At 40.8% G+C, this 57,671-nt stretch carries 37 protein-coding genes (1 of these 37 running past the window's edge); 14 read left to right on the top strand and 23 right to left on the bottom strand.

What is annotated here, in order from left to right:
* Positions 1-1,049 carry the 3' end of a carboxypeptidase regulatory-like domain-containing protein gene (locus tag IPH84_15680; protein MBK7174627.1) on the top strand. The gene continues 1,666 nt to the left of window position 1, outside the view, so 1,049 of the gene's 2,715 nt are visible here — the last part of the coding sequence; its start codon lies beyond the left edge, outside the window; it ends in the stop codon at positions 1,047-1,049.
* Between the two features lie 55 nt (positions 1,050-1,104).
* A complete protein-coding gene (locus IPH84_15675) occupies positions 1,105-2,373 on the top strand; it encodes a choice-of-anchor J domain-containing protein (protein MBK7174626.1) in 1,269 nt (422 codons plus the stop codon).
* A 576-nt stretch (positions 2,374-2,949) separates the two neighbouring features.
* Here IPH84_15675 and IPH84_15670 read toward each other — a convergent pair.
* From IPH84_15670 to mfd, 6 genes are all read right to left on the bottom strand, one after another.
* Entirely contained in the window at positions 2,950-3,648 is a 699-nt protein-coding gene (locus IPH84_15670) for an outer membrane beta-barrel protein (protein ID MBK7174625.1), read from the bottom strand.
* A 133-nt stretch (positions 3,649-3,781) separates the two neighbouring features.
* Complete coding sequence (locus tag IPH84_15665) at positions 3,782-5,389, bottom strand: S8 family serine peptidase (GenBank protein ID MBK7174624.1); 1,608 nt, start codon at positions 5,387-5,389, stop codon at positions 3,782-3,784.
* A gap of 154 nt (positions 5,390-5,543) precedes the next feature.
* Entirely contained in the window at positions 5,544-8,441 is a 2,898-nt protein-coding gene (locus tag IPH84_15660; GenBank protein MBK7174623.1) for a PKD domain-containing protein, read from the bottom strand.
* 26 nt (positions 8,442-8,467) lie between these two features.
* Complete coding sequence (locus IPH84_15655) at positions 8,468-8,674, bottom strand: hypothetical protein (protein ID MBK7174622.1); 207 nt, start codon at positions 8,672-8,674, stop codon at positions 8,468-8,470.
* A gap of 172 nt (positions 8,675-8,846) precedes the next feature.
* Positions 8,847-10,529 (bottom strand): tetratricopeptide repeat protein, encoded by a 1,683-nt coding sequence (locus tag IPH84_15650; protein MBK7174621.1) that lies wholly within the window; start codon positions 10,527-10,529, stop codon positions 8,847-8,849.
* A gap of 85 nt (positions 10,530-10,614) precedes the next feature.
* A complete protein-coding gene (gene mfd, locus IPH84_15645; GenBank protein ID MBK7174620.1) occupies positions 10,615-14,040 on the bottom strand; it encodes a transcription-repair coupling factor in 3,426 nt (1,141 codons plus the stop codon).
* 291 nt (positions 14,041-14,331) lie between these two features.
* On the opposite strand from mfd, the gene IPH84_15640 reads away from it, so the two are divergent.
* From IPH84_15640 to IPH84_15630, 3 genes are all read left to right on the top strand, one after another.
* Entirely contained in the window at positions 14,332-14,910 is a 579-nt protein-coding gene (locus IPH84_15640) for a rubrerythrin family protein (GenBank protein ID MBK7174619.1), read from the top strand.
* A 99-nt stretch (positions 14,911-15,009) separates the two neighbouring features.
* On the top strand, positions 15,010-15,678 hold the full coding sequence (locus IPH84_15635) for an outer membrane beta-barrel protein (protein ID MBK7174618.1): 669 nt from the start codon (positions 15,010-15,012) through the stop codon (positions 15,676-15,678).
* Between the two features lie 315 nt (positions 15,679-15,993).
* Positions 15,994-18,330, top strand: a complete 2,337-nt coding sequence (locus tag IPH84_15630) for a CotH kinase family protein (protein MBK7174617.1) — start codon at positions 15,994-15,996, stop codon at positions 18,328-18,330.
* Positions 18,331-18,385: 55 nt separating this feature from the next.
* Here IPH84_15630 and IPH84_15625 read toward each other — a convergent pair whose 3' ends face one another.
* A complete protein-coding gene (locus IPH84_15625) occupies positions 18,386-18,793 on the bottom strand; it encodes a hypothetical protein (protein ID MBK7174616.1) in 408 nt (135 codons plus the stop codon).
* Positions 18,794-18,926: 133 nt separating this feature from the next.
* Between IPH84_15625 and IPH84_15620 the strand changes: the two genes are divergently transcribed.
* The gene (locus tag IPH84_15620) at positions 18,927-19,199 is read left to right on the top strand and encodes a hypothetical protein (protein MBK7174615.1); all 273 of its coding nucleotides are present in this window, start codon (positions 18,927-18,929) and stop codon (positions 19,197-19,199) included.
* Positions 19,200-19,658: 459 nt separating this feature from the next.
* On the opposite strand, the gene IPH84_15615 is transcribed toward IPH84_15620, so the two are convergent.
* From IPH84_15615 to IPH84_15580, 8 genes are all read right to left on the bottom strand, one after another.
* Complete coding sequence (locus tag IPH84_15615) at positions 19,659-20,648, bottom strand: hypothetical protein (GenBank protein ID MBK7174614.1); 990 nt, start codon at positions 20,646-20,648, stop codon at positions 19,659-19,661.
* A 152-nt stretch (positions 20,649-20,800) separates the two neighbouring features.
* The gene (locus IPH84_15610) at positions 20,801-21,949 is read right to left on the bottom strand and encodes a hypothetical protein (GenBank protein MBK7174613.1); all 1,149 of its coding nucleotides are present in this window, start codon (positions 21,947-21,949) and stop codon (positions 20,801-20,803) included.
* A complete protein-coding gene (locus IPH84_15605) occupies positions 21,946-22,833 on the bottom strand; it encodes a hypothetical protein (protein MBK7174612.1) in 888 nt (295 codons plus the stop codon). Before IPH84_15605 ends, IPH84_15610 begins: the two co-directional genes overlap by 4 nt.
* Positions 22,834-22,876: 43 nt before the next feature.
* Positions 22,877-23,626, bottom strand: a complete 750-nt coding sequence (locus tag IPH84_15600; GenBank protein ID MBK7174611.1) for a hypothetical protein — start codon at positions 23,624-23,626, stop codon at positions 22,877-22,879.
* On the bottom strand, positions 23,581-23,886 hold the full coding sequence (locus IPH84_15595; GenBank protein MBK7174610.1) for a hypothetical protein: 306 nt from the start codon (positions 23,884-23,886) through the stop codon (positions 23,581-23,583). Before IPH84_15595 ends, IPH84_15600 begins: the two co-directional genes overlap by 46 nt.
* Positions 23,887-24,084: 198 nt before the next feature.
* Positions 24,085-24,600, bottom strand: a complete 516-nt coding sequence (locus IPH84_15590) for a hypothetical protein (protein MBK7174609.1) — start codon at positions 24,598-24,600, stop codon at positions 24,085-24,087.
* Positions 24,601-24,638: 38 nt separating this feature from the next.
* A complete protein-coding gene (locus IPH84_15585) occupies positions 24,639-25,604 on the bottom strand; it encodes an OmpA family protein (GenBank protein MBK7174608.1) in 966 nt (321 codons plus the stop codon).
* 65 nt (positions 25,605-25,669) lie between these two features.
* Positions 25,670-25,915 carry a hypothetical protein gene (locus IPH84_15580; GenBank protein MBK7174607.1) on the bottom strand — a complete coding sequence of 82 codons (246 nt, stop codon included), beginning with the start codon at positions 25,913-25,915 and terminating at the stop codon, positions 25,670-25,672.
* A 136-nt stretch (positions 25,916-26,051) separates the two neighbouring features.
* Between IPH84_15580 and IPH84_15575 the strand changes: the two genes are divergently transcribed.
* Together IPH84_15575 and IPH84_15570 are read left to right on the top strand one after the other, a co-directional pair.
* Positions 26,052-27,983 (top strand): sensor histidine kinase, encoded by a 1,932-nt coding sequence (locus tag IPH84_15575; GenBank protein MBK7174606.1) that lies wholly within the window; start codon positions 26,052-26,054, stop codon positions 27,981-27,983.
* 28 nt (positions 27,984-28,011) lie between these two features.
* Positions 28,012-28,641, top strand: coding sequence for a response regulator transcription factor (locus IPH84_15570; GenBank protein MBK7174605.1), 630 nt, complete (start codon positions 28,012-28,014; stop codon positions 28,639-28,641).
* 19 nt (positions 28,642-28,660) lie between these two features.
* Here IPH84_15570 and fbp read toward each other — a convergent pair whose 3' ends face one another.
* Positions 28,661-29,680, bottom strand: a complete 1,020-nt coding sequence (gene fbp / locus IPH84_15565) for a class 1 fructose-bisphosphatase (GenBank protein MBK7174604.1) — start codon at positions 29,678-29,680, stop codon at positions 28,661-28,663.
* A 117-nt stretch (positions 29,681-29,797) separates the two neighbouring features.
* On the opposite strand from fbp, the gene IPH84_15560 reads away from it, so the two are divergent.
* The 5 genes from IPH84_15560 to IPH84_15540 all read left to right on the top strand — a co-directional run bounded on the left by IPH84_15560 (position 29,798) and on the right by IPH84_15540 (position 36,944).
* Complete coding sequence (locus IPH84_15560) at positions 29,798-31,084, top strand: aspartate kinase (GenBank protein ID MBK7174603.1); 1,287 nt, start codon at positions 29,798-29,800, stop codon at positions 31,082-31,084.
* A 269-nt stretch (positions 31,085-31,353) separates the two neighbouring features.
* On the top strand, positions 31,354-32,571 hold the full coding sequence (locus IPH84_15555; GenBank protein MBK7174602.1) for a 6-phosphofructokinase: 1,218 nt from the start codon (positions 31,354-31,356) through the stop codon (positions 32,569-32,571).
* Positions 32,572-32,650: 79 nt separating this feature from the next.
* Positions 32,651-35,032: an MMPL family transporter gene (locus IPH84_15550; protein ID MBK7174601.1), complete on the top strand. Its 2,382-nt coding sequence runs from the start codon at positions 32,651-32,653 to the stop codon at positions 35,030-35,032.
* Between the two features lie 62 nt (positions 35,033-35,094).
* A complete protein-coding gene (gene rfbA / locus IPH84_15545) occupies positions 35,095-35,961 on the top strand; it encodes a glucose-1-phosphate thymidylyltransferase RfbA (GenBank protein ID MBK7174600.1) in 867 nt (288 codons plus the stop codon).
* Positions 35,962-35,969: 8 nt separating this feature from the next.
* The gene (locus IPH84_15540) at positions 35,970-36,944 is read left to right on the top strand and encodes a polyprenyl synthetase family protein (protein MBK7174599.1); all 975 of its coding nucleotides are present in this window, start codon (positions 35,970-35,972) and stop codon (positions 36,942-36,944) included.
* Positions 36,945-36,978: 34 nt separating this feature from the next.
* Here the strand turns inward: IPH84_15540 and IPH84_15535 are convergent, their stop codons facing one another.
* The 7 genes from IPH84_15535 to IPH84_15505 all read right to left on the bottom strand — a co-directional run bounded on the left by IPH84_15535 (position 36,979) and on the right by IPH84_15505 (position 55,281).
* Positions 36,979-38,934: an ABC-F family ATP-binding cassette domain-containing protein gene (locus IPH84_15535; protein ID MBK7174598.1), complete on the bottom strand. Its 1,956-nt coding sequence runs from the start codon at positions 38,932-38,934 to the stop codon at positions 36,979-36,981.
* A gap of 149 nt (positions 38,935-39,083) precedes the next feature.
* The gene (locus IPH84_15530) at positions 39,084-46,634 is read right to left on the bottom strand and encodes a carboxypeptidase regulatory-like domain-containing protein (GenBank protein MBK7174597.1); all 7,551 of its coding nucleotides are present in this window, start codon (positions 46,632-46,634) and stop codon (positions 39,084-39,086) included.
* 1,000 nt (positions 46,635-47,634) lie between these two features.
* The gene (locus IPH84_15525; GenBank protein MBK7174596.1) at positions 47,635-50,613 is read right to left on the bottom strand and encodes a right-handed parallel beta-helix repeat-containing protein; all 2,979 of its coding nucleotides are present in this window, start codon (positions 50,611-50,613) and stop codon (positions 47,635-47,637) included.
* Between the two features lie 113 nt (positions 50,614-50,726).
* Positions 50,727-52,139 (bottom strand): hypothetical protein, encoded by a 1,413-nt coding sequence (locus tag IPH84_15520; protein MBK7174595.1) that lies wholly within the window; start codon positions 52,137-52,139, stop codon positions 50,727-50,729.
* Entirely contained in the window at positions 52,102-53,031 is a 930-nt protein-coding gene (locus tag IPH84_15515; GenBank protein ID MBK7174594.1) for a FecR domain-containing protein, read from the bottom strand. The genes IPH84_15520 and IPH84_15515 overlap by 38 nt, the downstream gene beginning before the upstream one ends.
* Positions 53,032-53,192: 161 nt before the next feature.
* Positions 53,193-53,768 (bottom strand): RNA polymerase sigma-70 factor, encoded by a 576-nt coding sequence (locus IPH84_15510; protein MBK7174593.1) that lies wholly within the window; start codon positions 53,766-53,768, stop codon positions 53,193-53,195.
* Positions 53,769-53,862: 94 nt separating this feature from the next.
* Positions 53,863-55,281 (bottom strand): aldehyde dehydrogenase family protein, encoded by a 1,419-nt coding sequence (locus IPH84_15505; GenBank protein ID MBK7174592.1) that lies wholly within the window; start codon positions 55,279-55,281, stop codon positions 53,863-53,865.
* Between the two features lie 722 nt (positions 55,282-56,003).
* Here IPH84_15505 and IPH84_15500 point away from each other — a divergent pair.
* Positions 56,004-57,671: hypothetical protein (locus tag IPH84_15500; protein ID MBK7174591.1), on the top strand; the 1,668-nt coding region annotated here is incomplete at its 3' end.

The raw sequence follows: 57,671 nt of genomic DNA, 5'->3' as shown, positions 1-57,671 counted from the left end.
AATATGATGTTTACATTGGTGGATCTGTTTCCGGCAACCAGTATTGGAGATACGGTAACATGAAGAATGGCCGTGACCCTGAGAATTCCTATCAGAAATCTTCAGTCAATTCGAGTATTAACTATACCTTCAAGGTTGGTGGCACATACAAGATCAGTGGAAGGCATTATATCACTGCTAATGCTGCCTATATCAATCGTCCTCCCCTTCTCAGGGATGCCTATATTTCTCCAAGAACTTCCGCAAAACTTACCCCTGGGATGACTGATTTCAATATTATGTCAGGAGACATTTCCTATGTGGTAAGATATCCCAACTTTAATGGTCGTATCACAGTTTATGAAACGATGTTTAAGGGATACAGTGAACTATTGCGTTTTTATGATGATGACCTGAAGACATTTGTAAATATGTCACTCACCAATGAAAACAAGGTTCACCAGGGCATTGAATTCGGTGCAGAAGTGAAGGTGCACAGCACATTAAAGGTTGTAGGTGTTCTGGCTTTCGGTAATTACAGGTATACCAATCGTCCAACAGGCACCCGTTCCTATGATAATGGTTCGCTCCCCGATACAACCGAAACTATTTATATCAAGAATTTTTATGTGGGAGGAAGTCCACAGATTGCCAGTAGCCTGGGTTTAAGGTTTAATAAGAATTACTGGTTCGTTGATGTGAATGCAAATTATTATGATAAGATCTGGCTGGATTTCAATCCGCAACGCCGCACTCCAAAAGCAATCGCTATGCTGGGCCCCGGTGATGCCAAGATTGATGTGATTACGGAACAAACACAGTTGGATGGTGGATTAACACTTGATGCATCTATTGGAAAATCGATTCGCATTAACACTTATTTCATCAACATCAACTTCAGTGTGAGCAATATCCTTAACAACCAGGATCTTATCAGCGGAGGATATGAACAGAACCGAATTGATTTCAATACAACCGGTACACAAGTTGATAATCCAAATAAATTCCCGCCCAAATTCTACTATGCATTTGGACGTACCTACTTCGTCAACGTAGGTTTCAGGTTCTAATCAGATCATACATTTCAATCAGTCAAACCAATTTTAATCGATAATATAGTTAACCATGAATAAAAGAAAGATTTTAAGCGCTTTGTTCTTCTTGTCAGCAATCGCTTTCTCATTTACTGCTTGTGTTAAAGGTGAATTTGATGAACCCCCCATCAATATCCCAAAAGTTAATTTCAAAGCTAATTCAACCATAGCAGAATTACTGATCAGCCACCCGGGCACACTTGATTCCATTAATGACACAATTATCATTTCCGGTATCGTAACTGCCAATGATGAATCCGGTAACCTTTATAAGAAGATCGTTATCCAGGATGAGACCGCAGGGATAGAAATAGATGTAGACCAGACCTCACTTTATGCTGACTACAGAATTGGACAACGTGTTTTTGTGAAGTGTTTCGGAATGTACATTGGGAAGTATAATGAACTTCCACAATTGGGGTATATTTATCAAAATAAGATAGGAAGACTTCCTGCTACATTGATGAAAAACCATTTATTCCTAGATAGTCTTCCCGGAAATGCACCGGTTCCACTTGTTGTTGACGCAACAGATCTCGACATCAGTATGGTGAACAAGCTGGTGAGGCTTGAGAATGTTGCTTTTACCGATGCCGGTGACACCTGGGCTCCTACAGATGGATATGGTGAACATGGTTTAGAAGGTGGTCCTGATGCTGATGTTTTCATTGTACGCACCAGCAATTTTGCCAATTTCGCCAGTCTTTCAGTACCTTCCGGAAGCGGCACCATACAGGGCATCCTCAGTGTTTTTGGCTCAACATACCAACTCACCATTCGCGACACCAATGACATTATCGGGTTTAAGAACACCCAGACTTTCTTCTCAGAAACCTTTGGTGCAAGCTTAGGCGGATTCACTACCATTAGCCTTGTTGGTACCCAGGCATGGAAATATGATGCCAGCTATGGTGCTACAATGTCAGGATTCGCTACAGGCGCAAGCCATCAGAATGAAGACTGGCTTATTTCACCTGCTATCAACCTCACTGCTGCTCCAACGGCTATGTTAAAATTCTCACATGCCATCAATAAAGGCAATGTGGCCAATGTTTCCACTAATCATACTGTTTGGATCTCTAAAAACTATTCAGCTGGTGAACCTTCAACTGCTACCTGGGAACAACTTACCGTTCCTACTTATCCGGCAGGAAACAGCTGGACTTTCATAAACTCAGGTGATGTAATTATCCCATCAGCTTATTTAGGTCAGGCCAATGTGAGAATTGCTTTCAAATATCTGTGTTCTGATACTGAATCAGCAACCTGGGAAGTGAAGAACATTAAGGTTACTGAATAAGGAAAAAACTGAATCATTCTAATAGAGGCTGTCTCAAAAGTTTTGAGACAGCCTCCTTTTTTTAAATTATCTAGTATGTTTTTATTCAAACATAAAAATATCAGGAGGTGGATGCATCCTTTTACAAGGTTAAATTCCAGAGCTATCCTGAATTAATTTTTGAAAGTTGTAGTGGATAAATAAATATATACATCTTGTAACCCCAGCCTTTAGGCTGGGGACATGCTGCTCAACAAAAACCGTGGCCTTTAGGCCTGACCGATTGGTTTGAAGTTGAGCAGAAAAATTGTTTCCTTTTTGTTCTTGCAATATTCATTGAAACAATACCCGAAATTTCATTCAAGAACAACAACCATTAAGAAGGTAAATGTATTCATAACAGGTTGATTAATTCCTTTCATTCCATAAGTCAGGCCTAAAGGCCGCTTTTACTTGGTATTGACAAACCCCAGCCTGAAGGCTGGGGTTACAAGATTGAATCAGTGTTAATCCTGAATCCATATGTGTAAGCAGTTGACCGAAAAGAAGATGAAAAATTTAAAATTAAAGAGGCCAACTTGAATTTGAGACAGTCTGTTAGTTTTTGAATAAGCCGAACTCTATACCGGCTGTAAGCCTGGGCAATTCAGGAAACCCGGAAGAAGCTATGAATAGGTCACTTAACCGATACCTGGCTGAAATAGCTAAACGATTGATTCCGATCCTGGCAAGTACACCGTAGGAGTAGTTCTCCATGTATGAAAGCCTTGAGGTGCTTACCCTTACCATTTCATCATTCTCATTTTTATTGGTGGTTTTGTGAGCTGTTTTCCAATTCAGGCTTCCATACGCCCCCAAATCAAGGTAATTCCCAATAACATTACCTCTTCTACCTACATTAATGCGGAAATATAACGCTGGCGTAAGGCTGTTTACCTGGAATTTCTCCTTTTTATTGATTGCAGAATCAGGAACGGATTTACCTTCCTTCTGCTTAATCCGGTAGCCAGCCCAATTCACTGAAAGGTCCATCCCCATCGCAAATGTATTATTTAATCGACGTTTGTACCTGATTCCATAATCAACAACCATGGATGAAAAAGGCTGGGTATAATTTAATTCTTCATTCGTATAAGTTGGAAACGAAATCCCAAGGTATTGATGGCTAAACTTCTTCAGATTAGGCCCTTTTGTTGGCCGTAGGGTGTCTGATTTCACATCTTTGCTGAAGACGACTTCCTGGGCAGTTAAAGTGCAGGATATAATTACCAGGCAGAGTAATATCAATTGTTTCATAAAATATCTTGTTTCATCTGTAATTAATTCCGGAAATTCGGGAGGATAGTTTGTTAAACTTACCATGAGAACTCCCATCTATTTATTATTATTTGCAGGATCGCTGCACTATTAATCGTTGGAATGTTAAGAATTATAGTTTAATGGAAGCTGTATGCCCGGCAAAATGGACCACTAAGGTCTCCCCTTCCAGGTATTCACTTCGGTCAATAACCAGTACTTCTTCCTCCGTAACATCAACCACATAATAGGAATCAATAACACCTTTAGCATTGGTAATGTTATAATAAAGATTAGAACGAAGTATTGAACCATCTGACCACTTATCGTATTGCCATTCCTGGGAAGGAATTAGCTTATTGTTAACCATCACCTTGACAGAATCTTCAGACTCAACGAAGGTAAACGTTGGTTCAGGTGGCAACACCTGCTTCCCCGTAAAATAACCTGCCTGAGGCATACCAAAACCATGAGCATAGTCGAAATAAGGGTATAGGTTCCCGGATTTTTCAATTAAATGGAAAAGCTCCATACAAGGTGTTTCTTTCCAGAGTTGAAGCACACATGCTGCAAATCCTGCAACCAATGGGGAAGCAAAGGAAGTACCGGTGCTATTGGAGAAACCAGACTCTCCGGAAACAATGACATGGCCAAAAGCACTGACATTAGGCTTCAATCTTTTATCAGCAGAGGGCCCATACGAACTGAAAGAAGTATGATATCCGGTTTCAGGGTCAATACCTCCGATTGCCAGAACGCTATCAGCATCAGCAGGTGTACCGATGGTTCCCCAGTCGTTGGTTCCTTCATTACCAGCTGCATTCACCACGAGTATTCCTTTCCTTGCCGCCATATTTGCCGCTTTTGAGATATAACTTGTTTTTCCATCCATATCCCAGGGGAAATATCTTTTTTGGGTATATCCCAGGGAGCTATTGATAATATCAGCCCCGTTTTTATCGGCCCATTCAGCGGCTGCCATCCAGTGAAGCTCTTCCGAGAAAGGCTCACGATCCACCTCAGTTTTTGCCAGCAGGAATTCAGCACCTGTGGCCAAACCCATCCTGATATCCCCAACCTGCCCGGCGATACATGACCAAACATGAGCTCCATGGCTTTTCCCCCAGAAAACATCCTCCCCTTTCCTCTTTGAAAAATCGCGGGTTGCAATGACTCTGCCTTCACGGAATATTTTCTCGAAAGCGGGATTTTCCTTTACTCCGGGAAATCCAACATCAAAAATGGCTATCCTTACCCCTTTCCCATCAATGCCTGCTTCGGAAAATTTGTCGCCTTGAAGGCTTTTAAGTTGCCACGACAACAAAGATGCATCCTCTTCATCAAGAATTGTATCATAATCAACCGATGAGGCAAGAAGTGTCTGCATATAAGGTAACATCTCAACAGAACTTACAAATGGAAGTTGACGGATCACCTCTGCTTGAATTTCATTCGCCCCCACAACCACCGCATTGAACCACCTGCTTGTGAAAACCAGGGTAGAAACTCCCTGCTGAACCGTTTCAATATAATTTTCATTTACCGGCCAGTCGGTGCGGTCATTAATCGGTACTCCATTCCTGATTCGACGCTCAATGGCTTTGCTATCAAAATATTCATATGGATTGAAGCCAGTGTCAGACTTGTCGCGGAAACTTACCCAGTAAAAATTCTGTGCCTGGGTAAACGTTGGTATCAATAGAATTAGGAGGAGAAAAACCTGGATAGTTATTTTTCGCATTGGAAAATCTGATTTTGAATCAATGAATACTTTATGTTGATGTTGAAAACACAAAGCTATAAATAATATTTAGCTAGTTTGTATAAAACAAAAAAGCTGAACTCCAGGTTGGAGTCCAGCTCGTTGTTGCTCTTCCGGTAACAACTGCAAAGTCTTACTTCTTAATGAACATCTTCCTGCCCTGGATTACACCTTTTTCCATCCATTCAATAATATAAACCCCGGAAGATAGCAAGCTGGTTTCGCCCATCACAAATGATTCAATTCCAGATGCCAGGGACTTCTTAATCAGTACTTTTCCTGATAAATCAAGTACACTCAGGGTTGAACTTCCATCAAGTACATTTAATCCTTCGATAGTGATAGCACCTTCGGTAGGATTTGGGAAAACATTGAGGCTTCTTTTTGATTCCATTTCAGTATATCCAACGCAGGCATCAACCTCCACCGTAAAAGTCTGTGACAAACCATCACAACCTGCGGCATTGGTTTCAGTGACAATTACAGTGCCGGCACCTGCTGTTCCCCATAAAATATTAACCTGTGGAGTTCCGGAGCCTGAAACAACTGTACCTCCAGTTACCTGCCAGTTATAGGAACTCCCCGGATTGGCAGTGGTTTCGTAGGGTAAAGTCCAACCGATACAGGCAGTTTCTAATCCTGTAACTTGTGGAATAGTAGCCGCACCTATTTCAATTTCGAGGGATTCTGATTCAGTTCCTTCTCCGCAGCTATTTTCAGCATGGACAGACAATGTTGCTATTCCTGTATAATCCTCACTCCAATCAATTTCTGCTTGCATTCCGTTGCTTAACACAGTTCCGGCTTCAGCTGGAATCATAGTCCAAACATATAAATCGCTGGGGGATCCTCCTTCAGTTGAATAAAGGGAATTCAGATTATTACAAGCCTTGGTCGGTCCTAAAGGCTGTGTCAGCTGAACAGGCGCAGATAGCATTGATACAAAGATCTGGCCTGCCATTGATTGGATGCAGAAGGCAGTATTTGCTTTTACAGTATAAAATCCCTGGGTGGAAATATTGTTCCATTCCAGACTGGCACCGGTTCCTGGCAGGATGTTCGCCGTAGGGGCATTATCAAGATATAATTCATAATCAACTCCCGTTTCTGAGCCGGATAAAGTGATGCTTGCAGTTCCTCCTTCACAATACACACCGGTTCCATTGATCATATATGTATTGGGCATATGGTTAACAGTCGCATTCAGAGGCACTGACCAGCTGCTGGTTCCACATTGGTTGGTAGCATTTGCCTTCAAAGTAAAAGACCCAGTCCAGCTGGTTGCGGCAGTAAAAGTTGCCGTATTGGCCGAAGGTGTTAGAAAACCTGCTGTTGAAGGCTCCAGTGACCATGCATAAGAGTTGGCGGTAGCAACCGGATCAACAGAATATTGATACGTTTGAAGGTTGCAAGTGGTAGAAGATCCTGCAGGAGTGGAGGGTGACAGCGGAATGGTGATTACCTCGATAAGGTTTTCAAGGAATAAGGTATCGGAATACTCACTGTTGTATACGATGAGCTGTACATCAAAAATACCCGGCATTGAATAGGTAATTAAAGGATTTTCGAGAGTAGATGTAGCTGGAGACCCTCCTTCAAAAGTCCATTGAAAGGAAAGTCCTTCCCCCATGGAAGAGCTGGTAAACTGCACCTGGTTTCCGCTACAGATCAGATCTGAAGAAGGTGAAAAACTGGCCAGCACACCAGGTGACATGATCCTGGCAATGGAGTATTTCTGATTAGAAAACTCGTTGATAGCTGCATTTCCTGATACCAGTATTTTTGAATCAGGTTGTATGGCAAGACCATAACCAAAATCATCATTACCCAGTCCGGTGAGGTCGAGGGTATACATACCTGTTGTATTGAAGGAGACATCAGGCGATCCATCACTCATCACACGCACTACAAAATAATCCTTATCCATGTTCACAGCAGCCTCACCAGCAGCAACATACCGTCCATCCGACAGCCTGGTTATACTCCTGAGTACATTGTAAGAGGTGGATAAGGCAAAAGTGGCTATTCCATCCCCATCAAACGTAACATCAGGAACTCCGTCAGCAGTAAGCCTTACAATAGCCCCTTTGGAAATACTCCCTGCGCTCGCATCAATTCCATCACCCACCAGGAGTATCTTCCCATCAGGATCCACTGACATTCCCCATACTTCATCTGCAACATTCTGTCCGAAAATATCGACAGTAACTTTCCCATCCCCACTGAAGGAATTGTCATAGGAGCCATCAGGTAATAGCCGGAGGGCAAAAAAGTTAGCAGGAAGACCTGCATAGCCTCCGATAATTATCTTACCATTGGAAAGAACATGGATACCATAAGCAAAGTCCCAGTTCCCACTAACATCGAGGAGCATCTTCCCATCGCCTGAAAAGGAGGGATCAAGCACTCCGGCAGGCGATAATTTGATGACAGCAACATCATTTGTGAAAGGCGTTCCTCCAGTACGTGTTGAACCACAGGCATATACATTGCCTGAAGCATCAGTTGTAATGGCATAGGCAGCATCCGGTGAGCCGCCACCAAACAGATCCACCCAAACTTTCCCACCTGTTCCAAATGAAGGGTCAAGATTTCCATTACCCAGTAACTTACAGATCAGCATATCATCGCCGGTTCCTGCACCATCCTGGGTAAAACCATTGATATACATGCTCCCGTCACTTTGAAGGACGATTTCAGGCTCAAATCCACCATTATAACCCAGTGTGCCAAGATCCACCTTACTGATTCCACCAACTCCAAAAGTTGGATCAAACGCTCCATCCGGAAGGAGCCGACAAACACCCAGTTTTGTCAATCCACCCAGCCCACCATCAAAAGTAGCCCCTGTCATAATAATCTTACCATCAGGCTGAAGGGTGATATTATCTCCATAATTGAGAACATTGGAACCCAGGGAGAATACCTTCCTTCCGGTACCATTGAAGGTACTATCCGGGAATGCCGGAACCTGGGCCCAAATGGCAAAAACCAGGCAATTCAAAATTAAAATAATAAGTAGTTTTTTCATGTTATTAACATTAAGAAGTTAGTTTTCTAGACTGAATCGGTTCGATTTATTCCATTGATAACCTGGTCACTATCAAGACCTGGTTCTTTACCAGGCTTGCGGCCAGAATTGCTTTTCTGCTCAATATATAGCAGCAGCTTATTCAAAGCTTCCTTCTCCTCCCTCAATTGCTGAAGGAGAACATCCAGGTCTTCCGCTGAATGGTTAGAATCAGTTACCGTTTTTTTATTCATCTGAACATTTGGAATAGATGTTCAAAAATATAATCAATGCTAACAGAAATATCTAAAACAAGGGTAACAAAAGGTTAACATCTAGAAAAATAAATATATTATTAAAAAAATAATCAATCTATTATGCTGATTAATAGCTCTTTAATTAAAAACAAATTTAAACCTGAAATTTCTAGATAGAATCAAGGAAACTAATAAGATTATCTTCCTGGATCAATCCCAGCTTTTTTCTGAGTCGGGATCTGGCTATTTTTATACTCTCCGGAGATTGGAATGTTATGGCAGAAATATCTTTTGATGTCATATTTAACCTGAGAAAAGCAGCTAATTTTTTCTCATTGGGTGAGAGGTCAGGAAACCGGGCATTTAGTCTGTTATAAAAATCCTGATGTACATCCTGGAATCTGAGTTCAAATTCCTTCCATACTTTATCATTCGTATTGGAATGTAAATCACGGATTAATTGATCCAAAATTTGAACTTCTGTTTCAGGCCATTGTTTGCGATAGGAAGCCAGTTTTTGAGCAAGATCGGTGATATATTCATTCTTCTGGACAAGATACATAACATTGGTTGCCAACTCTTTACTCTTTGATTCAAGTTCAAGTTGCAATTTTTCCTTTTCCAGCCTTAAATTCCGGCTTTCAAGATCGAGTTGATCCCTGCGCAGTTGTGCATTCTGAGTTTTTGATCGCTGATTAAGCAGAAAAAGGCCCAGGATGATGAATAAAAGGAAGAAAAGCGCAGCCAACAAAAGGTAGAACAGTTTTTTTTGCTTTTGCTCTTTCAGGGCTTCCTGCTGAATGCTCTCCTGTTGTTTGATCTGCTTATCAAATTCATATTGAATAGCAAACTTACTTAGGTTTGTAACACTTTCACTATTAAAAATACTATCAGCTAATTTCCCGTTGAGTTGCTGCATCAGGAATGCATCCTTAAAGTTGCCAGTTTTAACATACACCTTTGTGAGAAAATCTGTTGCCAGCTGAACAGATCTCATCGCTCCACACTCAGTACCTATAGAGATCGCTTTTTTAAACCAGAAAACGGCTTCATCTTCATTTCCAATAATCATATAATACTCACCAATGTTATTATAGACAGTTACGGCACCTTTACTGGATCCCAGGGCTTCCCATATTGCCTTCGACTGCATAAAAAGTGGAAGAATCTTATCCAGTTCCCCTCTTTCCTTCAGGATGAGTCCATTATTCGATAACAACCCTGCCATTGTGGAACTATCCTTAACGATTCGATTGAGCTTTTCCACCTTCTTAAAAAACTCTTCTGATTTATTAAACTGGTTCATTTGCAAATACAGAGATCCCGTATTATAAAGAATTATCATTTCAACATGATTGCTAAAAGAACCAGGAATGCTACGATTGGTTTCATTTATAAGTGATAATGATTTTTCAAAATACTTCAAAGCCAACTCCTTCATTTTCAGATCGAAGTAGCAGGCTCCAATTCCACTATAGAGGTGGACCTGAAGCGACTCTAATCGTCCTCTTTCAGGATAGACTTTGGAATCTTCAATAGATTGAAGCGATTTGAAAAAGTAATCCAGTGCAAGTACAGAATTCCCGGCAGAATAATATGCATTAGCCAAAGCGGACAGTGACTTAGCGATCAATGTATCATTCTCAATCAGCAATGAGGACTGGTAAGCAAGGTTGGCATATACCAGCGATGAATCCGGGGAGCCTCTCTGGGCCATTTTTATATTCCTGACAATGGATAGAACAGGGTCTTCACCACCTCTCACAAATAAAGAAAGGACAATCAGGCTGATAGTTAAAAGCCAGATCCTCAATAAGCCTCTATGGTGAATATCTTTATTAGTAATTTTCATCAAACCAGTAAAAAGAAGAGAATGAAAGACCTAATTGAGTTGTTCTGTCTGATAATCCATCAAGGTATTAAATATACAAAAAAGATCAAATCTTCCTCAACCGGTCGAGTCCACTACTGACATTCAAAACACTGCTGAATATCAATGCCAGTTTCTGATGGGTTTCTTTCATTTTACAATCCCGAGGATTAGCCTGGACATAACGCAGAACTGCAGTAAAAACATCAGACTGGTAATAAGGTGATTCCTGATTGGAAACAAAATAGCCGGTCATGATACCATTTTTCAACACAAGTTTTTCCATTCCGAGTTCCTTGGCTAAACGACGTAACCGGATGGCATTGAATAATTCCTGGGTTTCTGCAGGTACAGGGCCAAAGCGGTCGATGATGCGATCCTGGAAAGCCAGCAGGGCATCTTCATTCTCGGTATTGTCGAGTTCTTTGTACAAACTTAATCGTTCAGTGATATTGGCTATATAATCATCGGGAATCAATATCTCAAGGTCGGTTTCAATCTGGCATTCTCTTACAAAGTCCTTTTGTTGCTCAGCCGGATAGAGATCACTGAAATCAGAAATCTTCAACTCATGAATGGCTTCATCCAGGATTTTCTGATACATTTCGAAACCAATTTCAGTAATAAAGCCACTTTGTTCTGCTCCCAGGATATTCCCTGCACCCCTGATATCGAGATCTCTCATGGCAATATTGAAACCACTGCCTATCTCAGAGAATTCCTCAATTGCTTTAAGGCGTTTCCGGGCTTCATCAGTCAGCACACTCATAGGTGGAGCCAACAAATAGCAGAAAGCCTTACGGTTGGAACGGCCAACCCTCCCTCTAAGCTGGTGAAGGTCACTCAATCCATAATGATGAGCATCGTTGATGATGATTGTGTTAGCATTAGGAATATCCAATCCTGATTCTACAATGGTAGTTGAAACCAGAACATCAAAATCGCCTTCAATAAATCCCAGCATTACCTTCTCCAATTTATGACCGTCCATTTGTCCATGGCCAATAGCTATCCTGGCATCGGGCACAATCCTCTGAACCAGTCCGGCAATTTCGATGATGTTCTGAATCCGGTTGTTTACAAAAAACACCTGCCCGCCCCTGGAGAGTTCATACATCACAGCATCTCTTATAATCTCTTCATTAAAGGCATGCAACTCTGTCTGAACGGGATACCTGTTGGGTGGAGGAGTATTGATAATACTTAGGTCACGGGCACCCATCAGTGAGAACTGAAGAGTACGGGGAATTGGTGTAGCAGTTAGTGTAAGCGTATCAACATTGACTTTGATCTGTTTGAGTTTTTCTTTTGCAGCTACACCAAACTTCTGTTCTTCATCTACGATCATCAACCCCAGGTCTTTAAACTTAATATCCGCGCTCAGCAACCGGTGAGTTCCAATCAGGATATCAATTTTCCCGGCTTCAAGGTCCTTCAGTGTTGCCTTTTGTTCCTGCGGCGACTTGAACCTGTTTATATAATCGACGCGGCAAGGGAATTCCTTCAGCCTGTCGCGAAATGTCTTATAATGCTGAACAGCCAGGATGGTTGTGGGAACCAACAATGCCACCTGTTTACTGTCGGTCACAGCTTTAAAGGCTGCACGTACTGCAATCTCAGTCTTACCGAAACCCACATCCCCGCATATTAACCGATCCATAGGATGCAGAGCCTCCATATCACGTTTCACGTCAACCGTTGACTTTACCTGATCAGGTGTATCTTCATAAATAAAGGAAGCTTCGAGTTCATGCTGAAGATAGGTGTCAGGAGTAAAAGCAAAACCTTCCGCTGATCGCCGTTGCGCATATAGCTTGATCAGATCCTTGGCAATATCTTTGACTCTTGCCTTGGTTTTGGCTTTTAATTTATTCCAGGCATTGGAACCTAACCTGTCCAAAGAAGGGGTATAACCTTCTTTCCCTGAATATTTTGATATCCGGTGAAGGGAATGGATGCTCACATAGAGCAAGTCATCATGCGAATAAATAATCCTTATCGCTTCCTGCCAGCGTCCGTTATTATTGATCTTTTCAAGTCCATCATACCTTCCAACCCCACGATCGATATGTGTTACATAATCACCCGGTTTCAGGTCATACAATTCTTTAAGGGTTAATGCCTGCTTCCCGCTAAAACTCTCTGCCAGGTGAAACTTATGGTATCTTTCGAAAATCTGGTGATCGGTGTAACAGGCGATCTTCCTGTCGTTATCCACAAAGCCCTCATGAAGCGAAAGGTGTATAACTGCAACATCCAGATCTTCCTGGTTGTCACGGTTTTTAACCAGGTCATCAAGAATGGTATAGATTCGTTCTACCTGCTTTGGACTGTCTGCCAGGATCCTGTTTTTAATTCCCCTGGATGCGTTATCCATAAGGTTGGCCAGCAGAAGATCGAAATTTTTATTAAAGGAAGGTTGGGGACTGGTATGATATTCGAGTTCAAGTGTGGCTTGGAACATCGAATGCTTCCCAAATTCTATGATCGGAAACCCGGTGAGTACCTTTTGAAAAGCATCTTTCCCAATGAATAACTCATCAGGCTCCAGGTGAGCCATCTCCCCGGTAAGTGCTTCAAATGCCTTCTGAGCTTTGGCATATTCAAGGTCAAGCCGGTCCAGGGTAAAAGCGGTGTCATATAACCAGATAATAGTCCCTTGTGGTAAGAATTCCGGGAACGACTCCCTTTTTTCTTGTAGTTGGCGATCCTGAACATTAGGGACAATGGTGATATGATCCAGTTTGTCGATGGATAGCTGGTTGGCAGGGTCAAAGCTTCGGATGGAATCTACCAGGTCGCCTGCAAATTCAATGCGGTATGGATAATCGTTAGTATAGGAAAAGACATCAATGATTCCTCCACGCAGAGCAACTTGTCCGGGCTCAGCAACAAAATCCACCCTGTCAAACCCATACTGGTCCAATAGGTCATACATGAAATCAAGGTCAACGGTTTCACCTCGCTTTAGTTTCATTGTTGCCTTTTCGAGGTATTTCCTGGTGACTACCTTTTCTGATAAGGCTTCAGGATAGGTAACAATGAGTGTTTTGGTGGAACGTGTGCTCAGTCGCTTAAGAACCTCAGTTCTCATCAGTACATTGCTGTTGTCAGTCTTCTCAACTTCATAGGGCCTCCTGTAAGAAGTGGGGAATAACAGAACCTGCTTCTTATGAAAACTGAATTCAGATTCCCCAAGAAGGTTTTCCAGGTCATTGCAGAAATAGACGGCCGACTCTTTATCTGCAAGGATGACCAAGTGGACGACAGGAATTTTCGAAAATACTGCAGCAGAAAAAAGTGAAGCAGAAGATCCGACAAAGCCTGACAATCTGATCCTTGGCAATCCCCTTTCAGTTTTTGCATCAGGATTTAGAGCCTGTTCTATCAGACCGAGGGACGGATCCTTGAAATAAAGCTCCAGTAAATCCTTTCCACCTAAATTCTCTGTCGACTTGGGGCGCCCGGGTATATGATCATTTTCATTGTTCATGCAAAGCAACTTAAGCCGCCAACAAGGATTTTCCTGATGGCGGCTGATTTCTGGCAGCAAAAATACGATTTCATTGAGGATTCAGTGGATTAATTCTTTATAACATCCGGAAGCACATTCTCCCACATGGTTTTGCAAATGTCTGAAATTTAAAAAAGGTGAAAATGTTGTAAAAAAGATATACATCCTATGGGTTCAAACTATCCATTTTGTTCTTAATTTTAGCTTTTCTTTTATTGTTAATTATTTAACAACTCCCCTGATAATTTCAATAATAAAATATACAAAACCATGGAAAAAAGCATCAAAGGAACCCGCACCGAGCAAAATCTGCTTAAGGCTTTTGCAGGTGAATCGCAGGCAATGAATCGCTATCTTTTCTTTGCAAAAGAAGCTAAGAAGGAAGGGTATGAACAAATTGCCGCTATTTTCGAAAAAACAGCCTGGCAGGAACAGCAGCATGCAAAACGATTTTTCAAATTCCTTGAAGGAGGTGAAGTGGAAATTACTGCATCCTATCCAGCCGGGATTATTGGCACAACAGCCGAGAACCTTAAAGCATCAGCTATGGGTGAAAATGAAGAGTGGACTTTGCTTTACCCGGAATTTGCAGAAATCGCAAAGGAAGAAGGATTTCCTGCTATAGCTGCCGCCTTTAAAATTATTGCAAAAGTTGAGGCTGAGCATGAAAAACGCTATCTCAAACTTCTAAAGAACATCGAAACAGGGGAAGTATTCAAAAGAGAAGAACCCACTCAATGGGAATGCCGAAATTGCGGATACATCCACGATGGGAAAAATCCTCCTGAGAATTGCCCGGCATGTCAGCATCCTAAATCTTATTTCGAAGAAAAATCAGAAAATTATTAATAGAATTTCACCTGCATATTAAAAATCCCGGATGATAGTTAATTTCAGCCGGGATTTTGCTTTTTTTAGTATATTTAGTAGTTATAATTTAAGAGGGCAATGTCATTCTCACGACAAATATTAATCCTCTTGCTGCTGGGCACTTTCAGTAGTAATATTCAACTTTTTGCCCAAAAGCTAACCTTCGACGGAGGACTGATTGCGGGTGTTTATGGCATTGATATGACAGGTGATAAGGAAGAATTCTGGGATTATAATTATGAGAAGTCAGGAATTCCCGGGTTTTCCGCCGGAGCATTTGCACGGACCAATTTTTCTCCTGATGTCTACGGGGTTTTGGAATTACGTTATGCTCAAAAAGGAACAACGTATGGTTATATCAACCAGTTTTTTACCCAGTCCTTTGAAACCATCAGATTTGATTACATAGAAATCCCCCTTTTATTTGGAACCAATAGTGTTTATCACTCTAAAAGCAAAAGTTTTGATTTCTCTATTGAAACCGGGTTTGCATTTTCCAAACTTTTTTCTTCCAGGATTAAATATGCAGAAATTGCAGGGCGACTCAATGGAGCATCTTTATATGGATTTAAAGATTATGACATTTCATGGATCGGGCAGGTAAAGTTTCCCTATTTCTTTGGTAATAACAACAAATTAGTCTTTGGTATCCGAATGGAAAGATCCCTGGCATCTATTCACAGAGATTATAAACTATACAATTTTACTTATGGGTTTGAGGTGAATTATGTACTCAAGAATTTGTAAAGCCACTTTATATCGATGCTGAATTGTTTCCCGATTCTGTCAACTTACTGAAAGTTAATCGTCTCATTATAATCAGTTTACTGTTGCATACCTTCCAGGAATGAGTATACAGATTACTACCTAACCTGCTTGCTATTATTTATATGACAGAAAAGGAATGTGTTCACATATTTAATATTACAATTATAAACCAATCTTCCCTGGAATTAATAAAGAATGGACATTATATATTTGTCCGAAAAAGACTCCTAAATCAGGCTTTATCTCCTATCCGGCTTCAGCATATATAGTATATTTGCCTCTATGAAGAATACTATGAAATCAAAGTTTCTGATCTTCACATTTCTATTATTTTCAGCCTGTCTTCAAATTCTTCAGGCCCAGGAAAATGATACCATTTCAAATTGGGATGGAATCACAGCCAACTGGATTACCTGGCCCGGCAGTATTCAGGTAGTCGATAACCCACAGCCAGGCGTCCTCAATCCTTCAGCCCTCAGTATCAAGGTCACTACTTCAACTGACCCTTACGACCTCATGCTGCTGGATCTGCCTTATATTGTAAGTTTTGACCAATATCCCAAATACCACATGCTCTGCTATCCTCCAGCCGAAGGAGGTGATGTAGTCCTGAAATTCGAAAATAACGATGTCTCAAGCTGGCAGGAAATAAGGGTTTCAGCATCAGGCGGACAATGGAACCTACTGGAATTCGATTTTACCGGATTACCCTACAACAACTTCACCCGTATGGTGATATTTTTCGATTTCCTGGGAACAACCGCCGGGAAAGAGTGGTATTTCGATGACATAACAAGGCAAAGTGCAGGACCTCTAATGCTTCAATCGAATCTGCCCATTGTAGTCATCAATACGTTTGGTACTGAAATCCCTGATGACCCAAAAATTACGGCACATATGGGAATCATCAGCAATGGGGAAGGGAATCTGAACACATTAGGAGATCCTTTTAATAATTATGATGGCAATATAGGGATTGAAGTACGCGGACAATCCACACAAATGTTCCCCAAAAAATGCTATGGTTTCGAAACACGCGACAACCAGGGTGAAAACCTAAATGTCTCTTTACTCGGATTACCCGAAGAGAATGACTGGATTTTATATGCTCCTTATACCGACAAAAGCCTGATGCGAAATGCCATTTCCTATGAAATCGGGCATCGCCTGGGTGAATACTGCACCCGCAATGTTTACTGTGAGCTGATAATCAACAATGACTTCAAAGGAATCTATATCCTCCAGGAGAAGATCAAAAAAGATGAAAACAGGGTTGACATCCCCAGCCTTAACCCGGATGAAATAACCGGTGATGACGTAACAGGTGGTTATATCCTGGCGGTTGATAAGCTACCCTGGGATTTCGAATATGGTGCTGATGGTTGGATTTCAGCTCCCAGTCCCTCCTACCCCAACGCTATGGATATCACTTTTCAGTATTATTATCCTGAACCTGAGGCAATTGTTTCCCAACAAAGAGAATATATTAAGAACTATGTTACCAATGCCGAAAAGGCACTGATTGGTCCTTCTTTTAAAGATCCGTCCAGTGGTTATCTAAAATATTTTGACGCCCCTTCTTTCATTGATTTTATGTTGCTTTCAGAGATTTCAAAGGAAGTAGACAAGTACCGCTATAGCACTTATTTTAATAAACATAAGGACAGTGATGGCGGTAAACTCTTTGCCGGTCCGGCCTGGGATTTCAACCTGGGTTATGGCAATGTAGATTATTGGCAACCTGGTGTTGAATATGCCGGTTGGTTGTATGAGCTCGTAAATCCATGGGATGCCAGCATTATGTTTTGGTGGAAAAGAATGATGGAAGATAGTTATTTCAGAAATCTTGCAAAAACCCGCTGGACAGCATTGCGCCTGGATAAACTAAGCAATGAGAACATTGATGCATTAATTGACTCAATCACTGAACTCACGGATTCAGCCCGTATCAGGAATTTTGAACGCTGGCCAATATTAGGCACGTACGTTTGGCCTAATTATAATTGGCAAGGAAATGATTATGAGGATGAGGTGGCTTATTTCAGAACCTACCTGATGAACCGTATCAATTGGATGGATCATAATATTGAAGGACAGGTATTGCATCCGGCAGCAGATATAATTGCTGAAGCAAATAAAATTACTTTCACCTTAAGAGGTGACTATTTCAGGCACCCAATCATAAAAAAGGGCAACTTCACCTTAAACGATGCTCCTGCAAACATAATAATTGAAGAAGTATTATATCTCAGTCCAACTACCTGCACGTTAACCCTTTCGGATAATGTTACCCCCTTTCCGGAAATCTCAGTTACTGTTGATAAGAAAATCATCAATACCTGGGAGGACCTGACCAGTAATAAATTAGCCACAGCTTCTGCTCCTGAGGCATTTAATCGGCAGTCAATAGAAGTATTTGTTTCCGGTGGCACAATCCATCTTCGCTGCTTTGAGCCTGGCTTCCTGCCACCATCAGCAAGCCTATATTCTATTACAGGTCAGAAGATAAGAGAATATGACCTTCAAAACATTACCGAAAACCTATTGCCAGGCCCTGCATTACCTGGGATATATATTTTAAGACTTGATAATAAGCATCAATCTTTTTCATATAAAATTATTGTTCATTAATTCATTCCGTCTTCATCCTTATAAAGTGAGCATTCATTCATAGAATCTTCCACTCTTAGAATTTTTTCTCAGAATTATTCCAGTTTTTAGGGTTCATCCGGATATACCATCTGATTCTCTCAAGTTCACCGGGGTTTCTGACAATCCGATCATAAAATCTGCCATGCCAGGCAAATTCTAATCCCATCTTATGCAGGCTATAAGATACTGCAGATTTATAGCTTCTAATGACAGCAGAAAGTGAGCCTTTTTTGGGTGAGATTTCCGACATGGCAATATTTTTGCCTTTCTCCCTCACAGGAAATAGCTTTTTCATCATTTCTGATTCCAGCTGAATAATAAATTCAATTTGATCAGCAGGTGTATCTGGTTCATCGATTTCAAATGCATTATCTGCTCCCTCGCTTGCTTCCTTAGAGAGTCCCTGTCCTGCCCCTGCCGGGAGCTTCCCGCTGCCTTGCATCCAAAGAGAAGATTCCGCTTTCCCTATCGAAGATCCTGCCTCCCTCCCTATCCGTAAGGACGTTTCCGATGCAACGTCCTTGCATCCCCCCCCCCCCCCCCCCCCCCCCCCCCCCCCCCGGATGGGGAGGAGGATGGAGAAGGAGCGGATGGAGAGGCAAATGCAGAGGAGGATAGAGAAGGAGATAAAGAAGGAGATAAAGAAGGAGATGGAGAGGAAGATTGGGAGGAAGATAGAGAAGAAGAAAGAGAGGAGGAAAGCGAGGATGATAATGAAAATGCCAATAAAGAAGATACGCCCTGATCTTGAAAATCAATTAAATATCCATTTCCCTCCTCAAATTCATATTCGGGAAAGGGATAAGGAAATTTTTCATTATTGCCTGAAGCATCTAAAATTCTTATAATCCCATGAATATGATTGGGCATTATAACAAATTCATCAAGCTGCACATTCTTGCTGTGTTCAGGAATTTGCATCCAAAATTGCTTTGCAAGCAGGCCTTCCTCCGAAAGCAAAATTTTTCCATTAATCACTTTCCCAAAAAAGTGTTCACTGTGCCTTGTGCAGAACGTCACAAAATAATATCCAGGTTGTCGGTAATCAAATCCTCTCATACGCGAGGATCGCCTATCAGGAAGTTTCCTATGATTAGACATAAAATATATAAATTTGATAATGAAATATTTAATACAATCTCTCTTCGAAATAAAGAAAAGTAAATATACTAAAAACGGAACAATGGGATCTAACCAGGTTTAGAAAAATTCCTATTTCACCTGACAAGAATAGCCTACATACAATATCGAAATACGGCTTTATTTCAGCACAATTATTACACTACGATTTGAAAAGCCTGTTGCTTCTATTTCCCGATCAAAGGGAGTAATCTCCGAACATCGTCGAGATTGAAGGAATACTCAAATCTGGCGAGATCGCACCCACTGCCGGAATCTATTGTCTTCTGACATTCTTCAAATTTCCGATTCAGATAATCCTTATTCTGTATTGAGCGAAGAGTTATAAACTGAATGGCTGATTTCGGAAGGTTCATATTCCAATATGCAGGATTTACCTTCATGATCCTTGGGAAAAGGCTATCCTGACCCTCAAATCCGGGAGCAACACTCACTCTGCTGATTCCACCTCCAAAATAGGCAGCTTTCTCCAGGTCTTCTGCTGCAATATCACCATACTCCTGATCATAATACTGTTTCAGATAGGCTGAGGCAACCGGATCTTTTTCTTTATTCAGTTCTGATTTAGCTGCATCAAATGCTTCCCCAACTGAAACAGGAATCCAGTAATCCGGCCTTAGAGGATCATATAATACAATACATTCATCTCCATAAATATCGATTCCGGGTTGAATAGTTTTCTTATTGAGTGGAACCGTAAAATAACATCTTTCACGATTGAAAAGATCGGATGAGAAACCTGAGCCTAATGGATTGACCATATTAATATAAACTGACCAACTGGGAGGTTCAATAGAATTAAAGACCACTTCCCCTTTTTTATTTTTGAAGAATGAACTAAACTCGAAACTGATGCGGGCTGGAACTCCATAACCGAATTTAGTATCTGAGAGCACAGTATATATTCTTGCCCTACCATTAAATCCTTTTATATCAGCAAGTACAGGATTCTTCCTTACAATATTTACAAGTTCAGTAATCCTGTTAAAATTGGCTGTCACAATTGCTTTGGAGAACCCATCTTCAGATCTGGCATAATCGGTTCGGTTAAGAATTTCGAATGTACCGGTTTTGTTTTTGAGCTCCTCATCTTTTAGGGTTTGAGCTGCTGCCAGTAATACCCAGGTCAATAATATGATTGTCAGACTAATTCTCATGGGAAGAGCTTTAATGGATCAATACATGATATTGATCTGAAAAATGTTCTATTATGAATTAAGTAACTCTTTTACACCGGGAAATTTATCACTATTTGCTTCCTTTTGACTAAAGAAACAACATGAATAATGTTTGCTAATCCAATTTGCATCTACTTAGATAATTTTTCCAGTGTGAAGTCATAGGTGATCGTTTCCATCTCATTGGTTATTGGATTCCTTCTTTTTATCGTATTATTTTGCTGAAGTATTTCATCAGTAGATTTACCCGGGAACGGACCGAGGATAACTTTCAGTGGTAATGTAATCTCCTTAGGTATCGACCGCGGATCAGAAGGAATATTATCACAGGTCCCCTCTGCTTTTTCATTCTCCTTTTCATACCCTCTTGCTGGTTTAGAGGTCCCTTTTGCTGTAAGAATATAAGTACCATCCTCAAGAAATTCAATTTCAATTCGCGTGTCATCCTGTTTATTGCCATTATAGCTACTCTCTGTTGAAAGGCCACTGCCTTCTACGTTGAAGGAATTTGTTCTTGTGTAAATCCTTCCCCCCTCCCGGCCTGACTGGCATTTATAACAACCGTTCTGAACCTCAAGACTGGATGATTCACTCAAGGTAAAGTTCATTGTTCCAATAGCCCTTGGAATTCCTTTGCGTTCCAGTTGCCACTCGCTATCCGCACGTTTGTTACTTGTTTCTTCCCTGCGATAGGTCTGATCCATCATATTGCAATACACTGCGTACTCTTGTTTTGTAACAGTGTCAAATTGTGAGTGTATGCTAAGGTTAACCGGACCGGTAAACGGGCAAATCTCAAATTTTGAGAGCATGTCGATAAGCCTTTTGGTTATTTCCTTACATCCTTCCGTTAATTCACCAAAGGTATTTCCACACCTGACCATGCCGGCATCCGCAATACAATCAATCTTTTTGTATTTGAAACATCTGGCAATAATTGCTATCCTCCCTTCTGTGTAGTCAATCATTCTAAGGTGTATCCAATAATCGTGAGCCAACTGATCACAGAAAGAAGGCAAATCACCCTCGAAATCCCCAATTAATGCACGAAAACGTAAGCTATCCAGTTTATTGACGATATCTGATTGCGTATTGATCTTGGCACAAGGAAATGCATCCTTCAGTTCATTAGCCACCAACCGGGCAAATGCATTTGCATATTTCTGGGATGTATCACCCATTGCCTGGTTGCATTCAATGAAGAAATGCGGCTTTTGGGCAAACAAACTAGTCATTGCAACAATAGCAAACAGAAGCAAAGTGAGTGTTGTTTTTTTCATTGTGTAAGAATATTACATCCGGGTAAAGCTTGTTGTATCAGACCAATTTCAGATTCAGAAATTTCAGTTTGTGCTACACCAAGCTTCTGGAGCTTTTTCAAAGGACTTACAATTGGCAATAGTTGTGTAACAGGGTTAACATCAACATAAAGGACCTTTAGGTCAGATAACCCCGCAATTGAGGAGGGGAGTTGATGCAAGTTATTATTCAACAGGTTTAAGATGGTGAGTCCCTTAAAATTGCCCACCTGAGCAGGCAAACTTGTGACAGATGGTCCGAAATTCAGAATATAGAGTTCAGTAAGCTGGTAGTTTTCTGCATTACGGAGAATCTGATCAAGATCCACTGCTGTTCCTTTCTGTTCACAGGTAATAATTAATCTTTTAATCCCACGAAAAACCGGCATCTGATCAATAATTACCTGTACATGAGGCATTGACATATTAATGGTCAGATCGGGCATTGAATCGCGCCAGACGGGGTTCTTGATAGTAGGGTCTTCATCCTCTTTATACTCTTCTACTATTTCTACCCTCAGCGGCTCTGCAAGGTCTATTTTTGATTCGTCTCCTGTCCTTGCAATCTTCCACATCTGGTTCCAGAGTTGCATTTGATACTCCACATTCTCCTTAAGTTTTTCTTCATATTTTTCCCCGCTACCGGCATCTTGTGGGACCTGTTGCCTGGCTCCAATCATCATCATTTGTTTGGATAGCTCGGTAATCTTTGCATTGGCAGAATCCGCTGCAGCCTTGTCCGACCAATTGGTTTCATGCATAATCTTACCCATCTCCTTTTTTAGCTCTGTTGCCGACTTGGCTGGTTGCTGTGCTGCAGAATCCAGAACCAACAAGATGATTATCAAAAAAATGTGGAATCTCATATAGAAAAAGATTGAACTGGTGCAGATTTGTGCATGAATATACTTATTCACTTCTATCCCCTTTTTCTCCAATACCATAAATAGTCTCAGCATGATAAAACTTGAAAATACCAGATTCCAGACCAGCATAATAATCTATTATCGAAAGAGCAAATATACCTGGCTTATAATCAGGATTCCTGACGCCTGTTTGTGATTCTGTCACCTGGTTTGAAACCACATCCAGTTCATGATAGGTGTCAAGTGAAGTCATCAGATAGTTCCTGAAATCGTAAACAATCTTTTGGTAATCCGGTGAAAAACGATAACAATATGCCTTTTTCATCTGATTCATTTGTTCGTAAATTGACTCTGCACAGCCGTCGCTTTCACAATCATCGATTTCCTTATACATTCTGTTGAATTCCCGGCTCATCTGAGCATTGGCAGTATCAGCAAGCACTTGAAGAGTATCAAGCTGCTGGAAATATTTACTTTCTGCAGCCCTGATCTTTTCAATCAGAAATTTTTGCTCTGACATGAGATCATATTGATCTTTATACCGTTTCTGATCTTCCTGGTTTTTTTGAGGGTTTGCCATGGCATCTGCCATCATCATTGTTCCATACCCCTGGGCCCAGCTTTTCTGAGCTGAAGTATCCATTTCAGCCAATTTCTTAAAATCATTAACATCCATGCCCATTTTATCCATCAACATCTGATTGGCAATCGCCATCTTCTCTTCTTCACTCATTTTATCAGCATTCTTCAGTTTTTGAGCATCCTCTTTAGAATAGCCCTGCTGTCCGAGCATGCTCTCCTGATCTGATCTTCATTATTTTCCATAAACTTTTCCTGGGCTTCTTTTAGGCGACTAATATCATCACTGAGTGTATTTCGAAAATCACTCATTTCTTTATGGAAAGCTCTGATATTAGCAGTATCAGCATCAGTCATCTCACAGCTGTTCCCCTTATACCTTGGGACACTTGCCAGGTACATTTCCGGGCTTTGCTGGCTGAATAAAAAAGTTCCGGATAAAACCAGGAATGGAAAAATTATCGTTCTTTTCATATTAATTGTATTTAAGCATCGGATTTCACTCAAAAGCTTATTTCTTGTATAATGAGAACCCAATTTTTGTAACCAATGGGAACACTTAGAGTATTGCTTCCTGAAAACAGAACGAAACCTGCCAGATAGCCAATAAGGACTGGTCCGGATGAAACATTTCCTGGGTAAATTGATTAATGGCTGGAAATCCATCTATTCTCAGGCACCGTATTTATAAAAAACTGCATCGTTTTTGGGCGTCCAGACTGTATCTGTATCATTGACTCTTTCATTCCAGAAATCTACATCTGTTGCGACCGTTCCTTCTATTAAAGTATCAAGTTCACCTTGCCATGTACCACGAATATCCAGAGACATGGTTTCGCTGATCAATGTGCCATCGCTGGCAAATGTTTTTGCCTTGAAAGTTATTTTATAGTTATCGGCTGGTTCAATAGAAATTATTACGAGTTTCCCCAGATTTCCCAGGTTGGTTCTGTAAAACAAGATATCACCTGCCTTAAGAAGTAAGCCTGTTGCATCTGAAATACCAATGCCTGCTGAAGTCAAGGAATTCTCATTACTTTTAATGTCGGCATATGTGATCTCATCATATTTTTTGATGGTGTTACCGGAATCTTCCTCTTTTTTACATCCGGTAATCAGGACAATAGAAATGATCAATGATAAAAATAAGGTAAATCTCCCCTTACTTCTGGATGAATGTGTTTTCATATGAGTATTTTTGAATGGTATGGATTATTAATCTATAATTATAACTTAATAAACTCAACTCTCCGATTCAATGCTTTGTTAGCCGGAGTATCATTTGGTGCCACAGGCTGCGACTCTCCCATTCCATCGGTAACCAAACGATCACCATTTACATTGAAGGATTTAACAAGTTCACTCTTTACAGAAGCGGCTCTCCGTTTTGACAGATCCAGGTTGGCTGCATCCTGTCCATCGGCATCTGTATGGCCAACAATCTTTACCTTAACATCCGGTACTTCATTTAAAATCTTTGCAATCTCCTTCAGAGTCCCGTATGACTCTGGTTTTACAATGTCTTTGTTCACATCAAAATAAATCCCGTATGTCACCAGCTTACCTTCAGTGAGCAACTTGTTTCGTATATCAGGTGATGCAGATGTTACCTTGATATTAGTGATGTAGGAACTGCATGAAGCACCGCGGAACAGGTTAAAACCCAGACGGGTAAATTTACTGTCCTCATAAAGATTGGTAGGCATATCCAATACCTTCTCTCCTGCATGATAGATGCGGACACGACGGCCCTGAACCCAAATGATCACATGGTTCACCTTCTCTTCCTTCACAGGATTAAGGTCCGATGTCCCCCTGATCTTCTGTTGACCGGCCTTAAGGCCTTCTGCTTCCCATCCGTTTTTTGAAACCGCAACAATCAGTCCTGTCTTACAGTTGTATGGATCACTCATCTCCTTGAAACTGTTTTCTCCATACAATGCAACTCCAACAGCATAACGGCCTCCTGCCTTTTTAGGAACAACATCAAATTCAACAATAAAATTTTTTGGAAAATCAATCGGCTTAAGGAACCACCAGTTACCCTCGGTGGCATTAAGATTAAGCCAGTTACCTGGTGCAATATTCAAAGTATTAACTTCTCCAGATTTGTTGGTTGTCCATAAAGCTGGAAAGTCACCAACTGCATCCTGGCTGAAATCTTCGTATAACAAGACTTTATCACCAGGCACAAAATCATATTTTGAGTATGATTGTAGGGAAGGATTATCTGAAGCAGTCTCTTTTCCTGCAGTCTTTACTTCTGCCCCTGAGCCGCTGGCCTTAGTTTTATCCTCAGTTTTTGGCTTCTCATCAGGTTTTTTCTCACCTTTAATTCCTTTTCAATCTCATCAAGACCTTTGTCAATCCCGCGGTCAATCTTGTTATTCACTCGATTATTTACTTTCGTTTCAACTTTACGGCCAATATTGATTTGTGCATTGATGGAGTTCATGCTCAACATCAGTAAAATCACTACCAGGAGACTAAGAATCTTTTTCATGGGACATGTTTAAAATGTTTGAAAGAACATAAGGCTTGATGATGTAAATTTATACCTGTGCTTCATCTTCAATATCCCTGTAAAAAGGGATTTTTACCCTTAAATATCATACTATTTTTGTAATGAATTCATACCCATGACAATAAGATTTGCCTTTGTAAGATTTATCCTGGCTTTTGGTATAGGGCTCACTTCCTTTATGATGGCTAGTGCTGCCAATATAGACTCTATCACAAAGCAACTCGATCGCATACTAAGCAATAAACAAAACTTTAAAGGAGAAAGGTTCAGACAATCTTCAACCTACCAGGAGGATACTTTAGCCATTGGTGAACTGGAACGAAAAATAGCCTTTTACCGCAAAAACAATCATGATTCTCTTTACCTATACACAATTGCCCTTGTAAATAAGGCTCTGCTGACGGAGGATCCCCGGAATATCGCAAATTCTCTCCAAAAACTTGGCAGGTACTTTATCCTTAAAGAGGACTATAGCATTGCCATCAAATGCTACCTTCAAAGCTTACGAATTGAGGAAAAGAGAAACAACCCCGGTGGAATGGCTGACTTGTATGACGAACTTGGAATCATATATTACTACCAGGAGATCTTCGGAAAATCATTGAATTATCTTACCAAAGCGCTGAAACTATATGAAAAACTTAATGATAGCTTTGGCATTGCAAAAACTTACTCTCACCTGGGAAATTTGCATAGCAGCCGGGAATTCTGCGAAACAAGAAATAAACCACAGAAACTTACTGACTTCACTTTAGCCCTTGATTATTACGAAAAATCAATCAGTATCTGCCAAAGGTTGAAATTCCAGCCCCTTATTGTGAATGGCTGGGAAAACCTGGCTGCTGTTTACAATAAATTAGAGAAGCCTGACAAAGCACTGCCATTTCTATTAAAGGCAAAAGAATACCACAATCTTCATAATGACCCCAATAAATTGTCGGGAACCATACTAAACCTTGGAAGGACCTACAGAAGATTAAAAAAGTATGACGCATCCATCTTATGCTTCAAGGAGTGCCTGAAAATATCAAAAAAGAACAATTTTACCGATGGGATTCAATACCTCTACGAATCAATGGCTCAAACCTATGCCGAGTTCGGCGACTACCGGAATGCCTATGAGAACTACCTGATATACAAAACCATCCGCGACTCACTCTTTACTCAGGAAAAGGCCAGGAATCTCTTTGAAGTAGAAACTAAATACCAAACAGAGAAAAAAGAAAAGGAAATCCTGAAACTGAATGCTGAACAACGGAAGAAAAATACAATTCTGGTGTCCCTGGCTGCATTTATAGTTATTGCAAGTGTTTTCGTTTATTTCATTCTTAAGAATACCAGGAATAAAAAAATCATAACAGAACAGTTATTAAAAATCAAAGAGCAAAAAATCCAGGATCTTGAACGGGAGCGTCAACTTATTGCAACTAAATCTGTTCTGCAGGGAGAAGAAGCAGAACGAAGCCGCATGGCAAGGGACTTGCATGATGGGCTGGGGGGATTATTATCAAGTGTTAAAATCAATCTTTCTTCTATGAAAGGGAATTCAATCATCAGTAATGAAAATGCTGACGCCTTCGAAAATGCCATTCGTTTATTGGATCATTCCATCACGGAACTGAGAAGGGTCGCCCATAATATGATGCCCGAAACCCTGGTGCATTATGGACTCAAAACTGCTATTTCTGAATTTATTCAGCGAATGGGTACTCAAAAAGAAGTTAGCATTAACTTTAGCTTCTTTGGTGATGATCTCCGATTTCCTTCGGAATTGGAAATTACCCTTTTTCGAATCGGGCAGGAATTGGTGAACAACGCCATCAAACATTCTTCAGCAGATATAATCTCAATTCAGTTCTTCTCCGAAGAAAAAAGACTTTGCCTTCAGGTGCTTGATAATGGAAAAGGATTCGATTCCCATGCAGGAACTGAAGGGAAAGGACTGGTCAGCATAAAGAATAGGGTCGATTCCTTCAACGGAAAATTTGATATCTGGAGTAAAACAGGTGAAGGAACCGAAGCCACCGTTGAATTTTTACTATCTTAGCCTTGGATTCAGCTTCCAATGCCAGATTATGAATAGGAAAGCCCTTATTGTTGAAGATCATCCGATTGTAAGTAAGAGTATCTCCGACTTTATCCAATCATCCATCCGGAATATTGAATGCCACCCGGTCACGAATGGCCGTGATGGACTGGCATACCTGAATGGGAATAAACCTGATATTATCCTGCTTGATATCAATCTGCCTGATATGAATGGAATTGAATTTTGTCAGCAGGCTAAGTCACGATTTCCCGGATTGAAAATCCTTGTTTTTACCTCCATTGAACAAAGACATGTGATCGAGCAAATGATGCAAATGGGCGTACAGGGATTCATTCTGAAAAGTGCCGATACCGAAGAAATTACAGAGGCAATTCAACAGGTTATTAACAATAGTACCTATTATAGCAAAAACGTTACTGATATCCTCCATAGTAACGCCTCTCAGTCAACCGATAAAATTTTACTTACCCGCCGTGAAACTGAAATTTTAAGGCTCATCGCTGATGGACTTACCAACCAGGATATTGCAGAAAAACTTTTTATCAGTGCCTGGACAGTGGATAGCCACAGAAAAAACTTATTAGTAAAATTCAACGCCCGAAATACTGCTATTCTCATTAAAACAGCAGCAGGAATGGGCCTTCTGGATTACTAACAGTAACTCATGATCCTAATTAATGGAGTTCGCTGAAGTTCTTGGAATTCTGATACATGAATTCCTCAGCTTTTTCAACCATTTTTCTTGAGCCAATAAATAATGGGGAACGCTGATGGATATCATAAGGCTCAATATCCAGGATAGGTGTAAAACCATCTGATGCCTTCCCTCCCGCCTGTTCAATGATATATGCCATTGGGGCACATTCATACAGCAACCGTAATTTCCCTACAGGATTCTTTTGGTTACCCGGATAAATAAAAATCCCCCCACGAAGCATATTCCTGTGTACATCCGCTACCAGTGAACCGATATAACGGGTGTTATATGGGCGATTCGTGGATTTATCATCTACCTGGCAATATTTGATATACTTTTTAACTCCATCAGGGAAATAGATATAATTAGCCTCATTAATAGAATATATATTCCCATCTTCAGGGATTTTCATATCCGGATGTGATAGGAAAAACAGTCCGACGGATGGGTCATAAGTGAATCCATTTACACCATTCCCTGTGGTATAAACCAGGATGGTTGAACTGCCATAAATCACATATCCGGCTGCCACAATATTCCGACCGTTTTGTAAAAGATCATCCACACTGGCAGATGAACCGGATGGTGATTTTCTTTTATAAACAGAAAAGATGGTTCCGATCGGAACATTCACTTCAATATTGCTTGAACCATCTACAGGGTCCATAGCTACTACATAATCTCCTTTTTGGGAATAGGCATTTCCAAAAATGATCAGGTCTTCATTTTCTTCCGATGCAATAGCTGCACATTGCCCACCATGTTTAAGTGCATTTATAAACTGATTATTGGCATAAACATCCAGTTTTTGCTGATCCTCCCCCTGGATATTGGTAGTTCCATACAACCCATTGATATCAGCCAGTCCGGCAATACGGATTTCACGATTTACAATTTTAGCCGCAATTGTAATATCGTTAAGTAATCGCGTAAATTCTCCGGTAGCACCAGGATATTCAGTTTGCTTATCGTTGATGAATTCTACTAAGGTTTTCATAATAATGGTGTTATATTAGTCTTGAATAAGGTCAGTACTCTGGCAGAATGGCTAACGATAACCAATCCTTCACTTGTTAACAAATATATTAATTTTGCGATATAAGAAGTCAAAAAGATGAAAGTATTCAAATTCGGAGGTGCTTCGGTTAAAGATGCAGATGCTGTTAGAAACGTTGCTCTGATCCTGAAGAATTATCAGCATGATGATCTGGTTATCATAGTTTCAGCTATGGGGAAAACCACTAATGCACTGGAAAAGGTTCTCTCTGACTGGTTCAGCCAGGACGAAATGAAACAACAACATTTGGAAGAGATCTTTGAATACCATCTGAATATTATGCATGAACTCTTTCATGATGGGCAACACCCTGTTTTTTTCAAGTCAGGACTGCTATTTGGCGAACTGGAAGGGCATCTGAGTTCATCGGCAACCCTGGGTTATGATTATCAATATGACCAGGTGGTTTCGTTTGGTGAACTGCTAAGCACATTAATAGTAAGCGAATTCCTGGCTGCCGAAGGGTTTAATTGCCGGTTGCTGGATGCCAGGGAACTAATCCGAACTGATGATACGTGGCGGGAGGGAAAAGTTGATTGGGAAATTACATCTCAATTGATTAAAAACCAATTGCAGAAGACTTCTGAAAAGGATACTCAACCTCCCCTGATGTCAGTAACCCAGGGATTCATAGGAGCTACTGAACAAGGACACACAACAACCCTTGGCAGAGAAGGCAGCGACTATACTGCAGCGATTTTCTCCTATGTCCTGAATGCTTCTGAAATGACTGTATGGAAAGATGTACCTGGTATTCTCAATGCTGACCCTAAATACTTTGACGACACTGTACTGATAAAGGACATCTCCTATCGCGAAGCCATTGAACTAACCTACTACGGTGCATCTGTCATCCACCCAAAAACCATCAAACCTCTTCAAAACAAGAACATTCCACTGTTTATCAAGTCCTTTATTGATTCAACAAAAACCGGGACAGTCATTCAGCAGGGTACTATCAATGATCACCTGATTCCATCCTTTATATTCAAGGTTAACCAGGTGCTGATTTCTATCTCACCCAGGGATTTTTCGTTTATTGACGAACAGAATCTGAGCGATATCCTGGCTATTTTTGCCTCCCGGAATATCCATATTCACCTGATGCAGAACTCAGCTCTCAGCTTCTCAGTATGTGTCGATTATAATGAACGTCGTTTAAATGAGCTGTTTCAGTTACTTGAAAAAGACTTCAGGGTCCTGTTCAACACCGGGCTGGAGTTAATCACGATCAGGCATTACGACCAGGCTACTATTGACAGGGTAATGGCCGATGGAAAAGAGATTCTTCTTGAAATGCGTTCCCGCATCACTGCTCAGTTTGTGGTAAAACCCATCTTATAAAAATATAACTGATCAGGAAGAAAAGAATTTAAACTGAATCTTGATAGGTTTGCAAAGCAAAGCTGAATAGATTCTTTAATACTAAGCATGTTCCGTATTAGATCGTTCGCAATCTTATTCAGCCGAGGTTAATTGCCCCAAACCTGACAGGTTTCGAAAACCTGTCAGGTTTAGGTTCAAGTCTAACCTTATTGGAAGTATTTTCTTACTTTTGCTGCCGAAAAAATCAGCAGGGAATAATGTTCATTCCCTCAAAAGAAATTATTCCTATGAAAGGTTCAATCCTCATTCTCGCCGGTGGCGGTCCTGCTCCCGGCATCAACACTGTGATCAGCTCTGTAGCAAAAGTTTTCCTTCGTGATGGATATCGTGTTATCGGTCTTCATGATGGTTACCGTAACCTCTTTATGGATAACCCCTCTACGGTGGATATCGATTTCGAAATGGCCGACAGGGTATTCAGCATGGGAGGTTCAATGCTTCGTATGAGTCGCTATAAACCGGCTGACCTCGAATTTAAAACCAATTTCTTTGTTAAGAATGATGTGAAACTGTTAGTAACTATTGGGGGTGACGATACCGCTTCTACTGCAAACAGGATATCCAAATTCCTTACTGAACGAAAATTCCCCATCCAGAATATACATGTTCCTAAAACCATTGATAATGACCTGCCCTTACCGGAAGGACAGCCTACTTTTGGTTACCAGAGCGCGAAACAGGAAGGGGTGCGCATCGGACGTACCATTTATGAAGATGCACGCACTTCCGGAAACTGGTTTGTAGTATCAGCCATGGGACGTGAAGCTGGCCACCTGGCCTTCGGAATCGGGGCAGCCTGTCATTACCCAATGATTGTGATCCCGGAAATGTTTAATAATACCAAAGTTACTCTGGATAAAATCACAAGGCTGATTATCTCCTCTATCATTAAACGTAAGATCTTAGGTATTCCATACGGTGTCGCAATTGTTAGTGAAGGGGTATTCCATTTTATGAGCGATGATGAAATTGAAGCCTCCGGTATCCAGTTCACATACGATGAACACGGCCACCCTGAATTGGGCACTGTAAGTAAAGCTCACATTTACAATATGCTGCTTCAAATTCGTTTGAAACAGCTTGGTATTGATGTTAAAAGTCGTCCGGTTGAAATGGGTTATGAACTTCGTTGTATCCAGCCTACCGCATTCGACCTTCTATATTGCAGTCTCCTGGGCATTGGCGTAAAACGTCTTTTTGATGAAGGACTGACCGGCTGTATGGTCACTTCAGATCCTACAGGTGACATTTTCCCTCTTTTCCTTAAAGATGTTGAAGACTCTCATGGAAAAGTAAGAACAAGAATGGTTAGTATGGAAAGCCAGAAGTCGAAAATGGTGTTCTTCGATTCCATTCAATACATCACATCCGAGGATTATACCGCAGCAAAGAAGTACCTGAAAAATCCGGAAGATTTTGATTTCAAGAAGATTCTGGAGTGGTAATTTTATTGGAACAAGTTTGAAAGAAATCCGTAAATTGGCTTTCTTTAATCCTCTTTTATTGACGCGAGACTAGGGAAATATGTGGACAACACTCGTGAGGATCATTCTTCGTAACAGGCCTGCCATACTTGCAGGTATTGCTATCATTACCATTTTTATGGGGTGGAAAGCCACTTCAGTTAAAATGTCATATGACAATGCAAGGATGTTACCTGTTTCTGATACTGCATACCAGGAATATGAGAACTTCAGGAAACAGTTTGGGGAAGATGGTAATGTACTTGTGATTGGGGTCATCAATCCAAAGATGTTCGAAGTAAATGAATTGAATGCCTGGTTCGACCTATCGGAGAAAATTAAGAAAACCGATGGAATACAGGAAGTAGCATCAATCACCAGGGCTGTCAGCGTGATCAAAAATGATAGCCTGCGTAAATTCGAATTTCTTCCCCTGGTCACAAAACGGCTATCATCTCAGGCGGAAGCTGATAGTCTTAAAGAAAAAATTCTGGGACTCCGTTTTTACCAGGGACTTCTTTATAATCCCGAAACACACGCTTACCTGATGGCTGTCACCCTCGATAAGAAGAGGCTGAATGATAAAAGCAGGCAGGTACTTGTTCAGAAAATCAATGATGATGCATTAGCCTACAAAGCCAGTACCGGTCATGAACTCCACATCTCCGGGCTACCTTATATCCGTTCCAAAATGATGGAGAAGATTAAGGATGAATTAATCCTCTTTATTTTTCTCTCTATTGGTGTTGCTACCCTAATCCTTTTTCTCTTCTTCCGATCTTTTAAAGTTGTAGTCAGTTCTCTCATTGTTGTCACTATCAGTATTTTGTGGGCTGTTGGACTGATCGCGCTTTTTGGATTTAAAATAACCATCCTTACTGGTGTAATACCTTCGCTTACAGTAATAATAGCCATAGAGAATTGCATTTATATCCTGAATAAGTATCATTGGGAGTTCCGGGCACATGGAAACCAGGCAAAAGCCCTCTCCAGGGTGGTACAGCGCATTGGATTTGCATCACTCATGGTCAATACTGCAACTGCTATTGGATTTGCAGCGTTCATCCTTGTTTCTAACCAGCTTTTAAGGGAATTTGGTATTATCACTGCGATTAGTATAATGCTCGAATATGTACTCTGCATCACACTTTTACCTATTATCTTCAGCTATCTTTCTCCTCCGGGGGAAAAACATGTGGCTCACCTGGATAACAAAATATTCGGCGGCATACTTGATTATATCTTATATCTTGTTCAGTATAAGAGGAAAATCATTTATATCGTTGCAGGTATTCTACTGTTGATTGGCATTGTTGGTTTAATGCAGATGAAGACTTCAGGTAAAGTAGTCGATGACCTCCGAAAATCAGATCCAATCTATGTAGATCTTAAATTTTTTGAGAAGAATTTTGGCGGTGTAATGCCCTTTGAGATTTCCATTGACACCAGGAAGAAAAAAGGTGTCATGAAATTGTCTACGATTCAAAAGATTGATGAATTACAGGACACGGTAATGGCTTTTGGAATCTTTTCAAAACCGCTGTCAATAGCAGAACTTGTAAAGTTTGCAAAACAGGCTTACTTCAATGGCAACCCTGATCGGTATTCCTTACCTAACTCCCAGGAAAAGAATTTTGTGCTATCTTATTTCCCAACCCGAACTGAAGGAAAAATAGAAGTGATGCACTCTTTCATTGATAGCTTGCAGCAAAAAACAAGGATCAGTTTCCAGATGGCTGATGTTGGTACCAAAGAATTGAACAGGGTTATGTCGCAACTCAGACCAAAAGTAGACAGCATTTTTAATCCTGCTCAGTATGACGTTGTGGTTACAGGGAATAGTGTAGTCCATGTCAGGGGTACTGAATTTCTCATCAGCCACCTGTTTCAGAGCGTTTTGATCGCAATCATTTTCATATCACTCCTGATGGCATTAATGTTCTCAAGTTTCAGGATGATAGTGGTTTCTATGTTGCCTAATATAATCCCACTTATTATTACCGCAGCTATCATGGGTTTCGCAGGAATACCTATTAAACCATCCACAATTATTGTTTTTAGCATTGCTTTAGGGATTTCTGTGGATAACGCTATTCAGTATTTGTCGAGATACCGGCATGAGTTGAAGAAAACAGGAAATGATATTAAGAAGTCAGCGCTGAATGCCCTTAGAGAAGCAGGTTTTAGCATGATCTACACATCTATTGTACTCGTTCTTGGCTTTAGTGTATTTATCGTATCAGAATTTGGTGGAACACAAGCATTGGGGATATTAATTTCAACCACCTTATTTATTGCCATGTTTTTTAACATGGTAGTATTGCCGTCATTATTACTCTCCCTGGATAAGCGCCTGGTTACCAAAGCTTTTAAATCTGAGCCCTTAATCGAAATCTACGATGGTGACGAGAATAATAACAATGCTGAACAAACAGCTCAATAGCATTGATATTTCTTATCTTTACGACTAAGAAGCATTCATTTGATCATTATAATCTGAAAACCATGAAAGGAATCATTCTAGCCGGTGGCTCTGGCACCCGTCTTCACCCTCTTACACTTGCTATGAGCAAGCAGATGATGCCCATCTATGATAAACCCATGATTTATTACCCATTATCCGTGCTTATGATGGCAGGAATCAGGGATGTATTGATCATCAGTACGCCACATGACCTCCCTGGTTTTGAACGGCTTTTGGGAGATGGCAGCAGTCTTGGCTGTTCAATTCATTATGCTGTGCAGCATCAACCGAATGGACTAGCCCAGGCATTTGTAATAGGGAAAGACTTCATTGGAAATGATAAAGCTTCTTTGATCCTGGGGGATAATATCTTTTATGGTACCGGCATCCAGAAGTTATTGTCCGAATGCAATGATCCCGATGGAGGTGTTGTATTTGCCTACCATGTTTCAGATCCTGAACGATATGGAGTTGTTGAGTTTGATGAAGCAAAAAAAGCTATTTCCATTGAGGAAAAACCGGCGAAACCTAAATCTAATTATGCGGTGCCTGGTTTATATTTTTATGATAATTCTGTAGTTGATGTAGCAAGCAATATTAAGCCCAGTGCCCGGGGTGAATATGAAATTACCGATGTAAATAAGTATTATCTCGAACAGGGAAAACTCAAAGTGGGTATTCTAAGCAGGGGCACAGCCTGGCTGGATACAGGAACTTTCGCATCCTTACTGCAGGCATCTCAATTTGTTCAGGTAATTGAAGAGCGGCAAGGCCTGAAAATTGGCTGTATCGAAGAAGTGGCCTATCGGATGGGGTTCATCAACAGAAACCAACTTGAAATCATAGCCCAACCCCTAATCAAAAGTGGCTATGGAACTTACCTTCTTAACCTGCCAGATATTGATTGATCCTCTTTATGCATTCAATTGAATCCTTACAATCAAAGATCAGCAGGGCTTTTGATGAGCTGAATTTCCCATCTGCACCCATCGAATTATACGAACCTGTTGACTACACCCTTAAATTGGGTGGTAAAAGGCTCAGGCCTCTTCTGGTTCTCGCCGCTTGCGACCTTTTTGGAGGTAATCCTGATGAAGCATTAAATGCAGCCATAAGCATTGAACTCTTTCACAACTTTACACTTTTACATGATGACTTGATGGACCAGGCCCCTCTTCGCAGGGGTAAAGAAACGGTCTATAAGAAATGGAATGCCAATATCGCAATCCTCTCAGGGGATACAATGTTTGCCCTGGCTAATCAATACATGCTGAAATCCCGTAATGATGTCAGTCCTATTTTGCTCGGCCTTCTCAATGCCACTGCAATCGAAGTGTGTGAAGGGCAACAATATGACATGAACTTTGAGTCCCGCACTAATGTAAGTCTTCATGAATATATTGAAATGATAAGGCTGAAGACTGCAGTATTACTGGCTGCTAGCCTTAAAACCGGTGCAATAATAGGCGGAGCTGATCCGGATCAGGCAAACAAGCTTTATGGTTTTGGGATTAATATCGGGCTTGCTTTCCAATTGATGGATGACCTTCTGGATGTTTATGCTAAAGAGGATAAATTCGGAAAGCAATGTGGGGGCGATATCATTTCTGGCAAGAAAACCTTTCTCATATTAAAAGCTCTGCAACTATCTTCTGCTCAGAAAGCCATTGAACTTCAGAATCTTTATCAATCTTCTGACCTCGCTGATGCTGAGAAAGTGAGCCTGGTAAAAGAAATATTTAATGAATTGAATATCTACCAGTATACAAGGGATGAAATCAATTCATATTGGGAAAAAGCACTAAAATCCATGCAGATTCAGGGTCTGGCACCCGAAAACACAACAACACTGCTGACTTATTGTGCAGCCTTGATGGATAGGGAATATTAAATACTACATATTCACCCTTCACTACTGAAACATATTAACCTTCCTGGCTTTTTTTAAGCAATTCCATTTCATCATGGAGTGAAGCCCATTCTTCCATCTTCCCTTCCAGTCGTGACTTTAATTCCTGGTATTCCTTATAGAGTATGGAAGATTTCAAAGCATTTATATGACTCTCCGGATCTGCTAATAAAAGGTCATGCTTTTTGATTTCAGACTCTATATTCGAAATTTCAGATTCTACTTTTTCAACCTTTGATGCAACCTTACGAACTTCTTTATCCTGCTGCTTCCTGCGCTCATAATTCAACTTATTATCAGAAGATGCACTATCACCCTCTAAAGGCCTTGCAGCAAGTTTGCGGGCTTCCAGCTCTTTCAAACTGGCTAATTTTCTTGCCTGAAGGAAGTCAAACACATCTCCCAGCCAGACTTTTATCCCTTTATTTTTAAATTCAAATACCTTATCGGTTAATCCTTGAAGAAAATCCCTGTCATGAGAAACTACGATCAATGTTCCATCGAATTTTAACAATGCATTTTTCAGGATATCCTTACTGATCATATCAAGATGGTTAGTAGGCTCATCCAATACCAGTAGATTAACCGGTTTAAGCAGTAATCGCGCAAGAGCAAGGCGGGCTTTTTCACCGCCCGATAAAACCTTAACTTTTTTATCAATGGCTTCCGAACCGAAAAGAAAACTTCCCAGAATAGCCCTGACTTTTGGCCGCATATCTCCAACGGCCACATCATCTATTGTCTGAAAAACGGTCTTTTCCGGGTCCAGTAACTCTGCCTGGTTTTGAGCATAATACCCAATAACAACATTGTGTCCAAGCCTGCAGATACCTTCGTGATCAAGGTTCCCTATAATAATCCGGGCCAAGGTAGTTTTACCTTCTCCATTCCTTCCAACAAAAGCTACAAAATCACCTTGCTCGATAATATACTCCAGATTTTTCAGAACTTGTTTCTCGCCATATTTTTTTGACAATTGCCTGGCTTCAATTACAACTTTTCCGGACCTGGGGGCCGGTGGAAAGACAAAGTGAATGGCTGAACTATCAATGTCATCAACTTCAACTCTATCCATTTTCTCCAGCAACTTCACCCTGGATTGAACCTGCCGGGCCTTAGTGGATTTATATCTGAAACGATCAATAAAACGTTCAATTTGCGCAATCTGACTTTGCTGATTATCAAAAGCAGCTTTTTGTTGCTCCATTTGCCCTGCTCTCAACTCCACATATTCAGAGTATCCGGCTTTGTAATCATAAATCCTTGCATTCATAATCTCAACCGTCCTTGTAGTAACATTATCAAGGAAAGTTCTATCATGTGAAACCAAGACAACTGCTCCTCGGTAATTAATCAGAAAGTCTTCAAGCCATTGAATGGATTCAATATCCAGGTGGTTGGTAGGCTCATCAAGAAGAATAACGTCCGGACTTCTAAGTAAAATCTTAGCCAGCTCAACCCTCATCTGCCAACCACCGCTGAAAGTACTCATTGGACGGTTAAAATCCTCGGGTTCAAAACCTAATCCTTTCAAAACCTTTTCAGCACCTTCCTGCATCATATGACCACCAATCAGGTGGAACCTATCATTTACATCATTAAAACGATGCAGTAATTTTTCATAGGATTCAGAATGATAATCAGTCCGCTCAGCCAGTTCAGCGGTATAATTTGTAATTTGATCCTGCAGTTTTAAAGCTTCTTCAAAAGCAGTCATTGTTTCTTCTATGACTGACAGCTTACTTCCGGATGCCATTTCTTGTGGCAGGTAACCAACAGTATTGCCAGATGGGCTTGCGATGGTTCCGGTTTCAGGTTCCATTTCCCCACAAAGAACTTTAAGTAAAGTAGTTTTTCCTGTACCATTTCTTCCAACTAACCCAATGCGGTCACGATCATTGATTAGAAATGAAACATTTTCGAAGAGGTAATCCCCGGTAAAATGAACAGAAAGATTATTGATTGAGATCATGGTACAAAGGTAGCTTTTTCAATAGAAATGAAAAGTAAGAAGAGAACCGGCAAGAAGATAATTAATGAAAAGAATCCATAACACAATAAATGAAATGTAAAAAAAAGAGGGCTCCATTGGAGCCCTCTTTTCAATATTCCTTTACAGGATTATTTGGTAACAACGAACTTACGGCTGAAAGTATCACCGTTTTCAGTGGTGAACTTCACGCTATAAGCACCTGCTGCGTAGTTGGAAGTAACGATTGACACGGTAGATTCACGTGTAATGTTCTTTTCAGCAACAACTGCACCAAGAGCGTTGTAAATAGTAAGTGTGCGAACACCCTTAACCAGGTCAATGTTTACAACAGTGGTAGCTGGGTTAGGATACAGTTTAACTTCACTATTTTCTATGTTGTTAACGCCTACAGTGAGACATTCGTAGTCAGTATTTGACGGAATTGATTCACCTTCAGTGTAAACTGCAGTTACATAGTAGTAGTAGCAATTGTTAAACAGGTTCATATCCAGGTACTCAGTAGCAGTAACTGTAGCGATCATTGTGGTGTCGCCCAGAGTTGTGTACTGACCAGGGATAGGATCGGTATAAGCCCAACGATATACATTGTATCCTGTTAGGTCTTCGCTGTTGTCGCCTTGGAATACAGCACTGCTGCTAACCGGTACACCGGCGCTGCTGCTGCGGTCTGATTTAACAACTGCATTGGCAAGAGTAGTACTTGGAGTACCGTTGTTGCTGGAAACTGGTCCAAAAGCAGCAACTGATTTGTCTCCACCTACGAGAGCCTTAGCACGTAACAAGAATACGTTTGGAGCATAACCGAAGTCTGACAGGTGAGCCCAAGCGGCTCCGTCATAGTACCATCCGTAGTTATTGGCAGCATTTGGACCATCTTCATCTGAACCAAGGTAGTGGCTATTGCCAGCTAACATATTCCAATGAACCATAGCATAGAATGTACCATTGAATTCTACATCAGGAACGGCAACAGTCTGCCAGTTGTCAGGAGTAGGAACAAAAGCATCAGATGTTCCAACCAATGTCTGGCTGGCGTCAAAGATATCGATGGTCATAGATTCTGTTCCACCAGCTGGGTTAGCCTGCCAGTAGAGGTCGAATGACTGAAGAACACCACTTTCGCTAACTGCGAATTCATTACCTAACCATGAATCATAACCTGGGTTGATAGCCCAACCGTTTTCAGCTGAGTTGTCATCAATTACATAAGTCATGATAGTTCCACCACCGGCTGGAGCACCCCAAACGAGTTTAATGTCGTTCTGTGGAGCACCTTCTTTAGATGTAACGAGGTTGATAGGAGGATTGAATTCGTAACCTGCATAGATATGAACGTTATCAACATACCAGTAGAAGATATCTCCTGAACTTTCGCCCATTGCGGTGAAACGAACGCGGAATACCCTATCCTTTGACTGGTTAGAGATATTGATGTGCTGTAATGTCCAGTCAAAATCACCATTGTTGGCAATTTCAGCTACTGTAATCCAGCTTGATCCGTTATAAACTTCAACAGCAAGTTTTTCATTGGTTGAAGCGGTACGGTCGTCAAGTTTCAGATCAAAGTCCATCCAAATCTTATAAGGAGTGCTTGTGTTGATGGTAGTAGCATCTAACCATGAGCTGGTGAGACTGCTGCTATAATCAGTTAACAAAGGATCCCATTTGAATTTGGCTGATGGTAAAGGATTACCAACCTGGCCTTCCATGATCCAGTTTTCACCTGGTGTCCAAAGGTTCAGTTCAAATACACCAGCTGTCCAATCTTCTACGAAAGGAAGTGGGAATCCGTAATGAACTTCAGCACAAGCTGTACCTTCAGGAAGTGATTCGTCGAACTGTCCTGGGAAACCAAAATCAGTCAGATCATAAACTGCAGTGATATCATAACAATATACTCCAGGAGTAAGATCCATATCCCAATATTCAAGTTCGGTAGCAGGAATTTCAGCAACCGGAGTAGTGAAATCGCTATCACGATAGAGATTGTAACGTACAAGGTCACCAGCTGTAGGAGGAGGAGGAGCAGCACCACCCATATCATATTCAAATACGATATCGAGCTGAGCAAGACCCAGAAGGATAGCATGACCAGGAACAGCTACTGTGCTGTATTCCAAACCACCGGCGATTGCACCAGCTGCACCAGGAACTGTAGAAGCATCCTGAACAAAACCAGTGAATGCACCAGCAGTGATGTCATACTGCCAAATATCGAGTCCGTTACCACCCTGATCGAAGTACCAAATAAATGGACCGCCGGCAGTTCCGAAATCGTATGCATTACCATAAACACCTGTGAGGCCCTGAGCAGCGAAACCAGGAGTGGTCTCGATAACAGTACCATCAAGTTTAATCTTGCTGTCGTCTGACCAACCACCAGCGAAGAAACCACCATTACCACCATCCAGGGTAGGATCATAAGCAATGTGACGGATTCCGGCTACACCGGTTGAAACGCTACCAACAAGAATTTTATTGGTGAAGTCCATTTCATATAATGTACCACTGTTAGGTGATCCATAGAAATGGTTATTATCAGTATTGAAAGCAAGGTCACGGATGCTATTAACACCAGCGATAGAGAAATCTTCTACATAATTACCTGAAAGGTCATAGGATTGGAATCCACCACCACTCCAGATAGTTGTGTAAATGAAGTTACCATCTGTTGCAACACCGGCTTTACCAGCTGAAGTTGTTGGGAAGGTAAGAAGAACATCCCATACTGCATCTGTATTGTCACTTCCTGTACGCTGGGTAACCATTGGGCTATATTCAGCATTTGGATTTGGCATTTCAGTACGTGGGATTGATCCGCTAACTGCATAGTCGCCGCTTAATGGAGCCTGCCATGTAAGGATAACAGCACTCTGGTTTTCAGTAGCCTGTAAGTTACGTGGAGGATAGAGGAAGCGAGCTGTGAAAGTATAAGTGTCAAGATCTGACCAACCTGAACAGTACAAAGCAGCAACACCTGCTACATAAGTCTGACCATAATTAATTGTGGTTGGATCATAGGTCCAGGTACGCTGTGTTGGAGGAGTCCAGCCAACATAAGCACCATCAAGGAATACACCGTATTTGGTGAAGTTGAGACCACCTGAGGAAACCTCAACGTCATCAATTGCCCAACCTGAAGCCCACTGGCCAGCATCGTCTGCATGGAATGCAAACCAAACTGAAGCAAGTCCTGAAGCTCCTGAATAAGCTGAAAGGTCAACTTCTACATCGGTCCAGCTAGCACCTGGTGAACAAGTGTAGATAGGAGTCCATGTTGCACCGGCATCTGTACTCATTTCAACGTAAGCCATCTGGCCATAATCGCCATTATAGAAGCTTGCGAATTTAAGAGTGAAGCTAGGAGCATTAGTAAGATCCATTGAAGGAGTAATGAGATAATCGCAGCAACCATTATTGGCTGATCCGCCTTCATCATCATTAGCTACAACATAGGTAGTATGAGAAGGAATTGAGAAGTAACCGCTACTTCCATCGGTAGTAGCATACCAACCAACAGAACCTTGGGTAGTAGCCTGCCAGCCAGCTGGAGGGAATACACCACTTTCAAAATCTTCAGTAATAGCAATTGCTAAAGGTTCGTCCCAGGTAGCAATAAGGGTGCGGTTATCAACAAACAGATTGCGTGGTTTGTAACGCATGTCTTCCATGATAACTTCGATAGTGCGATCACCAGTGATGTTGTAGTTCACGATATAAGGAGTGTAACCACCCTTAGTCACCATCATTTCATAATGACCTTCTATCATATTGTCAAATACAACGGTACCTGAAGCAGGAACGGTTTGTGTAAGAACTGCATAAGGATAATCGCTTCCGGTGAATTTTACAACTGCACCTTCTCCGGCAACCATACCGCAGATCAACTTAACGTTGACAGTTACGTCAGCAAAAAGTTTATGAGGAATAATATTGGTATAAACGAAAGCTGATTCTTGTCCGTTAGGATAAACAGCTTTGATACCGTAAGCATACCAACCTTCTGGAAGAGCTGACCACTGGTTACCACTTTCAATGTAAGTAGTAGCAGTAAGGGCATCGCTTAACAGGGTAAATGTACCTGTTGAAGGCTGAGCATTAGGATCGAAATTGCTGATGCGATAGAGTTTATAATGATGAACTGCATCGGTTTCATAACCGGTTGGAGCAGTTGTCATAGCTGTAGCAACTTCAACACCTGGAACGGCGCTTGGCTGATGTAATGAGATCATGCCTTTTACTTTACCAGGAATAAGAACCTTGGTAGAAGCAATAGCATTGTCATCATCACCGCCAATTGGGCTGCTAACGATAGCATGCATCATCATATCCTGATATGGTGAAAGAACCCAAGGTTCGTTGCCGGTAACATTGCGTGTGTAGCTCTTGTAAGCTTTTGGCAATGAAGCGTCAACTCCGATAGGAGCACAATCAGGTGACATTGAACGTTGGATCATGGCAATGTAGAAATCGCCTGAAGCTATATTGGCATTAAGACCGGTAACTTCAACCCATCCGTAATTGGTAACAGTTGCAGGTAATGAATCAACAAGTGTTCCTGGTAAACCGTTGGTTCCATCAGCTGCGAAAACAGCAACTGTGAAAGGAGCATTCATGATGTTTCCACCAACTGGGAATGCGCCATCGCCAACAAAGAATTTACCTCCAACAACAGTTGCAGGATATCCCTTAGGAGTGAACTTCACGGCATTCATATTGCCGGGGAGCTGGAATGCTGTGAAATTCTCAGCAGTACCATCATCATAAAGAAGTTCGTATGGTCCGGCAGGTACACACCAGGTAACGGTAGCCTGAGTATCTTCAGGGTTAACACTTGCGGAAGCACATGCAGGAGCATATGGCTGTTCGCAAAGCTGTGCGTTAACAGTAGTAACAGCACCTGAAGTAACAACAGTACCGGTAACGGTTACAACCTGGTATCCGATCTGTTCGAATTCCATATTATAAGTTCCAGCATCTACAAGGAAAGTATAAACACCATCACCATCGGTCATTGTTGAGAATGAACCGGCGGTTACCATAACACCAGCGATAGGAGCTCCGGAAACACAGTCAGTAACAGTACCAGTGATGCTACCTGGAACGGTAACAATCATAGTACAAGGAATCATAACTGAAGCATTTGCCAGGTCATTGCTGTGCAGTGCCAGGTTAACATTGTAGGTGCCAGCAGGTGAGAACAGAGGACCGGTAGCTGAGAAAGTAGCTACAACGTCAACTTCATTACCAGCAGCTACAGTACCGGTAGCAGGAGCCACCTGGGTAACGAAGCTGGGAGCTTTCAGAACAACAGTATAGTCTTCTACTTCACCGTAGGTCTGTGAACCACAAGCGTTGGCTGCAGTATTGTATGACATACGAACCCTCATAGTAGTGGCACCGGTCATAGCAGTCAAAGGAGCAAGAATGTTACCTGTGAAACTTGAACCACCACCTTGAGTTGCAAGGGTTGTAAGTTCTGAAGCATCAAAAGTATCATTATGGTTATAATCGATCCAGATATAAACATTGTCAGTGCTGTAAGCATTACCACCATTGGTAACAGTTACTGCAGTGGCTTCGTTTAGAACTATATCGGTTGATTCAGCTGTATAGCTGGCATAATTGGTACAACCGCTGCTCTTGTCAATAGCTCCAACCTGAACGCGTCCGATAAATTCGTCGCAAGCGGTGGAAGTAGCAGTGCAATATGCCATAGGTGCGTCACCTGAATGGTCGGTATAATCCGGGAATTCGAACATGAGTGTACCTTCACCTGTGTTACCGATGGTAAGACCAACTGGTTCGCTGGTGCCTGTCCAAACGGTTTCAACTAATGAGGTAGGAGTCCATGTCATAGTAGGATTAGGCCATTCAATATCAACACATTCTTCAGCAGTAGGGCTAACAGTATAAACTGCAGATACGCAATATGTGTAGTTTCCATAAGCTGGCAGAACCTCACTGAAGTTAGTAGCTGAAGGAACGATAGCGATCTGAACACCATTTCTCTTCACTGCATAATACAGGAATCCTGTGCTTGGGGTGCAATCCCATGTGAGGGATACATCACCTGTGAGCGAATTGGTCAGGGTTCCGGTAAGATTGGTTACAGGGTTGAGGGCTTCGCCGGCAACAACCATGTTAACAGGAATAGTAATAGTTCCAACATCTGGGCTGGAGGTGAAAGTAACGGTTGTGCTCTTCAAAGTTCCAACTGCGAGTCCTGTAGCATTAAATACTGCAGAAACGTTGCCTTGGGTTGAAGGGTTAACTGTACCGGTTGTAGAAGGCATACTGAACCAACCAGTTGCGCCTGCACCAATGGTAGCAGTCCAGGTAAGAAGACCTGTACCAGCATTGGTAACGGTGAAAGGATGATCAAGCATTCCGTTTGGATTCAGTGAAATGTTGTTCGGGTTAGGAAGAACAGTCATTGAAGGCTGTGGCAGGGCGATATTCTGTCCTGTAACATTACCAACGGTAACAACTACACCAGGATAAGTAACGGTATTGTAACCGGTTTTCTGACCACCTACAGTATAGGTATCAGCAGCTACACCACCAACAGGGAATTGATAGAAACCATTGGCACCTGAAGTAGTACTGTAAGTATTGGTACCAATTGCACCAACAGTTGCACTAGGTACAGGAACACCAAATGAATTGGTAACATAACCTTCGAGTGAACCGAAACCAGCTGTGGTCTTGAATGACATAATAGGGCTGGTACTTGATGAGTTACCGATTCCGTTAACAGCAACAATCTGCCAATAATAGGTAGTATTGAAAGCCATATCCGGAGTTGGATCGTAGAAAGCAGCTGTCTGGCTAACACCATTAGCTATATTGGTAGGAGGATTATCAGTACCGAAATAAACAAGGTAACTGGAAGTTGGACCACCACCTGTACCTGCTGTCCAGGTAAGTGATGCTGTTGGAACAACAGCTAATGCACCACTTGCAGGGCTCGAATAAACTGGAGCTGCAGGAGGAAGCATAGCCCAATAGAAATATTGGCCACTAGCTGGATAAACTGAGCTACTGAGAGTACATGATGCATTGTTTGCAGTACCTGCTGTAGTAGCATTCCAGTTGGAGGAAGTTGTACGGTTATTGTAGTCAGAGTTAGCTGCACCACGAAGACCTACCTGCTGAGTATAGGAGGAAGGCTCTGTGAAACTACCATAATGAACAACAATCCTGTTTGTGGTTTCTTCCAAACGTATCTGGAAGTTGTAGTTACCACTTCCGGCATAATGCCTGAAGTTGGTCCACTGCACAACCAATACGCGGTTGGGAGCTGTTCCGATTGTCTCATACCTGAGTTCGCCTGTACCTACAACACCTTGTAAGTCTCCATTGAGACCGGCAACGATGTTGTTGGATGTACCAGAACTGATGGCAGTATAACTACTCGAAATCGTTGTTCCCATAGCGAGGAAACCATTACAGTTTACGCTAAAGGCCGTGTAGGAAATACCATTATAAATAAAGGTAAATCCAATCGGTTGATTTGGATAGCTAGTGTCATCCACTGAACTGGTGCCCAGAACTGTACCACCCGTAACTGGGGTATAGGCAGCAGTTCCCTGGCCAAAGCCATACGCAGATACCTGACCAAATGAACTCCAGGAAGCAATAACTACCAGGAATAACACGGTAAGGAGTTTTTTCATGTTGATTTTGTTTTGGTTAGTAATAGATTGATTAGTAAATAATAATTGTGAATTGTGAAATTGCGTTTTGCCGGCAAATATAAGTATGTTTAAGCTAACAAAAAAACACTTTTTTGCTATTAAACATCGCTCATAACTGCATGCATTAAGGAAGAATCGTCAAATTTAATCATGTATACTTGAGTGAATTTTTCACGTGAGTTGATGTTCAGCGAAATATACGCTAATTCCTGATTCTTTTGCCTGTTGCTCCTCCTTTCTTTACCTCTTCTGTCATGGCTTTCATGACAATAATTTATTTTCTGTTATTGATAATTTTAACACATATTTATCGGTAAACATTGGTATATAACAATACAACCGGAATTAAATAGTATAATTCACAGTTGCCTTTTTATTTACCAATTGTTCCCAATTGTACAAAGTATCAACTTTTCTTTCCCTATAAAGACAATCCAAATTCATTTTACCCCTACAAGAAAATTCAAATTTCGTTGTTTTTTTTAAAAATAAATTGTTACCCACTGTTTACCAGTGTGTTGTCCTAATTATTTTTTTTAGTTGCAAGCTCTATTTTTATAGTATCATTTTGCAATCAAATACCAGGCGAACAAAACTGAAAGCCGGGTTATGACTGAATCACTTAGAAAATGGCTTCGAGCCATAATTAAGTATCATAAAACCACTTTCATTCCTTGCGCTTCAAGGTTTCTCTACATATTATAATGGAAGTCTGACAAGAACAACTAGTTGACAATATCATAACATTCTGACAATCAGCACACAAACAATAAATATAAGGGATAATCCCAAAATGATTTCTGTATTATACAACAATTTTTCAACTTTCGTATGTTAATAACCTTTCATAGGAAAAGTAACAATAAAAAAGTTATTTTCTTGTAAATCCATTAGTTAACAATCGCACAAAAGTGCAATTACATGAAATGCAGTAAGTGAGACAAATTAAAAATGCCGGAATTTTCGCTGAAGAACAATATCAACTTTTAATAAACTTGAACATCTGCAGCAATCTGCCTTCTGAGTAAACACGAAGAAGATAAATACCCGCTGCATAGCTGTTCATTTGGATGGAAATGGTTTCACCAGTTATATTCTCTTTACTGAAATTGATGCTTTTCCCTTCACTATTGGTTAATACTAAATCATAAGTAGCCTCAGCCGGAAGGCGGTCCAGGTAAAACAATGAGGTTACCGGATTAGGATATAATCGTATAGGTAGATAACCCGGGATGGAGAATGGTGGAATGTAGATCGAGATTTTGAACGGTTCAATTAACAATTCAGCATTATTAATGATAGGATGCGCAGGTGATAATGTAATTTCATTAGAAAAGAATCGTTCATATCCAGCTTTTTCTCCTACGATTAAATAGCTTCCATAGGGTATAGCAGGAAAGGAAAATTCTCCATTGTCTTCTATCCAGGTCCATCCCAATAAATAAGTTCCTGTGTGATCATACAGGAAAATTGCGATATTAGTACATAAATCTCCAGAAATACCGGAGGTGACACAGCTGCCTGAAATCTCACCTTCACCTGATGGGAGCAACATTTTCAAGCGCGTAAGACTAATATCTACATCATAGGTATTTTCTTCAACAACAAGTTTATGTGCACTCTTCCAGTGAAGATCATCATAAAAATAGGTGGGTGCATACCAGGGGTAAGAAGATTTATCAGGGATAGCATAAAGGTAATACTCACCACCAACAATATGGTTGATAGAGAATGTCCCGTCCTGAGTCGTAATTACAGAGCGGCTATCCTCTATTACTAATGCATTTTTTCGCATCACATGCAATGTAGCATCCTCTGCAAGATCATCACCAGCAAACACTCTTCCATTTATTGAGAAACTTTTTATGATCTCAATCTGAATCGTATCCATCATATCCCCGCAATTGGAATATGACTGAAGAATAAGTTGCACGCTTCCTTCAGCTAAGTCAGCAGTTCCCGGAGTATAACTTGCAAACAGTAATGAAGCGTCATCAAATTCTCCATCGCCTGTTGTTTGCCAGAGCACCCCCTGGTCATTTGAAGATAAGGCTGAACTTGTCAAATAGATTGTATCTGAAAAAATGAGTGTATCATTACCAGCAAACGCAAATGGGGGCTCAGCAAAAGAAATCAGGATTTGATCTGTAAGACTATATCCTAAACCTGAAGCACTAAGCGTAAGCAAAACTTCCCCATTGATCAGGTCTTGTGTCCCGGGAGTATACCTGGATTTTAAGATATGACTTCCACTGAAAACGCCATCACCGGCAGTTGTCCAGGAAATAAATTCATAATTGAAAGCAGTTGCTTTATCCAGCAAAATACTGGCATCAAGACAAATGGTAGTATCGGGGCCAGCATATGGGCTCAGTAACGCTAGTACATATTCACTCTCATGTCCTTCTAACTGGTCGGTAAATCCATCTGCCTGAAAGTCATAGGCTGTTACAGCGATAGAATCAAAAACGGAGAAAGAGGGAAGTAAGAGGCTGTTTGTTTGTCCGGCATTTCTCTGATCACTATAGAAATAACCATCAAATTGCCCTGAGTAAACAAAGTATCCTCCCAGGTCGCTAACATTCACAGGGTCCCATGAGACGATAACATCAGGTCCGGCCTGCCGTTTTACTACATTCCTTGGAGCAGGTATCGGTGAAATTGTATCAATACCGTTTAAGGGCAATTTGTATTGAACCAATCCAAGTCCTGCATCATCCAGGTAATCATAAATCAAACTGTCAATCCTGCTTTCAATGGCAGTACCCCACCAGTTGTTTTCGGCATGTATCAGTATTGCGGTTTTATTTACAAATGAATTTGTGTCTCCATTTAGAAGCAGGTTATTATATCCTATTTCAAGTTGGGGTGCTGATTCAATATGAAAAGATTTACCGCTGTTCTGATAAATGGTATTATTTATAAAACGGTTATCTGTTGAATTCCCCCCGCTGTGCATTCCTATCCTAACGCCCCCGCCATTCCTGTTCAGAACATTTTTATCTATTAAATTCTGAGTTGCGCTATCGATGAGTTGGATAGCCCATGATTCATTATCAGTAATGATGTTCCCTGAGATCGAAGAAAATGATGAATGTTTCAGATTTATACCTATGCCATTGCTTACTATATGGTTATTAATAAAAATGGTGGAATCCTGGTAAATCCTTGCCCCTTCAAGCGAATTCGCTGTAATAATATTATTCATGAAGACATTCATGCCCGGGTCCTGTTCACCATCATTACCAATATACAAACCGATATAGTTATTACTGATCCTGTTTCCCGAAAAGATATTGTGCTGGATTCGTCCTCCACTATTATTAATGAGCAGTCCGATATTAAAATTGTTGATAATTACATTGTTCTTAAAGGTATTATAGCGTGCACCGATTCCTGAAGGGATAAAAACCCCGAAACCTGTCTGCTGAATCCTGCAATTGCGAATGACTGAATGTTCCGAATCATTCATGTATAATCCATAGGAACTCTTCCTGATGAGAGTATTCTCAATAAGCACTCCTGAATTTCCCGAAATAGTAAGGGAATAATTAGTGTTATAAATAGAGTTGAAAGATAAAATCGAGCCTGAAAGGTAATTTCCTTCGTTATCCATCAGGGTCGATGCGCTATCAAAAACAATCCCATTCCAGAGGGATTGATTAGGTATTTGCAGATTCATTATATAGTAGATACTATCACTGATCGTACCCCTTGCGATGAGATCACCTTTAACAACAAGCCTGGTATCTGAAGAAAATCTTAATTCGGTACCGGGTTCAATCGTCAGATTGATCCCTTTAGGTACAACAAGCTCCTGGAAGACAATGTAAGGATTATTTTCCTTACTAAAAGTGGTATTCTGAGTAAGCACACCTCCCACAAACACCTGTGCAGAGGCACAGATACCCATTGTCAAAAACAGTCCCAACAAATATAGGGTCAGGTGTTTATGCATTCGAGTACTCAAATTTGTCACAGGTCAATTATGTTTGGTGCATAACCCTATGTAGTTATCCCGGAATACCGGACTAACGAAAAGAAGAAACATTTGTTATGCCGGATCAGGGATTACAGCCTTACAAAAATACCGGTTTTAACATTAAAAAGGGAAAATTTCTTTTGTACAGGATAATCCATTAGCAGAGATGTGAACTGGTTTCTGTAAGAAAACTCAGCCATAACACCAATGCTACCGCCAAATGAATATGCTGCACCCAGACCAGCTTTCCAGGAAAAAAATATTGGCTTCATCATATCAGAGGCTATCCAATCAACAGGAAACTCTTCTTCATTTCTGATATAAAGTGCTTTTCTACCAATTCCTAAACTTGTGATAAGCCCAGCCATAGCATATACATCCAGATTTTCTCCTGCGATGAACCTGAACTTAAATAACAGAGGAACCTCAATATAACGGTAAGCATTGGGGTTTTTATAACTGAAGTTTTTATAATCGATATTTACATAACTTGAATCTGTTATATAATACCATGAGGTATCCGCACTGTTTACGGTATAATAGGATTCCACAGTATCTGTTTTGTAATAGCCTCCCACCTGACGGGTAAAAGAGTATTCAAATGATTCACCAAGCCTTGTATAGGAGATTCCTGACCTCAATCCAAAGCGGTGATAATCGTAACCAAACATGGCTTCCACCGAATAATTCAGGTAAGAACCGGAAACAGATTGTTGCATCTTTATAAGGAGTTCAGATGAATTTGACTCAGTAGAAGTGAGCGTCGTATTTCCAAACAGATGTTCATAATTCAATCCGGCGTACCACCCGTTATTCTCGCGGAACTTGCGATTTTTCATTGAGTTCCTGTCAAAATTTGGAGATATTCCTTTACCAGGTTTCTGAGTTTTATAAAGATAAATAGTATCTGTTTTGAAAGTTGTGTCGTGCTGAATGATTGTTTCAGTTTTAAAGATGGTTAGAGTGTCGGTTTTAATAATCAATAATGTATCCGTTTTGGAAAGATAAACCGTATCCGGACTCTTTAAAAGAGGTTCTAACTTATTTGCCGGCTTTGGGGAAACTTTATCATTAACAAGAGGTTTTTCGGCTAATGTAAGGCTATTCTTTTCCCAATCCGCATTTTCGAAGATTACGAGCTGATTACCTATTTCCTTGAATTGAGTGGAAGGATCATTGAAAATCATTTTCAATACTTCTAATACCGGTTTTCCAGTCACATTGAAAGTTACCCTTTGGGTTGGAGATAATAATTCCGGGTTATAAGAAAAACGGATATCAGCTTGCTTGCTGATTTGTTGAAGTACTGCAGATATGGGTTGATTAATAACAGAAAGGCTCACTTTCCTGTTTAAAAGCGAAGGCTGGGCATTTAAATACCCAGCCATCAAAAACATTAGAATTAATAATACAAACCTAACGTAATACCGTGATGTCAATAACATATGTTTATGATGAGTAAGATTATCCAGCTTTTTTCCCGACCAGGTAATCTTTTCCATTATTGACAATCTGTAAATTATGTACAAGTTTTAGCACTTCAAGCACGGCATCCAATGATTCATTATCGAATGTGGCAGTTAGTTTGAGTTGATAAAGTTCCTTATCATTAACGTTAAAGTTGACTCCATATTTTTTACCTACAACAGAGAAAACCTTATCAAGCGAGGTACCATTGAAAACCAGGATTCCGGTTTTCCAGCTCAGGTAATTAGGTTCATCATTTAGAAGCCTGCAAATCTTCTTTGAATTCCTGTCAAAGATACCTTTTTCACCTTTTATAAGTTCAACTTCTTCTATAGGTTCCTCGTTTTTATTTACCGAATAGAAAAGAACCTTCCCGGAATTGACAACTACTTCTATTGTTCCATTTTCCGGATAAGCTTTAACATTAAAGGAGGTTCCAAGGACTTTGATCCTGGTTTCCCCGGCTTCAATGATAAATGGATGCCGGGCATCAGGTGTAATCTCAAAGAAAGCTTCACCCCTAAAATTAACCTCTCGTTTACTTTCAGCAAATTTTTCAGGGAATTTTATCGTTGAGGATGAATTCAAAAAAACCTTTGAACCATCAGAAAGTTCAACCGGAACTGTTGATGTACCTTCTGAATTAATTGATTTCATGGGGTTATTAAAAACGACCCATTGGAAAATACCAAAGCCTATTAATAAAACTGCAGCAATTTTAAGCAAGTTAGCAGTAAGAGCTTTGTTATTTCTATGATGCCTGACTATAGGGATCACTTTAACTGGTTGTTCAACAATCCTGGTATTCAGATTTTCCCAGGCAAGATCAGCATTGAATGAAAACCCTGCTGCTTTTGGCTCGGTTAATTTCCAGGTCCCCGATAATTGCTTAAATAGTTTATTGTACCTCTTGTCAGATTCAATCAAACCAGAAATAGCGCGAGATTCCTCCGGGGTGCATTCCCCTGAGAGATATCGCGTTAGCTCATGCTTAATATGGTTGGTCCTGAGATACATATTTAATTTTGGGTACTATAAAGACAACTGAAATGGATTTTACCCCTACAAGTAAAAAAAATATTTTTTTCTTATCTATTTATTACATTGATTATCAACAGTATAACTGAAATATAATCTTTCAGATAATGCCTGAGAAAATCAAGGGCCCGGGTCATTTGCGTCTCTACTGTCTTAATATTTATTTCTAACTGCTCTGCAATTTCATGGTATTTCATTCCATCGAACCTGCTCATTTCGAATATTTTCCTTCTTTTCTCCGGCAACTTCATTAATGCCTCCTGCACTTTTAAAGATAATTCACCATCAGAATCTGATTGAATTCCTCCGGTCATCTCATCTACTTCGAAACCAACATACTCAAAATGCTTACGTTGCAATTCCTGGTGACGGATATAGTTAAGTGAATGATTTGTTGCTGCTTTAAATAAGTAGTTTCGTAACGAAGTGTTGATTGTAAGTTCTTCGCGCCGCATCCAAAGCTTAAAAAAGAGATCCTGAATGATTTCTTCAGCTACAAGGGGATCTCCGGCATATCTTAAAGTGAATCTGCAGAGTTCTGAATAATAACCTTTGAAAATCTGCTCAAATATGGCACGATCACCTTTTTTTAATCCGGAAACAAGAAGGTGGTCTTCTTCTGTCATTATACAATTGGATAATAGTCGGGTCAGGAGTTTAAAAGCAGCTTCATCAAATTGGATTCACAAAACTACAAATATGTCACAAAAGTACTCAACTTCAAGTATTCTTTACTAATAATCGGGGTTCCATCATTTCCAGCATTGCAAAACGAATACCTTCCCGACCTGAACCGGACTCCTTGACTCCACCATAGGGCATATGATCGACGCGGAAAGTAGGTACATCATTAATAATTACACCCCCAACTTCAAGGTCATTGAATGCCCTGTTCATTTCCTCTATACTGTCAGTAAATACACCTGCCTGGAGTCCAAAACATCCGGCATTAATAAGATCTACGGCCTGGCTAAAGCTCGTAACGGGTTCAACGACTACAACAGGGCCAAAGGCTTCTTCACAACATACTTTCATTGACATTTGAGTGCCGGTCAGGATGGTTGGTTCCAGATAACTTCCCTCACGATGCCCGCCTAATAAGATTGTTGCCCCTTCGGAAACCGCTTCCAGGATCCAGGATTCGACTCTTTTGGCATTGGCTTCATCAATCATAACAGATATATCAGTTTCGGGATCCTGAGAGGTTCCTTTTTTTAGTCTTCGTGTCCCTTCAATAAACCCATCAACGAATTCCTTAAACAATTCTTTTAATACATAAATTCTTTGTGCATGAATACAAACTTGCCCAGAATACGAAAATGCACCATTAATACATTTAGGTATAGCCTCTTCCATGCGGGTACCTTTTGAAATTATCACTCCCGCATTTCCACCAAGTTCGAGCAACACTTTTTTCTTACCTGCCTGTTTTTTCATTTCCCATCCAACAGAAGGAGAACCGGTAAAGGATAATAAGCTGATCCTATGATCCGTTACAAGCAAATTTCCTGTTTTACGATCCATAGGAAGCACAGAAACTGCCCCATGAGGTAGTCCACTTTCTGAAATTATCTGACTTAACTTCAATGTAGATAAGGGTGTGGAGCTTGAGGGTTTAAGAATGATCGGACAGCCTGCAGCAATAGCAGGTGCTATTTTGTGAACTGCCAGGTTTAGCGGAAAATTAAACGGAGAGATTCCTGCAACCACACCAATCGGAAAGTACTTTAATAATCCTTCTTTATTTGAACCCTGAAGAGTCCAATCCAATGACATTGATTCCCTTGGCAACCGACGGCTTTCTTCAGCAGCAACAGCAAATGATTGAATAGAACGATCCACTTCAGCAAATGCAAACCTTATTGGCTTCCCGGATTCCAGGCAAATCAATTCTGCAAAGGAATCCCTCTCGCGTAGCATGCCATTTCTAATAAAAGTCAGTATCTCATATCGTTTGAAAGAGGACATATTTTTCAGAGAATTCTTTACCTGCAAGGCTGCAACAATAGCCTTTTCAACTATTTCGGCCGATGCAAGACTGGTCGTACCGACAGGTTTCCCGGTTTCAGGATTGAGGATACTGAGAGAAGTCTTAGTATCCAGGAATTCCCCACCGCAAAATATTTTGAATTTTTCCATGAAATATTCGTTAAACAGACTGTAAATATATAGCAAGATACTGAACACTTTCAAGTTGAACTTTGTAAAATGAACTACGTAAAAAGTTAAACATGCAGAAGAACTGCATTTTTTCTGAAAACTTAGAGAAATAAATGAAGAAATGATATTACCTATTGACTTTTTGAACAATAATATGGTAAGGTAGAGGTCATATATTTTTCAATAAAGGTTACATTATAATCATTAGATCAGTTAGTGTATGTAATCTCTATCAAAACTTTAATTTGAAGTCATAAACACATACGAATATTGTCCCATTTTGAAACCTTTGAACATATTTTGGGACAATGGCAATTGAAAAGGTAAATAGAAAAGCTCTATTAGCCTGATGCTCATTAATTATTAAGAATGGCATATATCTTGCGTTAAAGAATTATAGATGAAGTCATTCGCATTAGTTGGCGAAATGTAATAAACTTTTCTCTCTTTGATCAACAATCAAAATCGGGGAGAGATGGTTTATTTCTCAGCATTTGAAAAAGGGATGATACTAAATAACACAATCACAAGATGAAACTCATAAAAACTCGATTACACAGCTCGGTGAGGGTAAATCCCCAATATCTATATATTAATTCTGAATTATTGAAGGCTGAATGTGATTCGATAGAAGTTAATTCCCGGTATTGCTAAACGAGACAAATAAGTAATTTCAATTTGGTGCATTAATAAACTGTTCCATGTTATCTTTCTACAAAACAAAACATATTTCTAACAGGTGGATTTCCCTGTTTATACTCTTCTTTTTCAGTGTTTGTATGGTTATTGGACAAAATCCAATAGTCACGGAAAACGCTTTACCCGGCAACCCAAGTTCTGAGTGGGAAATTGTAGAAGTCGGAGATGAGTCGATACAGGGATTTGCTACTGATATCAGTGTAAACAAGGATTCTACAATACATTTTAAGATTGATGTAGACCCTGTTTCCGATTTTAGCATTAAGATTTACCGCTTAGGTTATTATCAAGGCCTGGGTGCTCGCTTGCAGGCAGACCTGGGAACTTTTTCAGGAATTGCACAACCTGAGCCAAATTATGATCCTCAGACAGGACGAACCGAATGTAGCAACTGGAGTGAGACAGCTTCGTGGCATGTGCCGGCAACAGCCGTTTCTGGAATTTATTTTGCCAAACTTACCCGATTGGATAATAATGGATCCTCTCACCTTGTGTTTATTGTTAGAGATGACAATTCCTATTCAGATTTGCTTTTCAAGACCTCAGATGCCACCTGGCAGGCTTATAACAGTTATGGAGGACATAGTCTTTATGTAGGTCCCATTGCAGAATTCGGGCATGCAGTTAAAGTAAGTTACGACAGGCCATTTTTTACCAGGAATGGTGATGGTGGGGGCAATGGGACAAAAGACTGGTTATTTGATTCAGAGTACCCAATGATTCGGTGGCTTGAAAGAAATGGGTATGATGTATCCTATTCAACCGACCTAGATATGAGCAGGGATAACTCTCCTATAACACTTGCGGATCATAAGGTGCTATTATCTGTTGGCCATGATGAATACTGGTCACTAAGTGAACGCACAAGGTTTGAGAATGCAAGGGATACAGGGGTGAATCTGGCCTTTTTCTCAGGCAATGAATGCTATTGGAAGACAAGATGGGAAGATAACTATCGGACAATGGTTTGCTACAAGGAAGGAACCTTAGGTGAGTACAGCTGCGGAGGCAAATGCGACCCCTTGCCTGACACCTGGACAGGACTATGGAGGGAAGGTTGCAATCCACCCTATGGTGAAACTGATGGCTGCAAACCGGAGAACAGCCTTTCCGGACAAATGAGCTGGGAAGATGGGAAAGCATCAGTTCACGTTCCTGCCACCTATAAAGATCATAATTTCTGGAGGAATACCAGTGTAAAAGACCTGGAATCGACAGAAGTGAAGATATTAAATCATGGCTCCCTGGGAGATGAATGGGATCCGTACCAGCCCGAGTTTGCAGATTTCTATCCTAAACACCAGGTAAGGCTTTCGCATACCAGGTACCGCAATAAGGATCACTATCTGACACTCTACAAACATGAGAGCGGAGCTTTGATTTTTGCTGTTGGCTCTATGCAATGGTCATGGGGACTTGATTCAATTCATGATAATGGAAACCAGGCGCCAGACAGGGATATGCAACAAGCCACTGTGAATATTTTTGCAGATATGGGTGTGGCGCCTAATACTATTCAAAACAACCTGATTGATGGCATCAGCTCAAGTGACCAGGTAGCACCTGTTTCAGTGATTTTATCACCTGCTCATGGATCTGATTTCCCAAATATTCCGATAAAGATTTCAGGCACAGCCAGTGATCCCAATGGTGGAATCATCATGGGTATT

The sequence above is a fragment of the Bacteroidales bacterium genome (assembly GCA_016707785.1).
Taxonomy (GTDB): domain Bacteria; phylum Bacteroidota; class Bacteroidia; order Bacteroidales; family UBA4417; genus UBA4417.
This window is presented reverse-complemented; position numbering and strand designations above follow the sequence as displayed.

Bases quoted from the DNA above. Each gene is read 5' to 3' on its own strand.
- IPH84_15660 (MBK7174623.1), bottom strand. From the start codon at position 8,441: ATGAAAAAACTACTTATTATTTTAATTTTGAATTGCCTGGTTTTTGCC.
- IPH84_15665 (MBK7174624.1), bottom strand. From the start codon at position 5,389: ATGCGAAAAATAACTATCCAGGTTTTTCTCCTCCTAATTCTATTGATA.
- IPH84_15530 (MBK7174597.1), bottom strand. From the start codon at position 46,634: ATGAAAAAACTCCTTACCGTGTTATTCCTGGTAGTTATTGCTTCCTGG.
- IPH84_15615 (MBK7174614.1), bottom strand. From the start codon at position 20,648: ATGAGAATTAGTCTGACAATCATATTATTGACCTGGGTATTACTGGCA.
- IPH84_15675 (MBK7174626.1), top strand. From the start codon at position 1,105: ATGAATAAAAGAAAGATTTTAAGCGCTTTGTTCTTCTTGTCAGCAATC.
- IPH84_15610 (MBK7174613.1), bottom strand. From the start codon at position 21,949: ATGAAAAAAACAACACTCACTTTGCTTCTGTTTGCTATTGTTGCAATG.
- IPH84_15580 (MBK7174607.1), bottom strand. From the start codon at position 25,915: ATGAAAAAGATTCTTAGTCTCCTGGTAGTGATTTTACTGATGTTGAGC.
- IPH84_15535 (MBK7174598.1), bottom strand. From the start codon at position 38,934: ATGATCTCAATCAATAATCTTTCTGTTCATTTTACCGGGGATTACCTC.
- IPH84_15540 (MBK7174599.1), top strand. From the start codon at position 35,970: ATGCATTCAATTGAATCCTTACAATCAAAGATCAGCAGGGCTTTTGAT.
- IPH84_15620 (MBK7174615.1), top strand. From the start codon at position 18,927: ATGGAGAAGGAGCGGATGGAGAGGCAAATGCAGAGGAGGATAGAGAAG.
- IPH84_15595 (MBK7174610.1), bottom strand. From the start codon at position 23,886: ATGAAAAGAACGATAATTTTTCCATTCCTGGTTTTATCCGGAACTTTT.
- IPH84_15650 (MBK7174621.1), bottom strand. From the start codon at position 10,529: ATGAAAATTACTAATAAAGATATTCACCATAGAGGCTTATTGAGGATC.
- IPH84_15625 (MBK7174616.1), bottom strand. From the start codon at position 18,793: ATGCAAGGCAGCGGGAAGCTCCCGGCAGGGGCAGGACAGGGACTCTCT.
- IPH84_15605 (MBK7174612.1), bottom strand. From the start codon at position 22,833: ATGAGATTCCACATTTTTTTGATAATCATCTTGTTGGTTCTGGATTCT.
- IPH84_15555 (MBK7174602.1), top strand. From the start codon at position 31,354: ATGAAAGGTTCAATCCTCATTCTCGCCGGTGGCGGTCCTGCTCCCGGC.
- IPH84_15560 (MBK7174603.1), top strand. From the start codon at position 29,798: ATGAAAGTATTCAAATTCGGAGGTGCTTCGGTTAAAGATGCAGATGCT.
- IPH84_15590 (MBK7174609.1), bottom strand. From the start codon at position 24,600: ATGAAAACACATTCATCCAGAAGTAAGGGGAGATTTACCTTATTTTTA.
- fbp (MBK7174604.1), bottom strand. From the start codon at position 29,680: ATGAAAACCTTAGTAGAATTCATCAACGATAAGCAAACTGAATATCCT.
- mfd (MBK7174620.1), bottom strand. From the start codon at position 14,040: ATGAACAATGAAAATGATCATATACCCGGGCGCCCCAAGTCGACAGAG.
- IPH84_15505 (MBK7174592.1), bottom strand. From the start codon at position 55,281: ATGGAAAAATTCAAAATATTTTGCGGTGGGGAATTCCTGGATACTAAG.
- IPH84_15670 (MBK7174625.1), bottom strand. From the start codon at position 3,648: ATGAAACAATTGATATTACTCTGCCTGGTAATTATATCCTGCACTTTA.
- IPH84_15520 (MBK7174595.1), bottom strand. From the start codon at position 52,139: ATGGAAAAGATTACCTGGTCGGGAAAAAAGCTGGATAATCTTACTCAT.
- IPH84_15575 (MBK7174606.1), top strand. From the start codon at position 26,052: ATGACAATAAGATTTGCCTTTGTAAGATTTATCCTGGCTTTTGGTATA.
- IPH84_15640 (MBK7174619.1), top strand. From the start codon at position 14,332: ATGGAAAAAAGCATCAAAGGAACCCGCACCGAGCAAAATCTGCTTAAG.
- IPH84_15525 (MBK7174596.1), bottom strand. From the start codon at position 50,613: ATGCATAAACACCTGACCCTATATTTGTTGGGACTGTTTTTGACAATG.
- IPH84_15630 (MBK7174617.1), top strand. From the start codon at position 15,994: ATGAAATCAAAGTTTCTGATCTTCACATTTCTATTATTTTCAGCCTGT.
- rfbA (MBK7174600.1), top strand. From the start codon at position 35,095: ATGAAAGGAATCATTCTAGCCGGTGGCTCTGGCACCCGTCTTCACCCT.
- IPH84_15635 (MBK7174618.1), top strand. From the start codon at position 15,010: ATGTCATTCTCACGACAAATATTAATCCTCTTGCTGCTGGGCACTTTC.
- IPH84_15655 (MBK7174622.1), bottom strand. From the start codon at position 8,674: ATGAATAAAAAAACGGTAACTGATTCTAACCATTCAGCGGAAGACCTG.
- IPH84_15570 (MBK7174605.1), top strand. From the start codon at position 28,012: ATGAATAGGAAAGCCCTTATTGTTGAAGATCATCCGATTGTAAGTAAG.
- IPH84_15550 (MBK7174601.1), top strand. From the start codon at position 32,651: ATGTGGACAACACTCGTGAGGATCATTCTTCGTAACAGGCCTGCCATA.
- IPH84_15600 (MBK7174611.1), bottom strand. From the start codon at position 23,626: ATGCTCGGACAGCAGGGCTATTCTAAAGAGGATGCTCAAAAACTGAAG.
- IPH84_15510 (MBK7174593.1), bottom strand. From the start codon at position 53,768: ATGACAGAAGAAGACCACCTTCTTGTTTCCGGATTAAAAAAAGGTGAT.